General features: G+C 45.6%; 41 protein-coding genes. 36 read left to right on the plus strand and 5 right to left on the minus strand.

The window, feature by feature from the left end; all coding sequences use genetic code 11:
- Positions 1–71 precede the first annotated feature (71 nt).
- From IV55_RS04655 to IV55_RS04665, 3 genes are all read left to right on the plus strand, one after another.
- Positions 72–926 carry a methyltransferase domain-containing protein gene (locus IV55_RS04655; protein ID WP_057809834.1) on the plus strand — a complete coding sequence of 285 codons (855 nt, stop codon included), beginning with the start codon at positions 72–74 and terminating at the stop codon, positions 924–926.
- Between the two features lie 194 nt (positions 927–1120).
- Positions 1121–1633, plus strand: coding sequence for a tRNA (cytidine(34)-2'-O)-methyltransferase (locus tag IV55_RS04660; protein WP_057809836.1), 513 nt, complete (start codon positions 1121–1123; stop codon positions 1631–1633).
- 11 nt (positions 1634–1644) lie between these two features.
- Entirely contained in the window at positions 1645–3936 is a 2292-nt protein-coding gene (locus IV55_RS04665; protein ID WP_057809838.1) for a DNA translocase FtsK, read from the plus strand.
- Between the two features lie 204 nt (positions 3937–4140).
- Here the strand turns inward: IV55_RS04665 and IV55_RS04670 are convergent, their stop codons facing one another.
- Together IV55_RS04670 and IV55_RS04675 are read right to left on the minus strand one after the other, a co-directional pair.
- Positions 4141–4263 (minus strand): DUF4044 domain-containing protein, encoded by a 123-nt coding sequence (locus tag IV55_RS04670; protein WP_057809840.1) that lies wholly within the window; start codon positions 4261–4263, stop codon positions 4141–4143.
- A 71-nt stretch (positions 4264–4334) separates the two neighbouring features.
- Positions 4335–5291 (minus strand): magnesium transporter CorA family protein, encoded by a 957-nt coding sequence (locus IV55_RS04675; RefSeq protein ID WP_057809842.1) that lies wholly within the window; start codon positions 5289–5291, stop codon positions 4335–4337.
- A 106-nt stretch (positions 5292–5397) separates the two neighbouring features.
- Here IV55_RS04675 and IV55_RS04680 point away from each other — a divergent pair, with 106 nt between their 5' ends.
- The 16 genes from IV55_RS04680 (at position 5398) to ileS (ending at position 23097) form a co-directional block, all read left to right on the plus strand.
- A complete protein-coding gene (locus tag IV55_RS04680) occupies positions 5398–5763 on the plus strand; it encodes a DUF3397 family protein (protein WP_057809844.1) in 366 nt (121 codons plus the stop codon).
- 250 nt (positions 5764–6013) lie between these two features.
- Complete coding sequence (gene mraZ / locus IV55_RS04685) at positions 6014–6445, plus strand: division/cell wall cluster transcriptional repressor MraZ (protein ID WP_057809846.1); 432 nt, start codon at positions 6014–6016, stop codon at positions 6443–6445.
- Positions 6446–6474: 29 nt separating this feature from the next.
- Positions 6475–7422: a 16S rRNA (cytosine(1402)-N(4))-methyltransferase RsmH gene (gene rsmH / locus IV55_RS04690; protein ID WP_057809848.1), complete on the plus strand. Its 948-nt coding sequence runs from the start codon at positions 6475–6477 to the stop codon at positions 7420–7422.
- 47 nt (positions 7423–7469) lie between these two features.
- Positions 7470–7841, plus strand: coding sequence for a cell division protein FtsL (ftsL, locus tag IV55_RS04695; protein ID WP_057809850.1), 372 nt, complete (start codon positions 7470–7472; stop codon positions 7839–7841).
- A 20-nt stretch (positions 7842–7861) separates the two neighbouring features.
- Positions 7862–10006, plus strand: a complete 2145-nt coding sequence (locus tag IV55_RS04700; protein WP_237756164.1) for a penicillin-binding transpeptidase domain-containing protein — start codon at positions 7862–7864, stop codon at positions 10004–10006.
- 88 nt (positions 10007–10094) lie between these two features.
- Positions 10095–11063, plus strand: coding sequence for a phospho-N-acetylmuramoyl-pentapeptide-transferase (mraY, locus tag IV55_RS04705; protein ID WP_057809853.1), 969 nt, complete (start codon positions 10095–10097; stop codon positions 11061–11063).
- 104 nt (positions 11064–11167) lie between these two features.
- On the plus strand, positions 11168–12544 hold the full coding sequence (murD, locus tag IV55_RS04710) for a UDP-N-acetylmuramoyl-L-alanine--D-glutamate ligase (protein ID WP_146993591.1): 1377 nt from the start codon (positions 11168–11170) through the stop codon (positions 12542–12544).
- Positions 12545–12549: 5 nt separating this feature from the next.
- On the plus strand, positions 12550–13659 hold the full coding sequence (gene murG, locus IV55_RS04715) for an undecaprenyldiphospho-muramoylpentapeptide beta-N-acetylglucosaminyltransferase (RefSeq protein ID WP_057809856.1): 1110 nt from the start codon (positions 12550–12552) through the stop codon (positions 13657–13659).
- A gap of 100 nt (positions 13660–13759) precedes the next feature.
- A complete protein-coding gene (locus IV55_RS04720) occupies positions 13760–14632 on the plus strand; it encodes a cell division protein FtsQ/DivIB (protein WP_146993590.1) in 873 nt (290 codons plus the stop codon).
- Between the two features lie 219 nt (positions 14633–14851).
- Positions 14852–16198 carry a cell division protein FtsA gene (gene ftsA, locus IV55_RS04725; protein WP_057809859.1) on the plus strand — a complete coding sequence of 449 codons (1347 nt, stop codon included), beginning with the start codon at positions 14852–14854 and terminating at the stop codon, positions 16196–16198.
- Positions 16199–16217: 19 nt separating this feature from the next.
- Positions 16218–17516: a cell division protein FtsZ gene (gene ftsZ / locus IV55_RS04730; protein ID WP_057809861.1), complete on the plus strand. Its 1299-nt coding sequence runs from the start codon at positions 16218–16220 to the stop codon at positions 17514–17516.
- A 121-nt stretch (positions 17517–17637) separates the two neighbouring features.
- A complete protein-coding gene (locus IV55_RS04735; protein WP_057809864.1) occupies positions 17638–18060 on the plus strand; it encodes a cell division protein SepF in 423 nt (140 codons plus the stop codon).
- Between the two features lie 25 nt (positions 18061–18085).
- On the plus strand, positions 18086–18358 hold the full coding sequence (locus tag IV55_RS04740) for a YggT family protein (protein ID WP_272946581.1): 273 nt from the start codon (positions 18086–18088) through the stop codon (positions 18356–18358).
- A gap of 18 nt (positions 18359–18376) precedes the next feature.
- Complete coding sequence (locus IV55_RS04745) at positions 18377–19165, plus strand: YlmH family RNA-binding protein (protein WP_057809866.1); 789 nt, start codon at positions 18377–18379, stop codon at positions 19163–19165.
- Positions 19166–19232: 67 nt separating this feature from the next.
- Positions 19233–19985: a DivIVA domain-containing protein gene (locus tag IV55_RS04750; RefSeq protein WP_057809868.1), complete on the plus strand. Its 753-nt coding sequence runs from the start codon at positions 19233–19235 to the stop codon at positions 19983–19985.
- A gap of 322 nt (positions 19986–20307) precedes the next feature.
- Entirely contained in the window at positions 20308–23097 is a 2790-nt protein-coding gene (gene ileS, locus IV55_RS04755) for an isoleucine--tRNA ligase (RefSeq protein WP_057809870.1), read from the plus strand.
- A gap of 479 nt (positions 23098–23576) precedes the next feature.
- Here the strand turns inward: ileS and IV55_RS04760 are convergent, their stop codons facing one another.
- Together IV55_RS04760 and IV55_RS04765 are read right to left on the minus strand one after the other, a co-directional pair.
- A complete protein-coding gene (locus IV55_RS04760; protein WP_057809872.1) occupies positions 23577–24056 on the minus strand; it encodes a DUF4811 domain-containing protein in 480 nt (159 codons plus the stop codon).
- Between the two features lie 2 nt (positions 24057–24058).
- Entirely contained in the window at positions 24059–25507 is a 1449-nt protein-coding gene (locus IV55_RS04765) for an MDR family MFS transporter (RefSeq protein WP_057809874.1), read from the minus strand.
- A gap of 148 nt (positions 25508–25655) precedes the next feature.
- Between IV55_RS04765 and IV55_RS04770 the strand changes: the two genes are divergently transcribed.
- The 3 genes from IV55_RS04770 (at position 25656) to IV55_RS04780 (ending at position 28244) form a co-directional block, all read left to right on the plus strand.
- Entirely contained in the window at positions 25656–26084 is a 429-nt protein-coding gene (locus IV55_RS04770) for a MarR family winged helix-turn-helix transcriptional regulator (protein ID WP_057809876.1), read from the plus strand.
- Positions 26085–26519: 435 nt separating this feature from the next.
- Positions 26520–27890: a branched-chain amino acid transport system II carrier protein gene (gene brnQ / locus IV55_RS04775; RefSeq protein WP_057809878.1), complete on the plus strand. Its 1371-nt coding sequence runs from the start codon at positions 26520–26522 to the stop codon at positions 27888–27890.
- 75 nt (positions 27891–27965) lie between these two features.
- Positions 27966–28244 (plus strand): hypothetical protein, encoded by a 279-nt coding sequence (locus IV55_RS04780; protein ID WP_057809880.1) that lies wholly within the window; start codon positions 27966–27968, stop codon positions 28242–28244.
- Positions 28245–28314: 70 nt separating this feature from the next.
- Here the strand turns inward: IV55_RS04780 and IV55_RS04785 are convergent, their stop codons facing one another.
- Positions 28315–28554 carry a helix-turn-helix domain-containing protein gene (locus IV55_RS04785; RefSeq protein ID WP_057809882.1) on the minus strand — a complete coding sequence of 80 codons (240 nt, stop codon included), beginning with the start codon at positions 28552–28554 and terminating at the stop codon, positions 28315–28317.
- A gap of 396 nt (positions 28555–28950) precedes the next feature.
- Here IV55_RS04785 and IV55_RS04790 point away from each other — a divergent pair, with 396 nt between their 5' ends.
- The 14 genes from IV55_RS04790 (at position 28951) to IV55_RS04855 (ending at position 43380) form a co-directional block, all read left to right on the plus strand.
- Positions 28951–29193 (plus strand): cold shock domain-containing protein, encoded by a 243-nt coding sequence (locus tag IV55_RS04790; protein ID WP_057809884.1) that lies wholly within the window; start codon positions 28951–28953, stop codon positions 29191–29193.
- The gene (locus tag IV55_RS04795) at positions 29190–29756 is read left to right on the plus strand and encodes an NUDIX hydrolase (protein ID WP_057809886.1); all 567 of its coding nucleotides are present in this window, start codon (positions 29190–29192) and stop codon (positions 29754–29756) included. Before IV55_RS04790 ends, IV55_RS04795 begins: the two co-directional genes overlap by 4 nt.
- An 18-nt stretch (positions 29757–29774) precedes the next feature.
- On the plus strand, positions 29775–30140 hold the full coding sequence (locus tag IV55_RS04800; RefSeq protein ID WP_057809888.1) for a hypothetical protein: 366 nt from the start codon (positions 29775–29777) through the stop codon (positions 30138–30140).
- A 22-nt stretch (positions 30141–30162) separates the two neighbouring features.
- Complete coding sequence (locus tag IV55_RS04805; protein ID WP_057809890.1) at positions 30163–30858, plus strand: 5'-methylthioadenosine/adenosylhomocysteine nucleosidase; 696 nt, start codon at positions 30163–30165, stop codon at positions 30856–30858.
- A 24-nt stretch (positions 30859–30882) separates the two neighbouring features.
- Positions 30883–32055: a cysteine desulfurase family protein gene (locus tag IV55_RS04810; protein WP_057809892.1), complete on the plus strand. Its 1173-nt coding sequence runs from the start codon at positions 30883–30885 to the stop codon at positions 32053–32055.
- Positions 32055–32399, plus strand: coding sequence for a DUF1831 domain-containing protein (locus IV55_RS04815; protein WP_057809894.1), 345 nt, complete (start codon positions 32055–32057; stop codon positions 32397–32399). Before IV55_RS04810 ends, IV55_RS04815 begins: the two co-directional genes overlap by 1 nt.
- A 310-nt stretch (positions 32400–32709) precedes the next feature.
- Complete coding sequence (mnmA, locus tag IV55_RS04820; protein ID WP_057809896.1) at positions 32710–33843, plus strand: tRNA 2-thiouridine(34) synthase MnmA; 1134 nt, start codon at positions 32710–32712, stop codon at positions 33841–33843.
- Between the two features lie 335 nt (positions 33844–34178).
- Positions 34179–34841: a histidine phosphatase family protein gene (locus IV55_RS04825; protein WP_057809898.1), complete on the plus strand. Its 663-nt coding sequence runs from the start codon at positions 34179–34181 to the stop codon at positions 34839–34841.
- Positions 34842–34866: 25 nt separating this feature from the next.
- Positions 34867–35616, plus strand: coding sequence for a tetratricopeptide repeat protein (locus IV55_RS04830; protein WP_162260729.1), 750 nt, complete (start codon positions 34867–34869; stop codon positions 35614–35616).
- 31 nt (positions 35617–35647) lie between these two features.
- Positions 35648–38152, plus strand: coding sequence for an SF1B family DNA helicase RecD2 (gene recD2, locus IV55_RS04835; protein WP_057809899.1), 2505 nt, complete (start codon positions 35648–35650; stop codon positions 38150–38152).
- 77 nt (positions 38153–38229) lie between these two features.
- Positions 38230–39495: an MFS transporter gene (locus tag IV55_RS04840; RefSeq protein WP_057809901.1), complete on the plus strand. Its 1266-nt coding sequence runs from the start codon at positions 38230–38232 to the stop codon at positions 39493–39495.
- Positions 39496–39580: 85 nt separating this feature from the next.
- Complete coding sequence (locus tag IV55_RS04845) at positions 39581–40567, plus strand: ribose-phosphate diphosphokinase (RefSeq protein ID WP_057809903.1); 987 nt, start codon at positions 39581–39583, stop codon at positions 40565–40567.
- A gap of 503 nt (positions 40568–41070) precedes the next feature.
- Positions 41071–42060 carry an aldo/keto reductase gene (locus tag IV55_RS04850; protein ID WP_057809905.1) on the plus strand — a complete coding sequence of 330 codons (990 nt, stop codon included), beginning with the start codon at positions 41071–41073 and terminating at the stop codon, positions 42058–42060.
- Between the two features lie 489 nt (positions 42061–42549).
- A complete protein-coding gene (locus tag IV55_RS04855; RefSeq protein WP_057809907.1) occupies positions 42550–43380 on the plus strand; it encodes a MetQ/NlpA family ABC transporter substrate-binding protein in 831 nt (276 codons plus the stop codon).
- Positions 43381–43445 lie beyond the last annotated feature (65 nt).

A 43445-nucleotide genomic window follows, 5' to 3' on the forward strand; every position in this document is an offset into this window, starting at 1 on the left:
GCACCATAAGTTTCCGGTGAGTTTTAATTGGAAGGCCAGCCACGTCACCGGTTCATGCTATAATAAACAACATGAAAAAAATTGATGCAGGAACCAATTTTGTGCGTACCCACCTGGACATGTTTCGCTGTCCAACGTGTGGGCAACCATATGAAACAATCAGTGATCATAGTTTAGTGTGCCCGGAGCATCATGTGCTAGATGTGAATAAAAAGGGGAGCCTTTATTTTTTGAAGCATGCAGTGGCAACGGAGTACAACACTAACATGTTGGCGGCAAGACGACGGATGCTGACGGAAGGGCTTTTTTACCCAATCATTGAAGCGGTGAGCCAAGCATTACCGACTACCGCACAGCGGATTTTAGATGTGGGAACCGGTGAAGGGACACCATTAGCACAGTTAGATCAGTTACGTCGAAATGCAGATGATGCCTTGATTGGTTTTGATTTATCAAAGGACGGCGTCAATTTAGCGACGCAATTAGACAGTCAGGCATTCTTTTGCGTAGCTGACTTAGCGCAATTACCATTTAATGATGAAAGCTTTGATGCAATTATTGAATTGTTTTCACCTTCGGCTTATAAAGAATTTGAGCGGGTAACTCGGCCAGGCGGTCAGTTGGTTAAGGTGGTGCCAAACGCAAATTATCTGGTGGAGTTGCGACATGCATTGTACGACGAAAGTCAGCGGCAATACCATTATGAAAATGAGCGGGTGGTGGAATTGTTTGCTGAACATTATCCCGACATGAAACAAACGCAGCTCCAGTACGAATTTCCGATCGGAACAAGTCGCATTGAGGACATGTTGACTATGACACCGTTGAGTTGGGGTGCAGATGAGCAGCATCGAGAACAACTGCTGGCGCATCCTGTTGATCATGTGACAGTCGATGTTAGTCTTTTGACGGTGACGCTTCCATAGGCGCCATTGTAAGGTTACGAGACAAGTGCTAATATGCTTATGGAATCATTTGTTGGTTGATATCGAACAATTTCGTTAGCAATCTTCAGATTCGGACTTCATTAACGTAGCGTCTCGCTGTATTTTAATACCGAGGCGGCTACGTTTTTATTTTCGTTATTGCAATTATTGAACCCTTTTAAAGGAGAACTACTGTGACAAATCATATTGCGTTATTTGAACCCTTAATGCCTGCTAATACAGGTAATATTGCCCGTACTTGTGCGGGGACTGATACTGCTTTGCACCTGATTGAACCACTCGGCTTTTCTACTGATGATGCACATTTGAAACGGGCTGGACTAGACTACTGGGACAAAGTCGATATTACTTATCATGAAAGTTTGCCTGCCTTTATGGATGCGATTCCAGCAGAAGACGAGCTGTTCTTGGTTTCCAAATTTGCTAAACAAACTTATGTTGATCCTGATTACGCAAAGCAAGATCATGACTATTGGTTCTTATTTGGGAAAGAAACAACTGGACTGCCAGAACCCTTTATGCGGCAGCATCCCGACGAAGCGATTCGAATTCCGCAAGACGATAGTCACATCCGGGCGTTAAACCTATCGAACTCGGCCGCGATTGTCATCTACGAAGTGGTCCGTCAACAAGGTTTTAATCAACTTGAACAAGCACATTGGTACAAAAACGATAAATTGAAGTAAGGGGGACCACCTTGGCAACACGGAGAAAAACAACACGCAAAAAACGTCCAACGACGCGTAGAAAAAAAACGAATACTGGGTTTAAATACACCAAGAACGTGACTGGACTAGTAGTTGCACTGATTGCTTTGATGGGACTTTTACGGCTTGGTGCCGGTGGTATTTTTATTGCTAATAGCCTGGCCATTCTGGTTGGGAATACCAATCAAGTGCTAGCTATTTTACTAATTGTTGCGGGCATTATTGTCGGGGTGGCAGGGCATTTGCCCAAGCTACCCGTTAAACAATTAGTTGGTGGCGGACTCGTTTACTTTGGCGTTTTGATTTATGATCATTTACGGTTATTTACCGGCTTGAACTACCATACGAAATTTGTGGCGCTCACTTGGGGCATGTTAGGTGATAACTTTCGTGGTGGCACGTTAAATGGCAATACCGGTGGCGGTATGCTGGGTGCCTATGGGTACGCAGCCTGTTATCACCTGGTGGCTAACTTAGGAACAGCCATCTTATCCACCGTCTTATTGTTTGTCGGTGGGATGTTATTGCTAAATATTCCTTTTGCGACTGTCAGTAATGGCTTACTTGCAAGTTGGCGATTTATGGTTACTGGGGGGCAAAAGGCGGCGGCTTGGACGCAGCGATTTGTCCAGGATGCCGTGACACAAAATGCAACACCAGATAAGCCGGTCAAGAAACCAGCTGAGCCTGAGGCACCAACGGTTACGGAACCTACGACGCCAACGGTGGAAGCACCGGTAGTGACACCGACTAAGCCGATACCAACGCCGGCACCACCTAAGATTACGGTAGCGGCGGATCATGCTGACAAGGATAAACCGGAGCCAGAGCAAGCAGCGTTAGATTTAGGTGATCCTGGTGCTGACTTGAGCGATTATCAATTACCTACTGCAGCGTTGTTAACTAAGATTCCACAAACGGATCAAAGTAATGAATACAACGCCATCGAGAAGAACTCACAAACCTTACAAAAGACACTCGCGAGTTTTGGAGTGGACGCTGAAGTTAAAAACGTCAGCCTTGGACCATCGGTGACTAAGTACGAGTTGCACCCCGCAATTGGGGTGAAGGTTTCTAAGATCGTTAACTTGGCGGATGACTTAGCACTTGCTTTGGCCGCCAAGGATATCCGAATTGAAGCACCAATTCCCGGAAAATCTTTGATTGGGATTGAAGTACCAAATAAGGAAATTTTAACGGTCTCCTTCAGAGATGTGATCGAACATGAACCAGCACATCCTAATAAGGTGCTAACGGTACCTTTGGGGCGTGATGTCACAGGTAACATTGTGATGAGTGATCTGACGAAGATGCCGCATTTACTGATTGCCGGATCGACAGGATCTGGTAAATCGGTTGCCATCAACGGAATTATCACGAGCTTGTTGATGCAGGCTAAGCCAAATCAGGTTAAATTTATGCTGATTGATCCTAAACGTGTGGAACTGTCAGTTTATAATGACATTCCACATCTCTTGACGCCAGTTGTTTCTGAACCTAAGCGTGCTGCTAAAGCGCTGAATAAAGTGGTTGAGGAAATGACCCGGCGCTATGAGCTATTTGCAAACTTTGGGGTACGAAACATTGATGGCTATAACAAATTAGCTGCGGCCAATAATGAACATACCAATGTTGCTCAGCCGACGATGCCATATGTTGTTGCGATTGTTGATGAACTGGCTGATTTGATGATGACTGTTTCATCGGAAGTAGAAGGGTCCATTATTCGTATTGCGCAAATGGGTCGGGCAGCCGGAATTCACATGATCTTGGCAACGCAACGCCCATCTGTTGATGTTATTACCGGGTTGATTAAAGCAAACGTCCCATCTAGAATTGCCTTTGCCGTTTCTAGCGGAATCGATTCGCGGACGATTTTAGATTCAAACGGGGCCGAAAAGCTGTTGGGACGTGGGGATATGTTATATGAACCCATTGATCAAAATAAACCGGTGCGCGTGCAGGGCGAGTTTATCTCTGATAAGGATGTTGCCGCAGTGGTGGACTTCATCAAGGCTCAACAGACCGCAGAGTATGATGATTCGATGACGGTTAGCGATGCAGAACTGAGTGATGACAGTGCCGAAGAACATGCAGATGAGTTAGATGAGTTGTTTGATGATGCAGTGGCTTTCGTGCAGGACCAAAAGAAGGCATCAACGTCGTTACTTCAGCGCCGCTTTCGCATCGGCTACAACCGAGCAGCACGCATGATCGACGACATGGAAGCCCGCGGAATCGTAGGCCCAGCCGACGGATCAAGACCAAGACAAGTGCTATAACAGAGCGGTCGTTTGATCGCGTTTTAGCAAGAGTGGCCAGAACGCATTGATAAATTTAGTTGTTTATCTACAGCAAAGCAAAAGGGCGCGAGACAATATTTTGTCTCGCGCCCTTTTCGTATTTACAAGATTAGCTTATCAAACCGTGCGCCAAAGGATCGCCTTTAATCACGACTGACCGACTTTTGGTGCACATAAAACTACTTAAAACAGATTCAATGGTTGCAATGCCGCCAAGACGACACCGCCAAGAGTCAAGATAATCATTGCCCAGACAACAACCATGGTTAGTTTTTCAAATCCGCTACGCTTTTTCTTTTTTCTCATGAATGTGGATGAACTCCTTTGAAAATTTATCCTTAATGGTACAGTGTTCCGCTTTAAAGTACAAGAGGGGACTAGAACCAATCGTGGCGACGCAAGGTCATTGCGGTTGCAATGCAGATGACGATTGTAACGCCCATGATGAGTGAAAAGGCATGTGCTAGATGTGCAAAGGGTAGTCCAACATTCATACCATAGATACCACCGATGATTGTTGGAATCGTCATGACTAATGTAATGGAAGTTAATAACTTCATCACTTCGTTTAGATTGTTTGACACAACTGCCGAGACCATGTTGCTGAATTGTCCCAGAATGTCACTTTGAATACTGGCCATCGTTTGTGCTTGTTCTGTTTCGATAATGATTTGGCTCAGCAGTTCCTGAAACTTAGGACCGTTAAAGTAATCGGGTGCAGCAGAGATTTGATCGAGCACGGGTCGGTTATCCGTTAATGCACTGGTGAAAACGGTGAGTGCTTTTTGCATCGCCATGATTTTATAGAGTTGGTCATTGTGAGTAGCCGTCGTTAGCTGTCGTTCTAAACTACGCGTGGCAACCTCGGTGTCAGATAAAGCCTTGACGAAGGAGTGTGCGACATACCAACCGAAGCGTAAAACAAAATCTTGGCGATCACTAATTTTAATGGCCGTTTGATCGCCACTCATAATGAAATCGTGAATGAAGGCGGCGGGTTCATTTGAAATGGTAATTACGGCACTATCGGTCAGCACAAAGGAAATTGGATAGGTGGCGTAGGTCAAGTAACCTAATGGGCTGGTTTGTGATCGTGGAAACTGCAGTAGTAGATGTAAGGCTGATTGTGGGCGAAGTGGATCAATACCGTCGACGCGCGCTTTTTCACGATTATCCAAGACTGCGGAAATGTAGCTGGCGGGGATGTTGTAGTTACTAGCTAACATCTGAATGTCGGCATGTGTTGGGCGCTCAACGTTGATCCAACAGTTTTTTTGCGGTTGATCAACCGGCAGCAAACGACCGGCTGCATCATTAATAAAATATTCAATCATGTGTCATATTCTCCCGGGTGGCTTCTTTGTTTCACATGATAGGCGATTGCAGGCGTGTTTTCAAACCAGTATACTAACAATGAAATTTACGACGAGGTGAAATGGCGTGCGCAGTTTTTCAAATGGACTTTTGATTGAACTTTTAACATTGGTTTTACTGTTTATGGTGGCACTTTTGCTGCGCCGCTTTTTAAATAATTGGTGGCCGGCGTGGCTACATCCGTTAGACATCTTGCTGCCGGTAGTACTGATTGTCACAGCACAACGAGTTGGCACGATTAGTGTGCGGCCGATTTTTTTATGGTTATTGGTAATCTGGTTTGTCATTGGTCTTGCAACGAGTTGGCGAACCTTTCAGGGACGTAAGCCGGTGCCTTACAAAAACTTTATCTTAGTGTTTTGGCGGCTGAGCGATTTGTATTGGGTTGGTGCGTACGCACTAGCCGCAATTATTAGTGTCGTTGTTCGATAACAAAATTTGGGAAAACTCCCCACCCATTCCCCACATTCTTAAAAATAGCGTTGATGACTGTCAATACGGCAATCATCAGCGCTATTTTATTTTGTGAACGGTGGCTATGTAACAAAATGATGTCAAACTTTTAGTTCACGTGGTAGATAGTGGGGGAATGTGGTAAGCTTTTTTTATAACAAAGGTGGGTGTAGTCCAACGACATTATGTTGGGTTGCATGCGAATAATTTATAGAAAGGTGGGGCGGCTATGTTTATCGGTGAATTTCAGCACAATGTAGATGACAAAGGCCGTCTCATCATTCCTGCCAAGTTTCGTAATCAACTTGGTGACAAGCTAATGGTGACACGGGGACTGGACGGTTGTTTGTTCGGCTATGCAGAAAACGACTGGAATGAACTTGTCGAAAAAACACAGGCATTGTCACTGACGAAAAAGGACGCACGTGCGTTTGCGCGGTTCTTATTTGCCGGTGCTACGGAATGTGAATTTGACAAACAGGGTCGGATTAACATCCCAACGCCTTTACGTGATCACGCGAAGTTAGCCAAAGCCTGTGTCATTGTTGGTGTGTCAGACCGGTTTGAAATCTGGGATGCTGATAAATGGCAAGACTACAACGCTGCTACTGAAGCAAATATCGATGAAATTTCAGAGGCCATGGGCGACTTTGATTTCTAACTACCACTAACTTTGAAAGGAGCACTAACATGACAGAATTTAATCACGTAACTGTGCTCTTGAATGAAGCGGTGGCAGGATTGGCGATCAAGCCAGACGGCGTGTATGTAGACTGCACACTGGGTGGCGGAGGCCATACAGCAAAGATTTTAAGCGAATTAACAACCGGTCATCTATACGCCTTTGATCAAGATGAAACGGCACTCGCATACAATCGTGAACATTTGGCTGAACCAATTGCGGCTGGCAAATTAACGTTAATTAAAGCCAATTTCCGAGAATTAAAGGATCAGTTGGCGCAACTTGGAATCAGCTCAGTCGATGGCATTCTTTACGACTTGGGAGTCAGCTCTCCACAATTCGATGATGCAAAGCGTGGCTTCAGCTATCGGTTAGAAGCACCACTCGATATGCGCATGAATCAAGATCAAGCACTTTCAGCGATGGAAGTGGTTAACGACTGGGAATACAGCCAGTTGGTGCGCATCTTCTATCGGTATGGTGAAGAAAAGTTTGCCAAGCAGATTGCCCGGCGCATTGAACAGGTGCGCGCAGAGGCACCGATTAAAACGACGACACAATTAGCTGTCATCATTAAAGAAGCCATTCCTGCTGCAGCCAGACGTCATGGTGGTCATCCAGCTAAGAAGACCTTTCAAGCCATTCGGATTGCGGTTAATGACGAGCTCGGCGCTTTAGAAGCTTCTATAGAACAAGCGCTGACCTTGCTGAACCCAACTGGTCGAATCAGTTGTATTACGTTCCAATCTTTGGAAGATCGCTTAGTCAAGACGATGTTTAAGGAACAAACAGTATTGCCGGAACTACCTGCTGGCTTACCAGTCGTTCCCAAAGAAATGGAACCAGATTTTCATTTGGTGAATCGCAAACCCATTGAAGCGACGGCCACTGAGTTGACGGAAAATCGCCGGTCACACAGCGCTAAGCTACGGGTTATTGAACGCAACGCTGACTAAGAATTGTTGATTAATTAAACTTACATACATTAAGGAAGCTGATTTAAATGGCACAAAATCTAGCGCAGGCACAACCATACAGCACACCACAACGCGCACAACCTAAACAAATTGAAACGGTTACCCCACAAGCGGCGCCTAAACGATTGCCGATTTCCGGATTTGAAATTTTGCTGGGTGCCATTTGTGGTATTGTTATCGTATGCTTTGCGGTTAATATCATTCATTCACGTATTGACATTACGAATGCCCAACGCAATTTACAAACGACGCAAGTACAACTGAGCCACGTGAATAATGAAAATGCGGCTGCTACGCAAGAAATCAGCGAGCTAACGAGCCGCACCCGTTTAGACACGGTGGCCAAGAAAAATGGCTTAACCTTAACGAGCCAAAACATAAGGAATGTTAGCAAATAATGAATAGAGACCCGAACGAAATGTCCAGCTTTGATAACACACGTCGTAACCGGCGGCACTTTGGGAATGTGCTGTTGGTTGCTACTCTTGTTGTGTTTATCTTGCTGGGCATTCGTTTTATTTATATCTCTGTTGGTAAGCATGTGCAGCATGTCAGTTTGTCAAAACAAACGCAGGCATTGTACACGGAGCAACAGACGATCCACGCGCAGCGAGGCACTATTTACGACGCTGATAAAAATCCCATCGCCATGGATACGAATACATATACCGTTTATGCAGTGCTGAATAAGCGGCAAGTGGGTGCCAATGGCAAACCGCTGTATGTGACGAATAAGGCGAAGGCTGCGCAAGTGCTGAGTAAAGCGTTGCACATGGATGAAAAAAAGATTGCCCAAATTTTGAATCCAGAAAACAAAAACACTTTCCAAGTTGAATTTGGTGCTGCTGGAAAGAACCTTTCAATTGCGACGAAAAAGTCGATTGAAGCAGCTCACTTAAATGGTGTGAGCTTCACGACACAAAGCGCGCGGTTGTATCCAAACGGTATTTTTGCCAGCCACATGATTGGTTATGCACAGCCAACGGTGTTATCCGGCGGTGCGACTACCTTAGCCGGAAAAATGGGATTAGAACAGCAACTAAATAAGCAACTTTCAGGAGAAAATGGGGTTAAACAGGTTAAACATGATTCGCTGGGCTATACGCTGCCAGATTCACAGCAGAACAAAAAGCCGGTGAAAAATGGGGACAATGTTTACACAACCTTGAATCCTGACTTACAAAATCTGCTGGAAAACCAGATGCAGATTTTAAATGATAAGTTGCAGCCTAAGAACATGGTTGCCATGCTGTTAGATACTAAGACCGGTAAGATTCTAGCAGCCAGTCAGCGGCCAACCTTTAATGCGACCACGATGGAAGGTCTAGATGCGCAGTGGACCAACTTATTGGTTTCAGATCCATATGAGCCTGGGTCAACCATGAAAGGGATCTCGTTGGCGGCATCCATTGACTCAGGACATTTCAAAGGTAGTGATACTTACCAATCAGGGCGTTACCGGATTGGGAATGCTATCGTGCCAGACTGGAATCCTGCTGGGTGGGGCGTGATTTCTTATTCTAAGGGATTTGATTTATCCAGTAACGTAGCCATGGCGCATTTGGAACAACAGATGGGTCCAACTACGTGGCAAAAGTACATTAAGAACTTTGGTTTCTTGAAATCGACGAACAGCGGCTTACCCGGTGAAGCTCATGGGACGATGCAGTTTGCCCAACCGATTGAGCAAGCAAATACGGCTTTTGGACAAGGAATCACGGTCACACCAATGCAATTGATGCAAGCTTACACAGCGATTGCAGGTAACGGAACGATGATTAAGCCATATTACTTGGATAAAGTGGTCGACCCGAATACAGGTAAAACAGTGTATCGCGGTAAAACCGAAACGGTGGGGCATGCGATTAGTGCCGAAACGGCCGCTAAGGTGCGCAACCACATGACTGATTACGTGTATAAGTCCTATGGAATGGGGCACGACTTTAAGATCAATGGGTACAAAGTCGCCGCAAAGACTGGGACTGCGCAAGTGGTTGGTAGTAACGGTCAGTATATGGACGGGATGGATTCAACGCTGAACTCAGTGATTGGGATGGTTCCAGCAAAGAATCCTCGGTACTTGATGTATGTGACGGTTAATCAACCAAAGCAAGTGCCTGAGAAGACCATCACACAATGGGAAAATGACGTGTTTGGTCCTGTCATGACGGAAGCCTTGGCAATGAACCAGGCAACGGCACTGCGTGGTAAAGAAACAAGTACTAAGGTACCGAAGCTTGTTGGTCAAAGTGTCGATGATGCGAACAAGACGTTAACAGATATGTCGTTAACACCGGTTGTTGTGGGTGACGGTGATAAGATCACTGCGCAACTACCAGCTGTTGGGCAAAAGACACTGAATAATCAGCGGATTTTCCTTCGTGCAGGTAATAATCTGACCATCACGGATATGAAAGGCTGGTCCATGGGTGATGTGCTGGCCTATGCGAAGTTAACAGGACTGTCATTGCGGACTTCTGGTAGTGGATTTGCCACAGAACAGAGCATTGCACCAGGTAAAACCATTCAGCCTGGGAATGATATTACGGTTAAATTTAAATAGAAAAATCAAAAAAATAATAAATCAGCGTTAACTAACACCGTTTTCGCTGTAAAATGAAGATTACTGATGTGAAAGTGGGAAAGTAAGCATGCAAGTTGGGTTATGGATTTGGTCACTGGTTGTCGCGTTTGCATTGACGGCCGCGTTTCTTCCGTTTTTGATCCGGTACTTCCGGGCTCACGGTGAGGGACAAACGATTTGGGAAAAGGGCCTTAGCTGGCACGAAAAGAAAAACGGAACGCCTACAATGGGCGGGCTAATGTTTATCAGCGCAACGGTGGTCACAACGATTATCGTTGGTTTAATCCATGGTGATTTAGACACTAGCGCAGGTATCTTATTATTCACGATGGTCTTTTACGGATTATTGGGGATGTGGGATGACTCCATCAAGGTCTTCAATCGACAAAATGACGGCTTGAAGGCTTGGCAAAAGTTATTGGGCCAAGTGGTTGGCGCCGTCATCTTCATGATTGTCTTCATGCATGAAGGGTTCTCGATGAGCCTTCACATTCCACTTGTTGGAAATGTAGCTTTGGGATTACTTTACCCAGTGTTTGCTATTATCTGGCTGATTGGTTTTTCAAATGCCGTTAACTTAACGGATGGCCTCGATGGTTTAGCAACTGGGCTATCCATCATTAGCTTCTTGGCGTATGCGATCATTGCGCAACATCAGCATCAGTACGGCGTATTACTATTCTGTGTAGCGGTTGTTGGTGCATTAGCAGCGTTCTTGCTGTGGAACCACAAGCCTGCACAAATCTTCATGGGTGACATGGGATCACTTGCCTTAGGTGGTTCATTGGCCGCTGTCGCAATCTTGTTGCATCATGAATTATCGTTGCTGTGGGTTGGCGGTGTGTTTGTCATTGAAACGGCAACCGTCATCATTCAGGTGTCATATTTCCGGTTGACACATGGAAAACGGTTATTCAAGATGACACCCATTCATCACCAGTTTGAACTTGATGGCTGGAGTGAATGGCGCATCGATGGCACTTTTTGGGCGATTGGTGCTGTCCTGGCGCTGACTGGCGTTTGGGCAATGTGGTAGGCTTAATATAGAAAAATTTATCGGCACCGTTTCAATGGATGGCAAAACATTCTGGCACGGTGCCATTTACATAACTTAAGTTAAAAATGAAAAGGGCGATTATTGTGAAGAATGTGACCACATATCAAAATAAAAAAGTACTCGTTTTAGGACTTGCTAAGAGTGGCACTAGCGCAGCACAACTATTGAAGAAATTGGGCGCTTTTGTAACGGTGAATGATGCCAAGCCATTTGATGAAAATCCTGCAGCGCAAGCCTTGGTTAGTGAAGGCATTCGGGTGATTGCTGGGAGTAATCCAGTGTCACTTTTGGATGAAGACTTTGCATTGGTGGTTAAGAACCCAGGAATTCCTTATAGCAATCCGCTCGTTAAAGCAGCGCTTGCACATGAGATCCCAGTTATCTCTGAAGTGGAACTTGCGGCGCAGGTCAATGATGCAATGTTGATCGGGGTTACAGGCACAAATGGTAAAACCACTGTGACGACCATGATCACCAACATGCTTAATGAAGGGCGCACGACCGGACAGGCTAAGTACGCAGGAAATATCGGTGTGCCTGCGACTGAAGTTGTTCAAGAAGTCGGTCCTGACGATGTTCTAGTAACGGAACTTTCTAGTTTTATGCTTGCAGGCATTGATACATTGCATCCCCACATCGCTGTCATTACGAATATGTATACGGCCCACATCGATTGGCATGGCAGTCGTGAAGCATATGTTGCGGCTAAGATGCGCATCACGATGAACCAAACGAAAGATGATTTCTTAATCATGAACTGGGATTTGCCAGAACAGCATGAACTAGCTAAGCAATCGGCTGCTCAGATTATTAAAGTGTCACGTCAAGGAGCCGCTGATACAGATGCCTATGTTGAAGATGGTCAGCTGATGTGGCGTGATGAAGCAATCATGGCCGTTGCTGACATTAACGTGCCAGGCGAACAGAACGTTGAAAATGCGCTGGCTGCATTGGCTGCTGCCAAGGTTGCTGGACAAGGTAATGCGGCAATCGCCCAAGTCTTAACCCACTTTGCCGGTGTGCGGCATCGCTTGCAGTATGTGCTGGAACATGACGGTCGGAAATTCTATAACGATTCAAAAGCGACTGATATTGAAGCCACACAGATGGCTTTGCGTGGCTTCAAACAACCCGTTGTATTGTTGGCTGGTGGTTTGGATCGGGGCTTCAAATTTGATCGTTTGGCACCTGATTTGAAAGAACACGTGAAGGCCATTGTCTTATTTGGTGAAACGAAGACGTTATTAGCGGATGCTGCTAAAGAAGCAGGTATCTCCCAGATTGAATTTGCAGACGATGCTGTGGCGGCGGTACCCGTTGCGTACAAGTTGAGTGAACCAGGCGATATTGTGCTATTATCACCGGCTAATGCGTCATGGGATCAATTCCCAAGCTTTGAAGTCCGAGGCGATAAGTTCATTCAAGCTGTGGAACAGTTAACTGGTCAAAAAGAGGAGTAACTTGTATGCGATTAATGGTATCTGGTGGCGGCACAGGGGGACATATTTACCCAGCCCTCGCCTTAATTGATGATTTGAAGGCTCATGATGAACATGCACGGGTCTGTTATGTTGGTACACAGCGTGGACTGGAAAGCAAAATTGTGCCAGCGCGAGGGATTCAATTTGAAACGATTAAATTACAAGGCTTCTCACGGAAAATGAACTGGCACGGTATAACCACCAACGTAGAAACGATTCATCTGTTTTTAAAAGGTGTGCGTGATGCGCGTAAGATTATTAAGGACTTTCAACCGGATGTTGTGGTTGGAACTGGTGGTTACGTGAGCTCGGCCGTGTTATATGCGGCCAGTCGGATGGGCATTCCAACGCTGATTCATGAACAAAATTCCGTTGTTGGGGTCACAAATAAATTTTTGTCCCGTTTTGTTAACAAGATTGCCATCGCCTTTGCGGATGCTAAAAGTCAATTTCCGGAACAAAAAGTTATCTTTACTGGAAACCCACGGGCACAACAGGTTGCCCAGATGCACAGTGACTTTCAATGGTCGAGCTATGAATTGAAAGATGATGTGCCAACGTTGCTGATTTTTGGTGGTAGTCAAGGGGCGTTGAAGATTAATGCAGTAAGCGTTAAAGCCATTCCTGAATTCAACAAACGTCCTTACCAAGTGGTATTTGTGACCGGTCAAAAACGGTTTGATGATGTTCAAGAACAAATGAAAGCTGCCAAGATCACGCTTGCTGAAAACGTGAAGGTCGTCCCATACATCAGTAACATGCCAGAGGTCTTGCCGAAGGTTGCTGCAATTGTTGGTCGGGCAGGTGCCACAAGTTTGGCTGAAATTACTGCTTTGGGAATCGCCTCAATTTTGATTCCAAGCCCGTATGTGACTAATGACCATCAAACTAAAAACGCGATGAGTCTTGTTAATCAAGGCGCCGCAGAGATCATTACGGAGGCTGACTTGTCGGCAGATACGTTGATGACGACCGTGGATCAATTGATGACAGACGAAATGAAACGCACAAAAATGGCCGCTGCTGCTCGTAAAATGGGTGTGCCAGATGCCGCTGATCAATTATTAAAAGTTGTGACCGAGTTAGCTAAGTAAAAACTAAACATCTTTGAAAGGGGCGGTGATCATCGCGAATCGTGTCAAAGCAAAACAAAAAACGTCCTGGTGGCGCCGTCTGTTCCATAGACGCCCCAAGTTGACCATTGCAAAGCCGCCGGTAAAGCCGCTACAACCAATCAATGCGACGCCGCCTAAGCCACCTCATAACGACATGGCGAACCGGCATCGTCGTCACTGGTTGGCTGGTGTGTTTGCCACCGGGATTGTCGTCGCCGGAATTTTAGGGTCACCGTTATTTGCCGTTCAACAAATCACAGCGAAGCCCACGCGCAATTTATCAGCGAAACAAGTTGTAACGGCTAGTGGGGTGATTACCGGGCAACCGATGTGGACCATCTGGGGACACCAGGGGAAAATCCTGCAGGCCGCTCGTAATAATAATGATTTGATTCAAGATATTCGGGTAACAACCAGTGGCTTAGGGAAAGTTCAGTTGCAAGCCAAGGAATATCGCCAGGCCGGTTATTTAGTCAAAGGCGATCGCTATTATGTTGTGATTGAAAATGGGCGTATCTTGCACACGGCCTTACAGCATCCAACTGCTAGTTATCCGGTGTATGGCGGATTTAAACATGATGCAATGTTTGCGACCGTGATTCATCAGTACGCGGGTTTACCGGCAGACGTGAAGCGGGGCATTTCGCAAATTGACTTTGCACCGCACAAAGCAAATCCGGAACGATTGCATCTGTTTATGAATGACGGCAACGAAGTGTATGCGAGTGCGTCAACGTTGCGTTCGAAAATGAAATACTATGCTGGTATTGCTAGTCAAATGAATGGCAAAGGCATTATCAATTTAGAGGTCGGCGCGTACTCGTATCCATTTGGGTTTAACGATTCGTCAGTGCCTAGTGAAAGCGAGACGTCTACTAGTCAGTCACCTTCAGATTCGACCACTGCGACAAATGAGCAAACCAGTCAAGCGGGTCAACCAGCAACACAATGACCGTGATTTTCTTAAAGAACTTTGAAAGTGTTACCAAACGCCGCTACAATGCGGTGTTTTTTTATTTGCGGGTGCGAAAGACTGATTAAGTATGGTAAACTTTTAGGTAATTGGAATGTTGGGGTACTCTCTGTATCGCCAACGCTCTGGCATCAAAAAAATTAAAACAAATTGGGTCAAATTTCATGAAACAAACAAATAAAGGAGGGTTCCGATAACATGGATAATCCAGAAATTTTTGTTGGACTTGATATTGGAACCACGACAATTAAAGTTGTTGTCGCAGAAAGTAATCACGGCGAAATGAATGTCATTGGCGCTGGTACACAACCAGCCCGTGGTTTGAGTCGTGGTGTCATCGTTGATATTGATCAGGCTGCTGGTGCCATTAAGGCAGCTGTTCAACAAGCTGAACAAAAGGCCAACGTCCAAATTGATTCGGTACTGTTAGGCATTCCTGCCAACCAGTTAAAAATCGAACCAACAAGTGGCATGGTCGCTGTCGCTGATGGTAATCAAGCACGTGAAATTACCGATCGTGATGTGCAAAACGTGACGAATGCTGCGCTGTTGCAAAGCTTGCCACCTGAACGCGAAATCATCGCCATTGCGGCTGATGAATTTGTCGTGGATGGCTTCGATGAGATCAAGGATCCGCGTGGCATGATGGGCGTGCGTTTAGAAATGCACGGCACGTTATACACAGGTCCTAAAACCATTATTCACAATGCCAAAAAAGCGGTTGAACAAGCTGGTCTACATGTTGCCGATGTGACGGTAACACCATTAGCACTTGGACAAACCATCTTAAATGATGGCGAACAAGACTTTGGTACGGTCATCATTGATTTAGGTGGTGGTCAAACGACTGCTGCTGTGATTCATGATCACCAGCTGAAATATGCGACGGTTGATCAAGAGGGTGGGGACTTTATCACGAAGGATATTTCCGTCGTGCTGAATACCTCCTTAGATAACGCAGAGCAGTTGAAGCGTGACTACGGTTTTGCCAACGCTGACTTAGCAAGTGATGATAATCGTTTTCCAGTGCAGGTTGTTGGTCAACCTGATCCCGTCCAAGTGAGCGAACACTACTTGGCCGAAATCATTGAAGCACGGTTACAACAGATCTTTGAAACGTTACGCGCGTCACTGGATGAAGTTTCAGCATTGGAACTTCCTGGTGGAGTGGTGTTAACCGGTGGTGTTGCGGCTTTGCCTGGCATCGTTGAATTAGCAGCTGATGTTTTGGGTGCAAACGTGCGGATCTATGTACCAGAACAAATGGGCTTGCGGCATCCACAAAATGCGACGGCCTTAGCACTCATTAATCACAGTGGACAACAATCTGAGACGCAACGGTTAGTTAACGGTGCGTTGATGGGCGAATTTGTTCCACAAGCGGCACCTGTTTCTACAGAACCGCAACAAAGCCAGCGTCAACGCGTGGCTAACGAGGCAGCTAATCAGGCTGCTGGGAGTACGGCACCAAAAGCACGTCCAGCGAAGCCGAAAAAAGATCGTCAAGGTAGCATCAGCGACTTTTTCCGCAACTTCTTTGATTAAGTAATTGGAGGAACCATAAATGGAAAACGAATTCGACCAAGACCAACCATTACCGGTTGGCGCAAAAATTAAGGTCATCGGTGTCGGTGGTGGGGGTAGCAATGCCGTCAACCGAATGATCGATGAAGATGTCTCAGGTGTTGATTTTATCGTTGCTAACACTGACGTTCAGGCTTTGAACGCAAGTAATGCAACGACTAAAATCCAATTAGGACCAAAATTGACTCGTGGTTTAGGTGCAGGTTCTAACCCAGAAGTTGGTCAAAAAGCTGCTGAAGAAAGTGAAGATGCTTTAGCTGAAGCACTTTCTGGAGCTGACATGATTTTCGTCACTGCCGGAATGGGTGGTGGTACTGGTAACGGTGCTGCGCCTGTTGTTGCACGGATTGCTAAAGAACAAGGCGCTTTGACGGTTGGGGTCGTAACACGTCCCTTTACCTTTGAAGGACCTAAGCGTGGCCGGTATGCTGCTGAAGGTATTGCCAACTTGAAGAACAACGTGGATACGTTGATCATCATCGCCAACAACCGCTTACTTGAAATGGTTGATAAGAAGACGCCAATGATGGATGCCTTCAAAGAAGCCGATAACGTGTTGCGTCAAGGTGTGCAAGGTATTTCTGACTTAATCACATCTCCTGGTTACGTTAACTTGGACTTTGCTGATGTGAAGACCGTTATGCAAGACCAAGGAACCGCCTTAATGGGAATTGGCTCTGCTTCTGGTGAAAACCGGACTGGGGATGCAACCAAGGCCGCCATTTCTTCACCATTATTGGAAGTTTCCATTGATGGGGCTGAACAAGTGCTGTTGAACATCACTGGTGGTCCAGACTTGTCCTTGTTTGAAGCACAAACTGCTTCAGATATCGTGGCGCAAGCTGCTACAACCGACGTTAACATTATCTTTGGTACTTCAATCGACGAAAACCTTGGTGATGAAGTCCGCGTGACCGTTATTGCTACTGGTATCGACCATAAAAAGGCTGCTCGCGACCAACAATCAGCTCGGACAAATGTGTTCGATGACCCTAACCGGCCAGCCGTTTCTGGCAGTGCTGCTAGTGAAAACAGCGCACCTGCTAATAACGACCCCTTCGGTAACTGGGATATTCGTCAACAACCAACAACTAACAACCGCCCAACCAGCGAGGCTGCTAGTGAAGAATTTGCCGGTGTTGATAAGCCTGATTTTGATGTATTTAGCACGGATAATGCTGATTCAGCTGCCACTAGTGCAGCCAGTGAAGACAGTAATGAAGATGGACTTGAATTACCACCATTCTTACGTCGTCGCCGTCATCAAGATAAAGACTAGTCAAAACCGTGTTGAGACTGCAATCAAAATGGTTGCATAATCGGCACAAAGTCGGTAATTTATAGGTTAACTACGAGTCACTCAATGTGTTTGGGTGACTTTATTGTTAGAGGAGATTAACATGGCATTTAGCTTTAGTAATTTCTTTGGAACCGATGAGTTAGATCAACGGCAAACGACACAAACTGCGGATAATCAGGCAGTTAGTTCACCAGCTGGTCGTCCAAAACCAGCTAAAGTGGTTGATATGAGTGGTCGCAGTACCGCCAGTAACCACATTGCGTTGTTTGAACCACGAATTTACTCTGACGTGAAGGAGATTGCTGCTCAATTGCTTGATAACCAAGCGGTAATCGTCAATTTTGACAAGTTGGATGAACAATCCAGCAAGCGAATCGTTGATTTTTTGACCGGCGCCGTGTTTGCGATTAGCGGTGAAATCAAGCGGGTCGGTGAAACGATTTTCTTGTGCACCCCCAATAACTTCGAAGTGACCGGTGATTTGAGCACTAAATTTGATCAGAATTCATCAACGTTTAATTAAACGTCATTAAAGCAGAGGTATTTCTTTGATAAGTTTGTTAATCACCGTTGTGGGATGGGCCTTTGACCTATATACCTTTGCATTGTTCATTTATGTAATGATGTCATGGTTCCCAACAGCGTATAGTAGTAGCTTTGGACAATTTTTGACTCGTATTTGCGAACCATACTTACGGCTGTTTGATTTTGTGCCGCCAATTGGTGGTATTAGTTTTTCACCAATGGTTGCTATCATCGTATTAGGCGTCATGCAATATGGTATTAATGGGTTGCTAGTCACGTTGTTCACAGCTTTATAGAGAGAATAGGACACGCGCATGGATACACAAGCAAACATCATGCAGCATTTTCGCTCGGAAGAAGCACCCTTTGTTGAGGAGGCCCAAGCTTGGCTTAGTACTGCATCTCAGCAATATCGTCCATACCTAACTGGTTTCTTGAACCCACGGCAGGTGTATATTTTACAAACACTGGTCAATGGAACTGATGGTTTAAAAGCTCACTTTAACGGGGGCTACCCGGCTGCTGAACAGCAGCGGGCACTGATTTTTCCAGATTACTATGAACCACAGGTGGGAGATTTCGAATTACAATTATTTGAAATTGTGTATCCCACGAAGTTTGCAGAGCTACACCATTCAATGATTTTGGGAACCTTAGCGAATTTGGGCATTGATACAGCTATTTTCGGTGACATTTTAACGGATCAAGGGGTGTGGCAAGTATTTGTCGCAGCTAACATGGCCGAGTTTTTTAAACTCCAAGTTGACCGTGTCGGGAAAATCAAAGTTCATTTAAGTGAACGTGAACTAAGTGACGCTGTGTCACCGGAAATTGATTGGACACCACTAAATGGTTTGGTTGCTTCATTACGGTTAGACACTGTGGTGGCAGAAGCCTTCAACTTATCCCGTAACCGGGCGAAGGGAATCATTGAAAGCGGCGACGTTCGGTTAAACTGGATGCCGAATTTACATCCTGATGCAGACCTTGGTGCAGGGGACATGGTTTCCGTTAGACACTTTGGTCGCGTTCGTTTAGATGCGATAAATGGTAAAACACGTAAAGATAAATTAAAAATCGACTTGTCAGTCGTGCGCAGTTAACTTATGCTTAGGAGTGTATGAAAACGTAAGCTAATTGCGGATTTCGTTTCGGATGGAGGAAGTCACTATGGCATTAAGTCCAATGGATATTCATAATAAGGAATTTACACGTAAGGGGCGTAACGGTTACGCAGCGCAAGAGGTCGATGACTTCTTGGATGAAGTGATTGCTAGCTACCAACAGGTTTTGAATCAGAACAAAGATTTGCAAGACCAATTGGACAAGGCTAATCATAACCTGACCCAATACGATGAAATGAAGAACTCACTGAACCAGTCAATCTTGGTTGCCCAAGAAGCCGCTGATAAAGTTAAGCAAGACGCTAACGCGCAAGCCAACAACGTCTCTCGCGAAGCCCAACAACAAGCACAAGCTGTTGTTGCCGAAGCACAGGCCAAGGCTGGTCAGATTACGTCTGACGCTGCCAACAACGCCGCTCGCTTAAACAATGAAAGTAACGCCTTACGTGAAGAAACAAAGACGTTCCAATCACGTTTAGCAGCTATGATGCAGTCACAATTGGACTTAGTTAAGTCTGATGACTGGAATCAATTGTTGAAGCCAACTGGCTTAGAATCATACCCTGAATTGCAAGATGCAATTTCAAAGGCACAGCCTAGCCACATGGCAGCAACACCTGCTGTCACTGGTACAACTGCACCAGTACCAACCAGCGAACCTGCTGAACAACCACAAACAGTTGTGATCTTCCCTGATGAAAAGCAAGCGAGTGCAGCACCTGCAGAACCAGCGCAAAGCCAGGCTGAAGAACCAACTTTTGAAGCACCAGCTAGCGATTCAACCAAAGATCAATTTTAATTAAACAAAAATTCATGTCCTAAAAACAGGGCTTGATGCTGCGACCGAACAGCGAGCTGACAAATGATGAGAGTTCAGCCGGCACCGCACATTGAGTGATCATTTTAGGTGAATGTAACTGAACGTCTATGACAGTAAGTTACATCGGCGCCGTCCGCTACCCGGAAACAAGGGATTGTGATACTGACTTTGACTGTGTGTTTATGCACCGGCCTTAGTGTGTTGCAATCTAAATTTAGGTGGTACCACGAATAACTCGTCCTGATATTGGGCGAGTTTTTTTGTGTTTTCAAAGCGATTAAAAATTAAGGAGATGAAGTCAATGCGGATCAAAGAAACATTGAACCTAAACAAGACTGGCTTTCCAATGCGGGGAAATTTACCTGTTACGGAAGCTGAACGTCAGTCTTTATGGGCAGAAAATAAGGTTTATGAACAGCGACAAAAATTAAATGAAGGGAAGCCAAGCTTCGTTCTTCATGATGGCCCGCCATATGCCAATGGTGACATTCATATTGGGCATGCGATGAACAAGATCAGTAAGGATTTCATCGTTCGTTTCAAGTCAATGAGTGGCTACCGGGCACCTTACGTACCAGGTTGGGATACGCATGGGTTACCAACTGAACAAGCACTGACAAACCAAGGGGTTGACCGTAAGTCAATGACGACTGCGCAATTCCGGGAACTCTGTCGGCAATTTGTGCTTAAAGAAATCGACAAGCAACGGACTGGCTTCAAGCGCCTAGGTGTTGCAGGGGACTGGGATCATCCATACATTACACTGCAGCCTGAATATGAAGCCGCACAGGTTCGCGTCTTCGCTGAATTTGTGAAGAAGGGCTACATTTTCCGTGGTAAAAAACCAGTTTACTGGTCATGGTCCTCAGAATCAGCCTTGGCCGAAGCCGAAGTTGATTACAAGGACGTTGAATCACCATCTGCATTCTTTGCTGAACAGGTGAAGGATGGACATGGGTTATTAGATGACAACACGTACTTTGTTGTTTGGACCACGACGCCATGGACGATTCCTGCTTCTGAAGGGGTCACTGTTGACGCTGGCTTTGACTATGCGGTGGTTACGATTGCTGGGGATGACCGTAAGTTCGTTGTCGCTGAACAATTGCTGAGCTCTGTAACAGAAACGCTTGGCTGGGAAGATGTACAAACCCTTGAAACGTTGAAGGGTGCCCAATTAGAAAACATGACGGCACATCACCCATACTATGACCGTGATTTATTGGTCATGAATGGGAACTTTGTTACGTTAGATGCTGGGACTGGTTTGGTCCATACGGCACCTGGTTTTGGGGAAGATGACTTTAACGTCGGTAGTAAATACGGCTTACCAGTGTTATCACCAGTTGATAGCCAAGGTAAAATGACCGATGAAGCACCAGGCTTTGAAGGGGTGTTCTATGAAGACGCCAACCAGATCAGTTTGGACAAGTTGAAGGAAAAGAACCTGTTACTGAAGCACATGCCATACATGCACAGTTACCCATTTGACTGGCGGACCAAGAAGCCAATCATTTTCCGGGCAACACCACAATGGTTTGCCAGTGTCTCATCATTTAGAGAGCAAATTCTAGATGCATTAGAGGACGTCGAATTCTTCCCTGGTTGGGGTAAGAAACGGCTCTACAACATGATTAAAGATCGTGGCGACTGGGTTATCTCACGGCAACGTGCCTGGGGTGTTCCATTACCAATCTTCTATGCTGAAGATGGCACGCCAATCATGACGACTGAGACGATTGAACACGTGGCCGACTTGTTTGCCAAAAACGGATCTAACTACTGGTTCGAACACGATGCTAAAGAGTTATTGCCAGAAGGCTTTACTTCTGAACATTCACCACATGGCGAGTTCACGAAGGAAACAGACATCATGGATGTTTGGTTTGACTCAGGTAGTAGTCACCAGGCTGTGTTAGCAGCCCGTGATGAATTAACGGACCCAGCTGACTTGTACCTTGAAGGTTCAGATCAGTATCGTGGTTGGTTTAATTCTAGTTTGATCACTTCAGTTGCCGTAACTGGGCACGCACCTTATAAAGCCGTTATGAGCCAAGGGTTCACCCTAGATAAAGACGGCAAGAAGATGAGTAAATCTATCGGAAATACAATTTCCCCAGATGACATCATCAAGAAGATGGGTGCGGAAATCCTACGTTTGTGGGTCGCTTCCGTTGACTCATCAGCCGACGTGCGTGTTTCGATGGATAGCTTTACGCAAATTTCAGAAAGTTATCGGAAGTTGCGGAACACGATGCGGTTCTTGTTGTCTAACTTGACGGACTTTGACCCAGCAACAGACAAGGTGGCGTATGCTGACCTGGCTGGTGCGGATCGGTACATGTTGAGTCGCTTAAACGACTTAGTTGCATCCGTGGAAGCAGATTACAACAACTATGATTTCATCAACGTGTACAAGTCATTATTGGCCTTTGTCACCAATGACTTGTCAGCCTTCTATCTAGACTTTGGGAAAGACATTTTGTATATCGATGGTGCAACTTCAGTTACTCGTCGTAGCATGCAAACAGTTTTATACGAAGTTGTTAGCCGGATGACGAAGTTGATGACACCAATGCTGCCACACACCGCCGAAGAAATTTGGCCATTCCTGCATGAAGATGTTGAATTTGCACAGTTGTCAGAAATGCCAGCTGTGGAACCTGAATGGCAAAATGAGGCCTTGATTGCACGCTGGGCTGACTTTATGACGTTACGTTCCGATGTCTTGAAGTCCCTAGAAGAAGCGCGTGATGCAAAGCTGATTGGTCGTCCAATGGAAGCTAAGTTGACGCTGTACGTGAGTGATCATAATGCAGCAATGCTGAAGGACTTACACAGCGACGTTGCGCAGCTGTTGATCGTGTCTGACTTACACATCCACGCATTGGAAGAAGCGCCTGAAACAGCCGCTAAATATGATGACGTGGCCGTGGTGGTTGAACATGCTGATGGTGAAGTATGTCAACGTTGTCGGATGCTGAAGACGGATGTTGGTGTTGACGATGCCTACCCAGCCTTATGTGACCGGTGTGCAAAGATCGTTCGTGCCAACTACCCAGAGTCAGTTGAAGAAGGATTAGAAAAGTAGCAGAGAGTGAGCCAGCCCGGTAGGCGCCGAGCAATTGCAGGGGCGGTGGTAGTGGCTTTAGCCACGGACAGCGACCAGGCAATGCACAGGCGGCTGGGCTGGCGAACTCGTTTTAGAGCAGAGAGTGAGCAGACCCGGGTTGATTTCGAGCAATTGCAGGCAGGGCGGTAGGTGTCGTGAAGCGACGCCGAACGGTCGGCAGGCAATGCACAGAAATCAGGGTCTGTGAACTCGTTTTAGGACAGAGAGTGAGCCAACCTGATCTGAATCTGAGCAAGAACAAGGACGGTGGTAGTGGCTTTAGCCACGGACAGCGGCCAGGTTCTGCGCAGGATTCAAGGTTGGCGAACTCGTTTTGACATGGTAACAGCCAACGACCTGTCCTACTTCGTACCAAGATAACAGCAACAAAATTAAAAGGATTGAGAAAAGCAAATTTTGCTTTTCTCAATCCTTTTTCTCGTTCTAAATACCTATTCCTACCGTTTAACCTGCTTCAAAGCATACCCACGAGGTAACTTAAACGTGTAGTAAACATGACGCAGTTGCCGGTCATTTCGTGACCAACCAAACCAGAACTTCTGCCAGCCCGTCCGATAGGTCATTGTTTCCTTTTTAATAATTACCGTAGGACGTTGTTGAGTGGTGTGTTGTAATGTAACGGTACCATGCTCTGGATCCGTATGTTGCCCCTTGGAAATGAGATAGACGCGACTTTTATCTGAGCTGCCAAGTTTGACGTACATTAATGGTTGCTGTTGATTCAATGACACCTTGGTCGTGGTTGTACGATTGGATGCACCAAAATGGTGTGCATCGTTAGCGGAAATTATGCCAACACAGAGAATCAAACACAGACTTAAAATAGGGACGATGACGCGCTTCCACCGGAATGACTTGGTAAAAAATAGAACGTAGAACAAACTAATCGGTAATATAATAAGCGCAATGAGAATCATGATTACTGAGCCTCCTTTTGATGGCTATTAACGAACGCTAGACAAAGCATGGCGGCGATAAAGGTGAAGATGATGGTGATTAAGAAACCAACATGGAAGCCCGCTAGGAGGGCATGAAAGATTTTTGTTTTATACGCAATTGGATTTATTTGCAATAAATGTTTGCTAGGACTCAGGTTATCCTTAACGTTCGTGAACATCGACACTAGAAATGCCGTGCCAATGGATGCAGATACCTGCCGAGCGACGTTGTTCAAGGCACTTCCATCCGCAAATTTTTGCTTTGGCAAAGCGGAAAACGCAACGCTTCCAGAAGGCATCAATGATAATGCCATCCCGAAGTTCCGAACGGCATACAAAATGATGATGTAGACGATGGAAGAATCTGCGGTGACAAAGACAAACGGGATGGTTCCTAATGTCACCAGCAACATGCCAAACATAATTAGGTATTTGCCACCAAATTTGTCGAGCACGGCACCGGCTAAAGGACTTGCGACAGCCATGGTGAGGGCACCTGCTAATAGTGAAAGGCCAGATTTAACGGCGCTCATCCCTAAGATGATTTGCAGATACATGGGCAGAATGATTTCGAAACCGATCATGGCAAACATAACAACGGCGCCAATGATGGTTCCGAGGGTGAAATTACGCATCTTAAAGACGGAAATATCGAGTAACGGCGTGTCGATCTTTAATTGACGATGAATAAACCAGCCGAGGGCAACTAGGCCAAGGAGCAGTGTCAGCAAGAAGATTCGGCTAGTCCAACCGTTGTCACCAACAATGGAAAAGCTATAGAGCAAGCTTCCAAAGCCAATCGTTGATAAACCTAGGGACAGTAAATCAAGACGAGCTGCTCGTTTAGGGACGACATCCTTAATGAAGAAGAGTGATGCCACCAAGGCGATGAGGCTGATGGGAACGACGATCCCGAAGATTGCGCGCCATGAAAAAGCATCAATTGCCCAGCCTGAAAATGTTGGTCCAATTGCTGGTGCTAATCCGAAGACGATGCCGAGTAGTCCCATGGCTTGTCCCTGCTTTTCTGGTGGAAATGCCGAAAAGAGCATGGTCATTGAGAGCGGGGCAGCGATGCCGGAACCCATCGCCTGAATTAAGCGTCCCGTTAGCAATAGTGAAAAACTACCGGCAGTAAATGAAAGTAAGGTGCCGGCCGCAAAGAGTACTTGCGAAAAAATAAACAGCCACTTGGTACCGAACCGATTCGTTAACCAGCCGGTGACGGGAATCATCACCGCACTGACTAACAGAAAGCCGGTGGTCAACCATTGAATGGTCGAGGCTGATACCGAAAAGTAAGTCATTAAGGTCGGTTGTGCGACACCTAAGACCGTTTGATTTAACATGTCAGTAAAGGACGCGACCAGTAGGGTAATGACAAATAGCGTTAAGTGATAAGGTTTTCCATAAATATCTTTCGTAACCAAAGTAAAACTTCCTTTCGAAAACAGTTAGACATCTAACTGTTTGCTTAAATTAATGCGTTGGTTTTGACAACTTGGCTATCCTAATACTTAGATATCTAACTGTCAAGTATCTAATTATCATGTATACTAAATGACAGGAGGCGATTATATGAACCGGTTTGGATCAGATATTTCCGAATTACTTCGTCAAATAACGCATAAACAAATGCGCACCGAGACAGAATTAATGCAGCAGACAGGCCTTAACCAGCAGCAGGGTCGAACGCTAGAATATATCGGTGCACATGAAGGCATTATTCAAAAGGCACTTGCGGATGCCTTTCGGTTACGCGGGGCGACGATTACGAGTATGCTTCAGGGACTTGAAAGTAACGGTTATATTGAACGGCGTACACAAGCTGACAACGCACGTCAAAAACAAATCTACCTCTTGCCGAAAGGGCGGGCTGTTTTAGAACAGATCAGCCGTGCCTTTGAAACGAGTAATGACACCTTAGTAAAGGCGTTATCACCGGTAGAGTCTGAACAGTTAATTAAATTATTGGCTAAAATCAATCGCGGTTTGGACCCAGAGTGAGTGGAGCGCCCGAATTTGGTGCCGAATAAAAACATAAAGTTGCCATTGACTTAACCAGTAAAAACGGTTAAATTAAAATAACATTATAGAACAGTGAAAAAACACGTTGATGGGAACAGTACCTTGTAATCATGGTGAAGCGAGCGTCGTTAGGTGAGAGGACGTCAATTGAGCACATTGGGAAGATCATCCCGGAGTGGCAAGCGCGAAGATTGAGCGCTTTGTTGGTGGCCTCCATTAGCGGGCTGGGGTATTCATGCAGGCTGACTAGCTAGCAGTCATGAATGAGCACCCGACAAGGTTGGTTCGGTGACGAATCGGTAAACTAAAGGTGGTAACACGTGCAAACGTCCTTTTTGAGTAACACTCAAAAGGGGCGTTTTTTTGTGATCAACCGCTGTTCGATAATCAAAACCGAGAAGGGAAGCGATGTGTATGCAAGACCGTCAATTAACGAAACGAGATTACGCAGTCATCAGTTCGATGCTATTTGCCTTATTTTTTGGAGCCGGAAACCTGATTTTTCCATTGCACTTAGGTCAACTGGCCGGCCGTAATTGGCTACCGGCAACCTTGGGCTTCTTAGTGACCGCAGTGCTGTTGCCACTATTATCTGTGCTGGCAATCAGCATCACTCGGTCAGAAGGTGTCTATGATATTGGGCGTCCTTTGGGACCTGGGTTTGCCTTATTCTTTATGGTGTTGATCCATGGTACCATCGGTCCGTTCTTTGGAACACCGCGGACGGCTACCGTTTCTTATGCGGTTGGGATTGCACCTTTGTTACCAGCTAAATATAACGGTGTCGGCCTGCTAATTTTTAGTGGTGTGTTCTTTGGCCTCGCATACTTGTTATCGCTGAAGGAAAATCACATCGTGACGAATGTAGGCCGCTTATTAAATCCACTATTCTTAGTCCTACTATTTTGTGTGTTTGCGATCGGCTTTAGTCGACCAATGGGGAATCCAGCACAACAGACGGTGACGACAGATTATTTACATGGCGCTTTCGTCAATGGTTTTTTGCAAGGGTATAACACGATGGATGCACTGGCTGGGTTAGCCTTTGGTGTGACGGTGGTGACTGCGGTTAAGACGATGGGCAAACATAAACCAGCTGCCGTTGCGGCAGTGACCGCACGTGCGGGGATGATTTCAATGACGTTTGAAGCTGCGATTTACTTAGCATTGATTGTCTTAGGCAGTATGTCCCTTGGACAATTTAAGTTGTCGGTGGATGGTGGTGTCGCTTTCGATCAAATCGTCAATCACTATCTTGGTGTCTTCGGCCAATCATTGCTAGCAACGTTGATTACGCTAACGTGTTTAACGACCGCAATCGGGTTGGTTGCCGCTTTTGCCCAGGACTTTCATAAACATTTTCCGGCGGTTAGCTACAGGACGTGGTTGGGAATCACAAGTGCGGCTTCGTTCGTATTTGCCAACTTTGGCTTGCAACAGATTCTTGCCTGGTCGACACCGTTTTTGATGTTCTTATATCCGTTATCGATGGTGTTGATTGGCCTGTCTGTTTGCTCACCACTGTTTAAGCGAGCACCGGTTGTTTATCGATTCGTGGTCGGTTTTACCGTTGTGCCTGCGCTGCTGGACATGGTTGTTGCCTTTCCACCAGTCGTGAGTCACAGTACGTTTGGACGCGGTGTTGTACGCTTGCAGCATTATTTACCACTGGCAACGATTGGTTTGGACTGGGTGGTACCAGCCGTGGTTGGCCTCGTTGTTGGTTTAACAATCTACTTTGTGCAGCAAAGGAAAACTGTTAAAGTGAACCGGATCAACGGGTAAACCGTGAGCAGATTACAGGCGATGATGGCGTAAACATGCTAAACTGACAGTGGTTAAAAGAGGAGGCTGAATTGCATGACAACAAGTATTGAAGCAGTTTCAACGATTCGCGCACAACTGCACGCAACCCTCGCAGATCCACTCGTTTCGCAGTCACCAGCGCTCGTTCATTTGCTTAGTGAACAGGCACGACGGTTTAGTTATCCCGGTGACTACGGTAAAATGATGCGTCATTTACAAGGTTTATTAGCACGCTATCAACTTACAACAGACACGGTGCCACCAGCGGTGACGACGTTAGCAACAATGCTAATGCGCCAGCTGCGTGGATATGACATGTTACTGAATCATTAACAGCAAACGAAAAGCGCAGATTGACAACAGCAAAGTTGTCAATCTGCGCTTTTCAAATGGTGTGGCATCTTTAGTTTGCTAAATTCTTCCGCCGATCAGCGACAAAGCTTTTGGCAAATGCCGTTAAATCAATGTCAAAGTAATCTGTGATGTAAAATAAGTTGCCCGTTGAAATGTTTGTACCGTTCTCATACCGTGAGAGCATGCCAGCGGATAAATTCAATCCGTAGCGTTCATTAAGGATTGCAGCCAACTGCCTTAACGTCATGTTACGGTTGATGCGCTGCTCTTTTAATAAGGTCCCCAACAAGTTCGCCACCTCCTAAAGTTTCTCAATGTGTCTATGCCAATTCTTCTGAACAAAAAGATTATACAAGTGTCTCGTGAAAACGCAACTAATCTTAATTATTGCGTCTTTAAACAAAAAACTGCGTGTCAGCCATAAATTTGAAATAAAGTCAGTGTTGACGCGGATTGCGGCATTGCTTTAAAACCTATTAGTTTAATTATTAGGACTAATTAATTAACTAATAGTGCCTATTTGGCGGGCTTGGTAGCCACTATTAAACAAAATAATAAAAAATGCATTAAAAATTCACAAATCATGTTTATTCGTTAATATTGCGGCTGAAAATGGGCGTTACTGGCAAAGCGGGCGTTTTTTTCTTATACTATTAATCAAGTCTAAACAGGAAAGAAGAACATAATGGCAAAATTAACGGATGGCCGTGAACACGGTACTGTAAAAACATTTGATAAGGATAAAGGATTTGGTTTTATTGAAGTTGTTGGTAACCCAGATGTGTTTGTCCATTTTTCAGCAATCGACGAAGCGGGTTACAAAACTTTGGAACCAGGTGAAGCCGTTGATTTTGTCGTGGTGGAAGGCGTTCGTGGACCACAAGCGGCTAAAGTCACCAAGCATGTTGATGGAGGCCTTGAGGCATGAACTTCGAAGAAAAGGTAACAGCAGTTTCGCCTAAATATCATGGCGCAATTATTGATGTTGAAAATCAAACGGTGACGTTACCAAACGGCGACACTGCCCATCGTGATGTTGTGCATCATGCGGCTGCCGTAGCCATGTTAGCAATCACCGAATCTGGCAAAGCTATTTTTGAAGAACAGTGGCGCGCACCAGTCGGTAAGGTAACTTTTGAAATCCCCGCTGGTAAGTTAGATGACCGTGACAAAGATGATCCTAAAACGGCTGCCATTCGTGAATTAAACGAAGAGACCCGTTATGCGGCGAAAGATATTCACAAGGTGTGTGGTTTTTACACATCAGTCGGTTTTACCGATGAATACATGACATTGTACGTCGCTACGGGATTGACACCAGTCACAACAAAATTGCCTCAAGATGTTGATGAAAACATCGTGTTGCATGAATATACACTTGCTGAAGCACAAGAAATGATTGCTGATGGCACGTTTGATGATCAGAAAACGATTATGGCTGTGTACTACTGGCAATTATTAACAGCTGGCTTAGTAACACCTGAGGCTTAAAGTAAACGAGGATTTTTCATGAATGACGAACAACGCCCCGGCGACACTGATAAGCTGACCCGGGAACAATATCGTAAACAGCTGTCACAGCAAGGGGCACCACAAGCTGCACCTGAGACAGAACCTAATCGTCGAGTGAAACCTGCGGCTAAAGGAAGATTGGCAGGTCTTTTTCAACGGCTCTTTAAGCGACAGCCGAAAGTCGACGAGCCGGATGTTTCTCAAATGGAGCAGCCGGAGCAACCGACACAACGTAGTGGCATGACACAAAAGCTCACGCCAGCTGAAAAGACGACACGCTTGGCACATCGGTTAAACATCGCCATTATCGTGCTCGTTGTATTAATTGTGTTGGTGTACATCATTTTACGATTTATTGGCTAATGAAAATAATGGAGTGGGATAAATGAAATTTGGAATTTTATGTGCCATGGACGAAGAAATTAAAGAATTACAAGATCAGCTACAAGGTGAAGAAACGGTCACGGTTGGTAATGTCGCTTTTTATACCGGCACCATCAATGGCGCAGACGTCGTGTTAGTGCGCTCTGGAATTGGTAAAGTCGAAGCCGGCTTGACGACCGCTTTGTTGATTACGAATTTTGGGGTTGATGTCGTGATCAACAGTGGTTCAGCTGGTGGAATTGGCGAAGGGTTGCACGTTGGTGACGTTGTAATTGCTGATCAAACGGCTTACTGGGACGTTGACGCCACGGCCTTTGATTATGTTTATGGTCAATTGCCACAACAACCTGCACGTTTTGATGCCTCACAAAAATGGGCAACCGCCATTACTGAAGCTGCAACGGCAACTGGCTTAGATGTCAAACAAGGATTAATTGTCACTGGGGATTCCTTTGTGGCTAGTGATGAAACGACTGCACAGATCAAAGCCCATTTCCCTGAAGCACTTAGTTGTGAAATGGAAGGGGCCGCAGTTGGCCAAGTGGCACACCAATTTGACGTTCCTTACCTGGTAATTCGTGCGATGAGTGATACTGGCAACGGGGATGCAGGTGTCTCATTTGATGAATTTATTATCGAGGCAGGTAAACGGTCAGCAGCGATGTTGTTGAATTTCTTTGCGCATCAAGCAGCTTAATTTAGACCTTTAGGAGGCAGACAAGTGGATCACATATACTTAGACAACGCTGCCACCACGCCAATGAGTGACGAGGTGGTCGCAACCATGATGGACCAAATGCAACATGACTTTGGCAATGCTAGTTCAGTGCATGCTTTTGGGCGGAAGGCCCGGGCAGTCCTGGATGACTCTCGCCACGTGATTGCAAACAGTATTCATGCAAAAGACGATGAGATTGTCTTCACTGCAGGGGGAACTGAAAGTAACAACACCGTGTGGATGCAGACAGCAACGGTTCGTCGGGACCTTGGCCGGCGGATCATTACGACGGCCATTGAACATGAATCAATTATGAAAACAGCGAACTGGTTGGCTCACAACGGGTACGATGTTGTGTATTTGCCAGTGAACGAAGAAGGCTCGATTAATTTAGATGATTTAAAGGCAGCTTTGACTGATGACACGATTTTGGTATCGATCATGACTGGGAATAATGAAGTCGGTTCGACCATGCCAATTCATGAAATCGGCGAACTATTACAAGATCATCAAGCCTGGTTTCACACCGATGCTGTGCAGGCTTATGGTTTGCTGGATATTGATGTAAATCGTGACCACATTGACTTGTTGTCGACATCTGCGCACAAAATTAATGGGCCAAAGCAAATGGGCTTCTTATTCCGGCGCGAAGGCATTGACTTTCCAAGTTTCATGAAAGGCGGCGACCAAGAAGACAAGCGGCGTGCAGGCACGGAAAACATTCCTGCCATTGCTGGTTTTGCGACCGCAGTTACAGCCTTGACCGCCGATGAAAAAGCGCATCGTCAAGCGAAGTACGCCAGTTTCAAACAATATGTCGTCGATGGCTTGACCAAGGCTGGCGTGGACTTTGAAATTAACGGCAGCCTGCGACCTGACAACTTGCAACACGTCTTAAATTTGTGGATCAAAGGTGTCGAAAATGATGTCACGTTGACTAACTTAGATTTAGCCGGTGTGGCAGTTTCTGCGGGTTCTGCATGTACAGCGGGATCACTGGATCCAAGTCATGTGCTGGTTGCGATGTTTGGCAAAGATAATCCACGGGTCATGCAGTCAATTCGGTTAAGCTTTGGCCGGTACACGACCACTGCTGATTTGGATAGCTTCATTAACGCTTTAACTGCGATGACGCAGCGGCTGAACGCTAGCGCAAACGAACAGGAGGCTAACTAATGGCATTTGCAACAGAAGTTCAGGTTTCAGGGGATGCACATACGTATCAATTGAGTCCTGAAATTAAAAAGTACACGTTACGCGACCTTGGGTTTGCTGAAACAAATGCCGGTGGTTTTGTCTTGGAACGACCACTGGATCCGAGGGCCGGGCTAGCACGTTCAATTAAATTACGCTTGTTGGTTAACAAGGATTTGACCGGCTTCAAGTTGAATACGGTGAATCCAACGGGAACTGGCAACGTCAATATTTTTCAGAATACGAATAAAGACGTGCTGGTCGAACAGTTTGGCTATCAAATGGATAACTTGATTGAACGTAAAGTACTGGTTGAAAAAGTATAAGACGAATTAATGACACGACTGTTGGCGGAAGCTGATGGTCTTTTTTTGTAGTGGGGAGAGAGAGTCTGGCAAAGATCCCTGTCATATAGTCGAATCGTGCTCGCCAACCCAAAATCCTGTGCCCAACCTGGCCGCTGTTCGTGGGCTTCACCCACTACCATCGTCCTTGTTGATGCTCAGATTTTAACCGGGTTGGCTCGCACACTGTTACTTGAAAAACGTAAGTGACACCTGTTATACTTTAAAGCACTGATAATAGCGACCTTCAAATCGTTGATTCTCAGAATCTATTTGAAATGATGGTGATACCATGACTGATCAAACAGTTGATCATTCACACACCCGTGTTGTCGTCGGCATGAGTGGTGGGGTAGACTCGTCAGTAACCGCGTTGCTTTTAAAGCAGCAAGGATATGATGTTGTTGGTGTGTTCATGAAGAATTGGGACGACACTGATGACAATGGCGTTTGTACGGCGACAGAGGACTATAAGGATGTAGCTAAGGTTGCCAATAAAATTGGTATTCCGTACTACTCCGTGAACTTTGAAAAGGAGTATTGGGACCGCGTGTTCACGTACTTCTTGGATGAGTACAAAAAGGGGCGGACTCCTAACCCCGATGTTGTTTGTAACAAGGAAATCAAGTTCAAGGCATTCTTAGACTATGCCTTGGAACTTGGTGCTGATTACATTGCAACAGGACATTATGCGCGTGCAACGCATGATGAAGATGGTCACAGCCACTTACTACGTGGGATGGACAGCAACAAGGATCAGACGTACTTCCTGAGTCAGTTGTCTTCTGACCAGTTGGATCGCGTGTTGTTCCCATTGGGCGAGATTGAGAAGCCTCGGGTTCGTGAAATTGCTGAAGAAGCCGGTTTGGCAACTGCTGAAAAGAAAGATTCCGTTGGAATTTGTTTCATCGGCGAAAAGAACTGGAAGGGCTTCTTGAACCAGTACTTACCTGCACAAGAGGGTCAGATGATGACCTTGGATGGTGAAGCGATGGGGACGCATTACGGTCTCATGAACTACACTATCGGTCAGCGTAAGGGTTTGGGCATCGGTGGTCAAAAGGAAGGCGATGAGCCTTGGTTTGTCATCGGTAAAGACTTGAGCAAAAACATCTTGTATGTTGGCCAAGGCTTTGATAATCCACATTTGTTGGCAACAAGTTTGTCAGCTTCTGACTTAAACTGGGTCAATGACAGCGACACCAATGATTTCCACGTGACGGCGAAGTTCCGTTACCGTCAAAAGGACACTGGTGTAACCGTGCACTTGAACGACGAGCGTACGGTAGCCACGGTCACATTCGACCAACCAGTTCGCGCCATCACGCCAGGCCAAGCTGTGGTCTTCTACGACGGCGATGAATGCCTAGGTAGTGGAATCATTGACGCAGCCTTTAACGACGTGAAGGAATTGCAGTATATATAGATATAAAAGAGCGAGAACAGACCCGGGTTGAATCCGAGCAATTGCAAGCACGGCGGTAGTGGCTTTAGCCACGGACGGCGGGCAGGCAATGCACAGGATTCAGGGGATGTGAGCGCGTTTCGACTATGTAGCAGACAACGAAAACTAACTATATTTTTCAAACACCGTTCACTCCAATAAAGTAATCTCAAGGAACTCCTGATGAAAATCAGGGGTTCTTTTTATAACACCAGCGTTTCTCAAAACGATACCTCAACGCTGTTCACCCCGCTTTTATTCACCGCCCAAAAATGGCATAATAAAAGCACATTATTCTAAGTGGGGAAGCCAAAACAGTGACTAAATTGTATTTTATTCGGCACGGCAAAACACAATGGAATTTAGAGGGACGTTACCAAGGTGCGAACGGAGATTCACCATTGTTGCGTGAAAGCTATGATGAAATCGAAAAGTTAGCGACTTATTTGGGTGACGTTCACTTTGCCCATGTGTATGCGAGTCCAATTAAACGTGCGCGGATGACGGCGACACATTTAATCAAAAGCTTGCCACAACGCGTTGACTTGACCTTAGATTCAGGTTTACGTGAGTTTGAGCTGGGTAAAATGGAAGGCATGTACTTCGAGGATGTTAAAAAACAATATCCAGAAGAATATGATGGCTTTCGCTACCATGCTGATAAGTACGACCCAACCATTATCAATGGGGAAACATTTGCTGATGTTATTAACCGCATGGATCCAGTTATCAAGCGAGCGGCAGCGTATCATGGCGGTGCGGATACGAACCTGTTGTTTATTTCTCATGGGGCAGCGCTTAACGCGGGAATCAATGGTTTATTGAATGTGCCCCTGGTTGATATGCGCGCGCAAGGTGGGCTAGCCAACACGAGTACAACCATTTTAGAAACGACTGATGGTGGGCAAACGTTCACCATGGTGGCGCGCAATCTGACGGCTTATTTAGATGAAGTGCCAGATGCCACCAATACTATCTAACAAAGTAAGCAAAGAGGAAACTGTCATGAGTAATCGTTCGAAACAAACTAAGCCGGTTACGACCCGAAAAGTGGTAACGAGTGCGAAAAATCAACGTGTTGATTTACGACATGTTGGTAAGGATGCAGCTGATCAAACTGCTGCAGCAAATCAGGCAGTTTCAAAATTAGTGAAACAAATTGATGATCATCCAGAGGACTATCATTTAAATTATGAATTAGCCACTGTGCTATTAGATATGCAGGATGTGGAACAAGCCGAGGAATTGTTAATTAAGTCGCGCGGCTTATTTAGTGATGACGACGAGGCTGTGAACCTTCTGACTTATGGCTTAGGCAATGTTTATTATCAGGCTGCAGCTTATGACAAAGCAGCGGCTGAATTTGCTAAGGTTACCGATAAAAAGTTGCAGTTAGACGCCTACCAAATGTTGGCGCAAACCTATACACAGCAGAATAATTATCAAAAGGCCTTTGCGTTTGCGTTGACAGTGCACGATGCTAATAAACAAGACCCCACAGCCAATGCGCTATTGGGCGATATTTTGATGGCGATGGGGAATTTTAACCAGGCAGCTGACTTTTATGATCAGTCATTAGAAGCAGATTCTAAAAATGGTAAGGTGAACTTCAACCGTGGGCTAACAGCCATGGTTTTAGGGCAAGATGAGTCCGCCTTTATGAAGGCAGCGCAACAAAATGATCCTGAGTATGTTAAACGTAGTCAGGAAAAGGTGAATGATATTGCCACGCTGATTAAAAAGCAACAGCAATAAAAATGTACTGAACAGTTAGGAGGTGACCATAATGTCCGAAAATCTATCGTTATTTGACGATGCGACCAATTTCCAGCCGAATTACGTGGTGGGCAAAGTGGCCGCCATTTTTTTTAGTAGTCCAGATTCCTTTTTTAAAGTGTTGTTAGTCCATGTTGATGAAACAGATCTAGACTGGGTTGAAGATGAGATCGTCGTCACTGGTTCTTTTGGTGACGTGGCTGAGGAGGGTACCTATCGCTTCTTCGGGAAAGTTGTCGATCATCCAAAATATGGCAAACAGTTGGCTGCTAGTAACTATGAAAACGAAACGCCAACATCTAAAACGGGCTTGATCAAATATTTATCAGGCGATCAATTTCCTGGGTTAGGCAAGAAAACGGCTGAACGAATTGTGGAAACACTGGGGACTGGCGTGATCGACAAGGTGGTCAAAGACCCGAGTGTGGTGGATTCAATTGGTTTGAAGGCCTCCGTCAAGGAACATTTTGTGGAAGTACTGCAGGAAAATCACGGTACTGAACAGGTCATCATTGGTTTAAACGGTTTTGGCTTTGGGAGCCAGCTGGCCGCGGTTATTTATGATAAATATAAGCAAGATACCTTAAGTATTATTCGCGAGAATCCGTACCAATTGGTCGAAGACATTAATGGAGTCAGCTTTAAACGGGCAGACCAAATTGCTGAACAACTGGGCTTCGATGCTGATTCAGCAGGACGGTTACGGGCAGCGTTACTGGAAACATTAACCGATTTAAGTTATTCATCTGGGGACACATACACGCAGGTACAGCCGCTGATCACAGGCGCCACTGCGTTATTAGAAAACGCGCGTAACGTGCGGATTTCACCGGATAGTTTAGCTGATCAAATGTTAGCTTTGGCGAAGGACCAAGTGATTGTCGGTAACGGACAACAAGTGTATTTAAAATCGGTGTATGACACCGAATGGGATAGTGCCGAACATTTACAGCGACTGCAACAAGACGCAGATAAGCTGATTGATGATGACGTGGACTTGGATCATGAGATTCGTTGGGTTGAAAAACAACTGGATATTTCATATGACGAGGCGCAGCAAGCAGCAATCAAGTCTGCATTGACCTCACCAGTATATTTACTGACGGGTGGACCTGGTACCGGTAAAACGACCATTATTAATGGAATTGTGGCATTATATGCACATATTCATGAGTTATCACTGGATATTAATGAGTACGAAGATGAAACATTTCCAATTTTATTAGCTGCACCGACTGGTCGAGCAGCTAAGCGAATGAGTGAAGTGACTGACTTGCCAGCTAGCACCATTCACCGGTTGTTAGGATTGACTGGTCGTGAAAACGAAGCTGAGCAAAACTCGGCCAAGGATTTGAGCGGTGGGTTATTGATTGTCGACGAAATGTCGATGGTGGACACGTTCCTATTCCGGACGCTGATTCAAGCAGTGCCAAATCATATGCAAGTGGTCTTGGTGGGTGATCGGGATCAACTACCATCCGTTGGGCCAGGACAGGTATTTGCTGATTTATTGAAATCTGGATGTATTCCTGCAACGGAACTGACGACGATTTATCGGCAGGATGATACCTCGTCAATTATTCCCTTGGCGCATGCGATTAAAGAAGGCGGTCTACCTGATGATTTCACAGTTAATCAAAGTGACCGTAGTTTCTTTTCCGCAAGACCGTATCAAGTGGTTGATGTAATTAGCCAAGTGGTGGAACGTGCGAAGAAACGGGGTTTTGCGAAGGCTGATATTCAGGTGCTGGCGCCAATGTATCGTGGCGCCGCCGGTATCAACGCGCTAAACACTGCCTTGCAGAATATTTTAAATCCACCAAGTAGTAGTCGCACCAAGGAAATTGAGGCACATAACGAGCATTTCCGAATTGGTGACAAGGTGTTGCATTTAGTGAACAGTCCCGAAAACAACGTATTTAACGGCGATATGGGCGAAATCGTCGGGATTGATTTGGCCAGTGCGAAGGATAACTTGGACAAGGTCGATAAACTAACAATTGCGTTCGATCAAACGGAAGTGGAATATTCTCGCCAACAGTTTGACCGCATTACGTTAGCTTACTGTGTGTCGATTCATAAGGCACAAGGGTCGCAATTCAAATTGGTGATTCTGCCATTAGTACCGCAGTTTCGGCGGATGTTACAACGAAACCTGTTGTATACCGCGGTGACCCGGGCACAGCAATGGTTGATTTTAGTCGGGGACCAACAGTCCTTTACGGACGCTGCTGAAAATGAATCAGTTAACCGACACACAACATTGCAGGAGCGAATTCAAAAGGTATTTGGAAAAGAAATCGCTGAAACAACAGAACCGGCACAGCCAAAAGTTGGACCGGCAAGTGAGGCGCCGGCTTCAACACCAAAAGTAAGTGAATCAGTCATCCAAGATACACCGGCAGAGCCGCAAACGACGGTGTTGACCACTAGCATGGTACTGGGTGGCGACGTGGATCCGATGATTGGCATGCAAGGTGTAACACCGACCAGTTTTGCGCCCGCTAATTCATAAAGCGTACTTAGTGGCAAATTTACAGTTAGAACCTTACACTATGATAGAATTCGTCATCGCGTGAGGGGAGAACCAACATGGCACAAGCAGACTTAACAAATGAAACAACTACGGCAGCTCAGGCTGCGTTGCAAGATCATTGGCAACGCAACACTGGGCTCTTTTTGGCGGCACAAAACTTTTTCTTGTTTGGATCGTCATCCGTGTACTTTGCGATTTTATGGTACATTGCGTTGCAAACGTCCTCGGGAACTTGGATGATGCTGGCCACATTGGCGCAGAGCTTGCCACAGATTTTAGTCTCATTGTGGGCTGGTGTGTGGGCCGATCGTTTTAACCGACGGAATTTGTTGATGTGGGCCACTGGTGGTGTGACGGTGGTGACTTTAGGTATCGCGTTGCTATTTTACTTTGGCTGGCGAGACTTATGGTTACTCTTGTTGATTGCCGCCGTTCGTTCCACTGGTAGCGGAATTGAAATGCCAGTTGGAAATGCCTTATTACCACAATTAGCACCACGTAAAGAGCTAACGCGAATGAACGGGCTAAATCAACTTATCAATGCGGTGTTGTTGTTATTGACACCAATTATCTCCGGCTTAATTCTCGGTAAATTAGGAATCATCTTTATCTTCGTCATTGACGTGGTAACGGCCGGCGTTGGGTTAGGATTATTAGCGTTGATTCGTATCGCACCTGCTGTTTTGACAGAGCAAAAGGCAACGATGGGAGCTGTGACATCGACCTTGAAGCAAATTGGTGGCGGCCTGAAATTCACGTTTTCACATGGCTTTATGCGTAAATTCATGCTGCTGATTGCGTTGGCCTTTATCATGATTGCACCAAGTTCACAGTTGTCGACGTTGTTTGTTAAACAAACATTTGGCAGTCAGGTCATGCTGCTGACGCTAAACGAGTTACTGTGGACAGCTGGTGCGACGGTAGGTGGTTTGTGGATCAGTAGTCATCAGCACATTAGTAAGAAAATCCCGCTGATTGCCCTGGCACTGGGTGTAAGTGGTGTGGCATTCTTTGCAATGGGGGTTCCGGAACCATTTTACGTTTATCTGTTCTTCATGTTCTTAAGCGGAATTGCGATGCCTATTATTCAAGCAACCAGCAATATTTTGATTCAAGAGACTGTCAGCACAAACATGATGGGGCGGGTTTTCTCCATTTTCCAGATTGTCTCGACGGGGATTTACCCATTGGCGATGCTGTTCTTTGGACCGCTAGCAGATGTCATCTCCATTAAATGGATCTTTATGGCCAGCGGAATTGCATTAGTCGCTGTTGCATGGTGGTTTAACACCAGTTTGAAACAGACCGGAATAGACCAATAAAACTTGGATAATCAGTGGGTTAGGGCTTGTCTTTGCCCGGTGAGCTTGCGATAATAATGGTAATTGAGATTTTTTGGAGGCAAACATGAGTGAAGCAAAATCTGGTGGTGACATCAAGCTCTTTACGTTGAACACTAACCGGCCACTGGCTGAAAAAATTGCGGCAGCCATTAACATTCCGCTAAGCCCTTCGACAATCAGTACGTTTGCTGATGGTGAAATTGCCATTAGTATTGATGAAAGCGTTCGTGGTGACGAAATTTACGTGATTCAATCTGTCAGTGATCCGGTGAACAGCTCGTTCATGCAGGTAATGATCATGGTTGATGCGTTGCGTCGTGCAAGTGCCGGTGAGATCAACGTGGTATTACCATATTATGGTTATGCCCGTTCTGACCGGAAAGCCCGTTCTCGCGAACCAATTACGGCTAAGCTAGTTGCCAATTTCTTGCAAATTGACGGTGTTGATCGTGTCTTGACCCTTGATTTACATGCGGACCAAGTTCAAGGTTTCTTCAATATTCCAGTTGATCACTTGCTCGGGGCACCCTTGCTTGCCAAGTATTTCTATACAAATGATCTGTTAGATAACGTTGTGGTTGTGGCACCAGATCACGCTGGTGTTTCACGGGCCCGCAACTTCGCTGAACTGTTGAAGGCGCCAATTGCCATTATCGACAACCGTTCAGAAGATCAGTTTGATCCTGAGCCAGATTCTGTGATTGGGTCAGTTGCCGGTAAACGCGCTGTGTTAGTCGATGATATGATTGATACTGCCGACCGGATGTCTGTTTCTGCAAATATTCTGAAGTCTGCTGGTGCTGCCGATGTTTACGCGGTCGCAACCCACGCGGTATTCTCAGGTAACGCGGCCCAAACATTATCAGAATCGCAGTTGAAAAAGGTTATCGTAACCGATTCAATCGTGGTTCCAGAAGAAAAACAATTTGACCAATTAGAAGTCATCTCAGTGGCTGATTTAATGGGTGAGGCAATCATGCGCATTCACAACAATCAACCGGTAGATGAGTTATTCATCTCAAAGCAAAACCCAGATGTGAAGTTAAGATAACAAACAGAGCCAAAAAAAGACCGGTAGGCACCGAGCAATTGCAGGAACGGCGGTAGTGGGGCAAAGCCCCCGGACGGCGGTCAGGCAATGCACAGGTGGCTGGTCTTTTTTTAGCGTTTAAAAGCACAGAGCCAAAAAAAGACCCGGGTGCTTCCGAGCAAGAACAAGGACGGTGGTAGGAGCAAAGCTCCGGACAGCGGTCAGGTTCTGCACAGGAAGCAGGGTCTTTTTTTAGCGTTTTAGAAGAACAGAGCCGAAAAAGACCCGGGTTGCTTCCGAGCAAGAACAAGGACGGTGGTAGGAGCAAAGCTCCGGACGGCGGTCAGGCAATGCACAGGAAGCAGGGTCTTTTTTAGGCGTTTTAGACAGAATAACCTCAAAACCTCCCCGCCACTAAACTCTAACAACGAATTTTATAAGATTCTAATCCATCTCTCTCGCCGCAAATTCAGATTTACGTTAGAATAGTGGTATAAACCAATTGAGAAAGAGGTTATCAATTCATGTATCAAGCAGATGAAACACGTTATGAGAATATGCCCGTTCGGCGGGTAGCAGATACTGGCTTCATGTTGCCAGCAGTTAGTTTTGGCTTGTGGCGAAACTTAGGCGATCAACAACCATACGCCAATAGTCGTGAAGTAATGTTGAAGGCTTTTGATAACGGTATTTTTAGTTTTGATAACGCCTCTAACTATGGTCCTAGTAATGGATCTGCTGAAGAAACGTTTGGACGGGTCTTTGAACAAGATTTGAAACCATATCGAAATGAGTTAGTCGTAACGACTAAGGCTGGCTTCCATATGTGGCCTGGACCGTACGGCGAATTTTCATCACGCAAAACGTTGATGAACGCGCTGGAACTGTCTTTGAAGCGCATGCATCTTGATTATGTAGATGTCTTTTACATGCATCGTTTTGATCCACACACATCACTTGAAGAACAGGTTGAAACCCTCGATTTGATGGTTAAACAAGGGAAGACGTTGTATGTTGGGGTATCGAACTTTGATGCTGAACAGACGGCTGCCATCACGAAACTCTTTAAAGAACATCACACGCCGTTTGTGGTCAATCAGAGTAGTTACAACATGATTAACCGTAGCGTTGAAGAAGACGGCTTACTGGACGTATTACGCGCTAATAAGTTGGGGATGGTTGCATATGGACCGTTGGCTGAAGGGCTGCTGACCGATAAGTATCTGGGTGGCATTCCGGCTGATCTACCAATTCACTGGAGCAATAAATTATCGCTTGATCAAGGTAGCGATAAAGTGGTTGGTAAGTTGAATGCTTTGAACGACCTGGCCAAAGATCGTGGACAGTCACTTGCCCAAATGGCATTGGCATGGCTGCTGCATGATGCCGTCGTGGCCAGTGTTGTGATTGGTGCTTCGCATGTTGATCACTTGTTGGGCAACATTAAAGCAGTTGAAAATCTAACATTTACGCCAGATGAAATTGCCCATATTGATACGATTTTAAACGCATAATATAAGGATCTTTATGAGAATGGTACAAATAAACTCATCATTTTCTAAAGTAAACCGTTGACAAGTTTTTTTGTGTGCGTTAATCTTTATTCAATTCCATATGACAGATAACAATGTGAACAGGAAAGTAACACTAACGAGACTGTCCAGAAAACCTGCATTTGCTGAGAGCAGGGTAGCTAAGTTAGGGTGAAAATGGCCTGCGATTGGTGTCATCGAGCACAACTGTGCCAGGTGACAATGAATTGGCGCTCATTAACGCGCACACCGCTACTGGGGAATTCTAGACCCTTTCTTAGTGTCGGTTAATGAGGAGCCAAATGTAAATTTGACTTGAACTTAGAATGGTACGCGAACGCTCGCTTCTAATTTAGTAATAAATTAGAGGTGGGCGTTTTTTAGTTGCTGCACACTGAAATCTGTCATATGAAGTCATGCTTGCATGGCATAAACTAAATTGAGCAATTGTTCATCAAAAGGAGAATGATTATGAATAAAAAATTTCGGCGTGTGTTATTAGGTGCAACATCTGTATTGGCTTTGACATTAGTGTTAGCTGGTTGTGGTAAATCAGCTAAGTCAACGACGACGGTCAAAGTCGGAATCGTGGGTAACGACGATGAAAAGATTTGGAAACCAATTGCTAAGGATGTTAAAAAAGACGGTATTGATTTAAAAATCGTTAGCTTCTCTGACTACACGCAGCCTAACCAGGCGTTAAACGATAAGCAAATCGACATCAATGCCTTCCAACATTATTACTTCCTGGATCAATGGAACAAAGCACATAAGACTGATTTGACCTCAGTTGGGAAAACGGTTGTTGCACCATTAGGACTGTTCAGTAAGAAAGTTAAGCAACCAGGTGACTTTAAGAAGGGTGACCAAATCGTCATTCCAAACGATGCAACGAACGAAGGTCGGGCATTGAACCTGTTGAAGAATGCAGGATTGATCAAGGTTGATAACGCAAAGTTGCCAACGCCAAAGGACATCACTTCGAATCCGAAGAACCTGAAGATTACACCAGTTGCTGCTGATCAAACACCGCGCTCCCTTGATTCAGCAACCGCTGCTGTTGTTAACAATACGTACGCAGTGGACGCTAAGTTAGACATCAAGAAGGCCGTTTACGCTGAAAAGATTGATAAAAACGTTAAGCCATACATCAATATCATCGTGGCACGCAAGGCGGACAAGAACAAGAAAGCCATCAAGACAATCGTGAAGGATTATCAAACGAAGCGGAACGCAAAGGTCATCGACAAACAGTTCAAGGGCACTTCAGTACCAGCCTGGAATTTGAACGTTAACAAATAGATGCACCAGAGAGTGGGACAAAAGTCGGGAAGTCGTGAGCAAGACCTAGAACGACCGTACGGATT

This window comes from Furfurilactobacillus siliginis (genome assembly GCF_001437435.1).
Taxonomy (GTDB): Bacteria; Bacillota; Bacilli; order Lactobacillales; family Lactobacillaceae; genus Furfurilactobacillus; species Furfurilactobacillus siliginis.

Coding starts and splice junctions, on each gene's coding strand:
- IV55_RS04735 (WP_057809864.1), top strand. CDS start 17,638: ATGGCATTTAGCTTTAGTAATTTCTTTGGAACCGATGAGTTAGATCAA.
- rsmH (WP_057809848.1), top strand. CDS start 6,475: ATGACAGAATTTAATCACGTAACTGTGCTCTTGAATGAAGCGGTGGCA.
- recD2 (WP_057809899.1), top strand. CDS start 35,648: ATGTCCGAAAATCTATCGTTATTTGACGATGCGACCAATTTCCAGCCG.
- brnQ (WP_057809878.1), top strand. CDS start 26,520: ATGCAAGACCGTCAATTAACGAAACGAGATTACGCAGTCATCAGTTCG.
- mraY (WP_057809853.1), top strand. CDS start 10,095: ATGCAAGTTGGGTTATGGATTTGGTCACTGGTTGTCGCGTTTGCATTG.
- IV55_RS04815 (WP_057809894.1), top strand. CDS start 32,055: ATGGCATTTGCAACAGAAGTTCAGGTTTCAGGGGATGCACATACGTAT.
- ftsZ (WP_057809861.1), top strand. CDS start 16,218: ATGGAAAACGAATTCGACCAAGACCAACCATTACCGGTTGGCGCAAAA.
- IV55_RS04840 (WP_057809901.1), top strand. CDS start 38,230: ATGGCACAAGCAGACTTAACAAATGAAACAACTACGGCAGCTCAGGCT.
- ftsL (WP_057809850.1), top strand. CDS start 7,470: ATGGCACAAAATCTAGCGCAGGCACAACCATACAGCACACCACAACGC.
- mnmA (WP_057809896.1), top strand. CDS start 32,710: ATGACTGATCAAACAGTTGATCATTCACACACCCGTGTTGTCGTCGGC.
- ileS (WP_057809870.1), top strand. CDS start 20,308: ATGCGGATCAAAGAAACATTGAACCTAAACAAGACTGGCTTTCCAATG.
- IV55_RS04700 (WP_237756164.1), top strand. CDS start 7,862: ATGTCCAGCTTTGATAACACACGTCGTAACCGGCGGCACTTTGGGAAT.
- IV55_RS04790 (WP_057809884.1), top strand. CDS start 28,951: ATGGCAAAATTAACGGATGGCCGTGAACACGGTACTGTAAAAACATTT.
- IV55_RS04830 (WP_162260729.1), top strand. CDS start 34,867: ATGAGTAATCGTTCGAAACAAACTAAGCCGGTTACGACCCGAAAAGTG.
- IV55_RS04750 (WP_057809868.1), top strand. CDS start 19,233: ATGGCATTAAGTCCAATGGATATTCATAATAAGGAATTTACACGTAAG.
- IV55_RS04770 (WP_057809876.1), top strand. CDS start 25,656: ATGAACCGGTTTGGATCAGATATTTCCGAATTACTTCGTCAAATAACG.
- IV55_RS04850 (WP_057809905.1), top strand. CDS start 41,071: ATGTATCAAGCAGATGAAACACGTTATGAGAATATGCCCGTTCGGCGG.
- IV55_RS04845 (WP_057809903.1), top strand. CDS start 39,581: ATGAGTGAAGCAAAATCTGGTGGTGACATCAAGCTCTTTACGTTGAAC.
- mraZ (WP_057809846.1), top strand. CDS start 6,014: ATGTTTATCGGTGAATTTCAGCACAATGTAGATGACAAAGGCCGTCTC.
- IV55_RS04655 (WP_057809834.1), top strand. CDS start 72: ATGAAAAAAATTGATGCAGGAACCAATTTTGTGCGTACCCACCTGGAC.
- IV55_RS04805 (WP_057809890.1), top strand. CDS start 30,163: ATGAAATTTGGAATTTTATGTGCCATGGACGAAGAAATTAAAGAATTA.
- murG (WP_057809856.1), top strand. CDS start 12,550: ATGCGATTAATGGTATCTGGTGGCGGCACAGGGGGACATATTTACCCA.
- IV55_RS04800 (WP_057809888.1), top strand. CDS start 29,775: ATGAATGACGAACAACGCCCCGGCGACACTGATAAGCTGACCCGGGAA.
- IV55_RS04675 (WP_057809842.1), bottom strand. CDS start 5,291: ATGATTGAATATTTTATTAATGATGCAGCCGGTCGTTTGCTGCCGGTT.
- IV55_RS04795 (WP_057809886.1), top strand. CDS start 29,190: ATGAACTTCGAAGAAAAGGTAACAGCAGTTTCGCCTAAATATCATGGC.
- IV55_RS04760 (WP_057809872.1), bottom strand. CDS start 24,056: ATGATTCTCATTGCGCTTATTATATTACCGATTAGTTTGTTCTACGTT.
- IV55_RS04745 (WP_057809866.1), top strand. CDS start 18,377: ATGGATACACAAGCAAACATCATGCAGCATTTTCGCTCGGAAGAAGCA.
- IV55_RS04670 (WP_057809840.1), bottom strand. CDS start 4,263: ATGAGAAAAAAGAAAAAGCGTAGCGGATTTGAAAAACTAACCATGGTT.
- IV55_RS04855 (WP_057809907.1), top strand. CDS start 42,550: ATGAATAAAAAATTTCGGCGTGTGTTATTAGGTGCAACATCTGTATTG.
- IV55_RS04780 (WP_057809880.1), top strand. CDS start 27,966: ATGACAACAAGTATTGAAGCAGTTTCAACGATTCGCGCACAACTGCAC.
- ftsA (WP_057809859.1), top strand. CDS start 14,852: ATGGATAATCCAGAAATTTTTGTTGGACTTGATATTGGAACCACGACA.